The 57,671-nt window shown below is 69.4% G+C and carries 47 protein-coding genes and 2 pseudogenes (2 of these 49 running past the window's edge); 18 read left to right on the plus strand and 31 right to left on the minus strand.

The window, feature by feature from the left end:
- Positions 1–601 carry the 5' portion of an extracellular solute-binding protein gene (locus tag ACFY2X_RS14135; RefSeq protein WP_389937510.1) on the minus strand. It extends 824 nt beyond the left edge of the window, so 601 of the gene's 1,425 nt are visible here — the first part of the coding sequence; the start codon lies at positions 599–601; its stop codon lies off the left edge, out of view.
- A 374-nt stretch (positions 602–975) separates the two neighbouring features.
- Positions 976–1,353: a DUF1801 domain-containing protein gene (locus ACFY2X_RS14140; RefSeq protein WP_389937513.1), complete on the minus strand. Its 378-nt coding sequence runs from the start codon at positions 1,351–1,353 to the stop codon at positions 976–978.
- A gap of 382 nt (positions 1,354–1,735) precedes the next feature.
- Here ACFY2X_RS14140 and ACFY2X_RS14145 point away from each other — a divergent pair, with 382 nt between their 5' ends.
- Positions 1,736–3,271 carry a class I SAM-dependent methyltransferase gene (locus tag ACFY2X_RS14145; RefSeq protein WP_389937516.1) on the plus strand — a complete coding sequence of 512 codons (1,536 nt, stop codon included), beginning with the start codon at positions 1,736–1,738 and terminating at the stop codon, positions 3,269–3,271.
- Positions 3,272–3,359: 88 nt separating this feature from the next.
- The gene (locus ACFY2X_RS14150; RefSeq protein WP_389937518.1) at positions 3,360–4,742 is read left to right on the plus strand and encodes an FAD-binding oxidoreductase; all 1,383 of its coding nucleotides are present in this window, start codon (positions 3,360–3,362) and stop codon (positions 4,740–4,742) included.
- 15 nt (positions 4,743–4,757) lie between these two features.
- On the opposite strand, the gene ACFY2X_RS14155 is transcribed toward ACFY2X_RS14150, so the two are convergent.
- The 3 genes from ACFY2X_RS14155 to ACFY2X_RS14165 form a co-directional block, all read right to left on the minus strand.
- Positions 4,758–5,222, minus strand: coding sequence for an enediyne antibiotic chromoprotein (locus ACFY2X_RS14155; protein ID WP_389937520.1), 465 nt, complete (start codon positions 5,220–5,222; stop codon positions 4,758–4,760).
- 273 nt (positions 5,223–5,495) lie between these two features.
- The gene (locus tag ACFY2X_RS14160) at positions 5,496–5,984 is read right to left on the minus strand and encodes a cupin domain-containing protein (RefSeq protein WP_389937523.1); all 489 of its coding nucleotides are present in this window, start codon (positions 5,982–5,984) and stop codon (positions 5,496–5,498) included.
- 88 nt (positions 5,985–6,072) lie between these two features.
- Positions 6,073–6,207 carry a hypothetical protein gene (locus ACFY2X_RS14165; RefSeq protein WP_389937526.1) on the minus strand — a complete coding sequence of 45 codons (135 nt, stop codon included), beginning with the start codon at positions 6,205–6,207 and terminating at the stop codon, positions 6,073–6,075.
- A 41-nt stretch (positions 6,208–6,248) separates the two neighbouring features.
- On the opposite strand from ACFY2X_RS14165, the gene ACFY2X_RS14170 reads away from it, so the two are divergent.
- Both ACFY2X_RS14170 and ACFY2X_RS14175 read left to right on the plus strand, forming a co-directional pair.
- Complete coding sequence (locus tag ACFY2X_RS14170) at positions 6,249–6,851, plus strand: TetR/AcrR family transcriptional regulator (RefSeq protein WP_389937529.1); 603 nt, start codon at positions 6,249–6,251, stop codon at positions 6,849–6,851.
- Positions 6,848–8,296 (plus strand): MFS transporter, encoded by a 1,449-nt coding sequence (locus ACFY2X_RS14175; protein WP_389937531.1) that lies wholly within the window; start codon positions 6,848–6,850, stop codon positions 8,294–8,296. The genes ACFY2X_RS14170 and ACFY2X_RS14175 overlap by 4 nt, the downstream gene beginning before the upstream one ends.
- A 35-nt stretch (positions 8,297–8,331) precedes the next feature.
- Here ACFY2X_RS14175 and ACFY2X_RS14180 read toward each other — a convergent pair whose 3' ends face one another.
- Positions 8,332–9,915 (minus strand): 4-hydroxyphenylacetate 3-hydroxylase family protein, encoded by a 1,584-nt coding sequence (locus ACFY2X_RS14180; protein WP_389937534.1) that lies wholly within the window; start codon positions 9,913–9,915, stop codon positions 8,332–8,334.
- A gap of 702 nt (positions 9,916–10,617) precedes the next feature.
- Here ACFY2X_RS14180 and ACFY2X_RS14185 point away from each other — a divergent pair.
- The 4 genes from ACFY2X_RS14185 (at position 10,618) to ACFY2X_RS14200 (ending at position 14,597) form a co-directional block, all read left to right on the plus strand.
- A complete protein-coding gene (locus ACFY2X_RS14185) occupies positions 10,618–11,802 on the plus strand; it encodes an acyl-CoA dehydrogenase family protein (RefSeq protein WP_389937537.1) in 1,185 nt (394 codons plus the stop codon).
- 117 nt (positions 11,803–11,919) lie between these two features.
- Positions 11,920–12,351, plus strand: a complete 432-nt coding sequence (locus ACFY2X_RS14190) for an SgcJ/EcaC family oxidoreductase (RefSeq protein ID WP_389937539.1) — start codon at positions 11,920–11,922, stop codon at positions 12,349–12,351.
- Between the two features lie 33 nt (positions 12,352–12,384).
- Positions 12,385–13,779 carry an FAD-dependent oxidoreductase gene (locus ACFY2X_RS14195; protein WP_389937542.1) on the plus strand — a complete coding sequence of 465 codons (1,395 nt, stop codon included), beginning with the start codon at positions 12,385–12,387 and terminating at the stop codon, positions 13,777–13,779.
- 275 nt (positions 13,780–14,054) lie between these two features.
- Positions 14,055–14,597, plus strand: a complete 543-nt coding sequence (locus ACFY2X_RS14200; protein ID WP_389937545.1) for a hypothetical protein — start codon at positions 14,055–14,057, stop codon at positions 14,595–14,597.
- Here ACFY2X_RS14200 and ACFY2X_RS14205 read toward each other — a convergent pair.
- From ACFY2X_RS14205 to ACFY2X_RS14220, 4 genes are all read right to left on the minus strand, one after another.
- Complete coding sequence (locus ACFY2X_RS14205; RefSeq protein WP_389937547.1) at positions 14,584–15,822, minus strand: acyl-CoA dehydrogenase family protein; 1,239 nt, start codon at positions 15,820–15,822, stop codon at positions 14,584–14,586. The genes ACFY2X_RS14200 and ACFY2X_RS14205 overlap by 14 nt on opposite strands.
- A gap of 340 nt (positions 15,823–16,162) precedes the next feature.
- Entirely contained in the window at positions 16,163–17,542 is a 1,380-nt protein-coding gene (locus tag ACFY2X_RS14210; protein WP_389937549.1) for a condensation domain-containing protein, read from the minus strand.
- A 306-nt stretch (positions 17,543–17,848) separates the two neighbouring features.
- Positions 17,849–19,003 carry an epoxide hydrolase family protein gene (locus ACFY2X_RS14215; RefSeq protein WP_389937552.1) on the minus strand — a complete coding sequence of 385 codons (1,155 nt, stop codon included), beginning with the start codon at positions 19,001–19,003 and terminating at the stop codon, positions 17,849–17,851.
- A gap of 116 nt (positions 19,004–19,119) precedes the next feature.
- Entirely contained in the window at positions 19,120–20,370 is a 1,251-nt protein-coding gene (locus ACFY2X_RS14220; RefSeq protein WP_389937555.1) for a cytochrome P450, read from the minus strand.
- Between the two features lie 605 nt (positions 20,371–20,975).
- Here ACFY2X_RS14220 and ACFY2X_RS14225 point away from each other — a divergent pair.
- From ACFY2X_RS14225 to ACFY2X_RS14250, 6 genes and pseudogenes are all read left to right on the plus strand, one after another.
- Positions 20,976–21,155 carry a hypothetical protein gene (locus ACFY2X_RS14225; protein WP_389937558.1) on the plus strand — a complete coding sequence of 60 codons (180 nt, stop codon included), beginning with the start codon at positions 20,976–20,978 and terminating at the stop codon, positions 21,153–21,155.
- Positions 21,152–22,480: a carotenoid oxygenase family protein gene (locus ACFY2X_RS14230; protein ID WP_389937561.1), complete on the plus strand. Its 1,329-nt coding sequence runs from the start codon at positions 21,152–21,154 to the stop codon at positions 22,478–22,480. The genes ACFY2X_RS14225 and ACFY2X_RS14230 overlap by 4 nt, the downstream gene beginning before the upstream one ends.
- Positions 22,477–22,695 carry a hypothetical protein gene (locus ACFY2X_RS14235; RefSeq protein WP_389937564.1) on the plus strand — a complete coding sequence of 73 codons (219 nt, stop codon included), beginning with the start codon at positions 22,477–22,479 and terminating at the stop codon, positions 22,693–22,695. Before ACFY2X_RS14230 ends, ACFY2X_RS14235 begins: the two co-directional genes overlap by 4 nt.
- A gap of 144 nt (positions 22,696–22,839) precedes the next feature.
- A complete protein-coding gene (locus ACFY2X_RS14240; RefSeq protein ID WP_389937567.1) occupies positions 22,840–23,706 on the plus strand; it encodes an ATP-binding protein in 867 nt (288 codons plus the stop codon).
- Between the two features lie 1,036 nt (positions 23,707–24,742).
- The gene (locus tag ACFY2X_RS14245; RefSeq protein ID WP_389937695.1) at positions 24,743–25,015 is read left to right on the plus strand and encodes a helix-turn-helix transcriptional regulator; all 273 of its coding nucleotides are present in this window, start codon (positions 24,743–24,745) and stop codon (positions 25,013–25,015) included.
- A 109-nt stretch (positions 25,016–25,124) separates the two neighbouring features.
- A pseudogene (locus ACFY2X_RS14250) lies at positions 25,125–25,344 on the plus strand (IS5/IS1182 family transposase); the annotation flags it as partial.
- Between the two features lie 9 nt (positions 25,345–25,353).
- On the opposite strand, the gene ACFY2X_RS14255 reads toward ACFY2X_RS14250, so the two are convergent.
- Together ACFY2X_RS14255 and ACFY2X_RS14260 are read right to left on the minus strand one after the other, a co-directional pair.
- Positions 25,354–25,974, minus strand: a complete 621-nt coding sequence (locus tag ACFY2X_RS14255) for a response regulator (protein WP_389937570.1) — start codon at positions 25,972–25,974, stop codon at positions 25,354–25,356.
- A 21-nt stretch (positions 25,975–25,995) separates the two neighbouring features.
- Positions 25,996–27,159 (minus strand): sensor histidine kinase, encoded by a 1,164-nt coding sequence (locus ACFY2X_RS14260; RefSeq protein ID WP_389937573.1) that lies wholly within the window; start codon positions 27,157–27,159, stop codon positions 25,996–25,998.
- A 156-nt stretch (positions 27,160–27,315) separates the two neighbouring features.
- Between ACFY2X_RS14260 and ACFY2X_RS14265 the strand changes: the two genes are divergently transcribed.
- A complete protein-coding gene (locus tag ACFY2X_RS14265; RefSeq protein ID WP_389937576.1) occupies positions 27,316–28,029 on the plus strand; it encodes an ABC transporter ATP-binding protein in 714 nt (237 codons plus the stop codon).
- On the plus strand, positions 28,026–28,763 hold the full coding sequence (locus ACFY2X_RS14270; RefSeq protein WP_389937579.1) for a hypothetical protein: 738 nt from the start codon (positions 28,026–28,028) through the stop codon (positions 28,761–28,763). Before ACFY2X_RS14265 ends, ACFY2X_RS14270 begins: the two co-directional genes overlap by 4 nt.
- Positions 28,764–29,310: 547 nt before the next feature.
- Here ACFY2X_RS14270 and ACFY2X_RS14275 read toward each other — a convergent pair.
- From ACFY2X_RS14275 to ACFY2X_RS14305, 7 genes and pseudogenes are all read right to left on the minus strand, one after another.
- A complete protein-coding gene (locus tag ACFY2X_RS14275; RefSeq protein ID WP_389937581.1) occupies positions 29,311–30,192 on the minus strand; it encodes a prephenate dehydrogenase in 882 nt (293 codons plus the stop codon).
- A gap of 259 nt (positions 30,193–30,451) precedes the next feature.
- Positions 30,452–31,162: pseudogene (locus tag ACFY2X_RS14280) on the minus strand (TIGR03084 family metal-binding protein); the annotation flags it as partial.
- Between the two features lie 552 nt (positions 31,163–31,714).
- Positions 31,715–32,581, minus strand: coding sequence for an alpha/beta fold hydrolase (locus ACFY2X_RS14285; RefSeq protein WP_389937584.1), 867 nt, complete (start codon positions 32,579–32,581; stop codon positions 31,715–31,717).
- Positions 32,582–32,850: 269 nt separating this feature from the next.
- A complete protein-coding gene (locus tag ACFY2X_RS14290; RefSeq protein ID WP_389937587.1) occupies positions 32,851–33,966 on the minus strand; it encodes a carboxymuconolactone decarboxylase family protein in 1,116 nt (371 codons plus the stop codon).
- 13 nt (positions 33,967–33,979) lie between these two features.
- Positions 33,980–35,635, minus strand: a complete 1,656-nt coding sequence (locus tag ACFY2X_RS14295; protein ID WP_389937591.1) for an FAD-dependent oxidoreductase — start codon at positions 35,633–35,635, stop codon at positions 33,980–33,982.
- Entirely contained in the window at positions 35,632–36,201 is a 570-nt protein-coding gene (locus ACFY2X_RS14300; protein ID WP_389937594.1) for a DUF5987 family protein, read from the minus strand. Before ACFY2X_RS14300 ends, ACFY2X_RS14295 begins: the two co-directional genes overlap by 4 nt.
- A 16-nt stretch (positions 36,202–36,217) precedes the next feature.
- Complete coding sequence (locus ACFY2X_RS14305; RefSeq protein WP_389937597.1) at positions 36,218–36,781, minus strand: SigE family RNA polymerase sigma factor; 564 nt, start codon at positions 36,779–36,781, stop codon at positions 36,218–36,220.
- 1,077 nt (positions 36,782–37,858) lie between these two features.
- Here ACFY2X_RS14305 and ACFY2X_RS14310 point away from each other — a divergent pair.
- Positions 37,859–38,626 (plus strand): helix-turn-helix domain-containing protein, encoded by a 768-nt coding sequence (locus ACFY2X_RS14310; RefSeq protein WP_389937600.1) that lies wholly within the window; start codon positions 37,859–37,861, stop codon positions 38,624–38,626.
- A 565-nt stretch (positions 38,627–39,191) separates the two neighbouring features.
- Here ACFY2X_RS14310 and ACFY2X_RS14315 read toward each other — a convergent pair.
- From ACFY2X_RS14315 to ACFY2X_RS14365, 11 genes are all read right to left on the minus strand, one after another.
- Positions 39,192–40,598, minus strand: coding sequence for a cytochrome P450 (locus ACFY2X_RS14315; protein WP_389937602.1), 1,407 nt, complete (start codon positions 40,596–40,598; stop codon positions 39,192–39,194).
- The gene (locus ACFY2X_RS14320) at positions 40,595–41,134 is read right to left on the minus strand and encodes a flavin reductase family protein (protein WP_389937605.1); all 540 of its coding nucleotides are present in this window, start codon (positions 41,132–41,134) and stop codon (positions 40,595–40,597) included. The genes ACFY2X_RS14315 and ACFY2X_RS14320 overlap by 4 nt, the downstream gene beginning before the upstream one ends.
- A 33-nt stretch (positions 41,135–41,167) precedes the next feature.
- Positions 41,168–41,596, minus strand: a complete 429-nt coding sequence (locus tag ACFY2X_RS14325) for an acyl-CoA thioesterase (RefSeq protein WP_389937607.1) — start codon at positions 41,594–41,596, stop codon at positions 41,168–41,170.
- A gap of 3 nt (positions 41,597–41,599) precedes the next feature.
- Entirely contained in the window at positions 41,600–47,401 is a 5,802-nt protein-coding gene (locus ACFY2X_RS14330) for an SDR family NAD(P)-dependent oxidoreductase (RefSeq protein WP_389937609.1), read from the minus strand.
- Positions 47,398–48,387, minus strand: a complete 990-nt coding sequence (locus ACFY2X_RS14335) for an enediyne biosynthesis protein (RefSeq protein WP_389937612.1) — start codon at positions 48,385–48,387, stop codon at positions 47,398–47,400. Before ACFY2X_RS14335 ends, ACFY2X_RS14330 begins: the two co-directional genes overlap by 4 nt.
- 4 nt (positions 48,388–48,391) lie before the next feature.
- A complete protein-coding gene (locus ACFY2X_RS14340) occupies positions 48,392–50,368 on the minus strand; it encodes a CRTAC1 family protein (RefSeq protein ID WP_389937614.1) in 1,977 nt (658 codons plus the stop codon).
- Positions 50,365–51,351, minus strand: a complete 987-nt coding sequence (locus tag ACFY2X_RS14345; RefSeq protein WP_389937616.1) for a DUF1702 family protein — start codon at positions 51,349–51,351, stop codon at positions 50,365–50,367. Before ACFY2X_RS14345 ends, ACFY2X_RS14340 begins: the two co-directional genes overlap by 4 nt.
- A gap of 260 nt (positions 51,352–51,611) precedes the next feature.
- Complete coding sequence (locus ACFY2X_RS14350) at positions 51,612–52,607, minus strand: DUF1702 family protein (protein ID WP_389937619.1); 996 nt, start codon at positions 52,605–52,607, stop codon at positions 51,612–51,614.
- Positions 52,608–52,836: 229 nt separating this feature from the next.
- Positions 52,837–53,832: a hypothetical protein gene (locus tag ACFY2X_RS14355; RefSeq protein WP_389937622.1), complete on the minus strand. Its 996-nt coding sequence runs from the start codon at positions 53,830–53,832 to the stop codon at positions 52,837–52,839.
- Positions 53,833–54,003: 171 nt separating this feature from the next.
- Positions 54,004–54,270 carry an acyl-CoA carboxylase subunit epsilon gene (locus ACFY2X_RS14360; protein ID WP_389937625.1) on the minus strand — a complete coding sequence of 89 codons (267 nt, stop codon included), beginning with the start codon at positions 54,268–54,270 and terminating at the stop codon, positions 54,004–54,006.
- Between the two features lie 207 nt (positions 54,271–54,477).
- On the minus strand, positions 54,478–55,050 hold the full coding sequence (locus tag ACFY2X_RS14365; RefSeq protein WP_389937628.1) for a GNAT family N-acetyltransferase: 573 nt from the start codon (positions 55,048–55,050) through the stop codon (positions 54,478–54,480).
- A 463-nt stretch (positions 55,051–55,513) separates the two neighbouring features.
- On the opposite strand from ACFY2X_RS14365, the gene ACFY2X_RS14370 reads away from it, so the two are divergent.
- Complete coding sequence (locus ACFY2X_RS14370) at positions 55,514–57,364, plus strand: family 10 glycosylhydrolase (RefSeq protein ID WP_389937631.1); 1,851 nt, start codon at positions 55,514–55,516, stop codon at positions 57,362–57,364.
- 193 nt (positions 57,365–57,557) lie between these two features.
- Here the strand turns inward: ACFY2X_RS14370 and ACFY2X_RS14375 are convergent, their stop codons facing one another.
- Positions 57,558–57,671, minus strand: partial view of a dienelactone hydrolase family protein gene (locus tag ACFY2X_RS14375; RefSeq protein ID WP_389937634.1) — the final stretch only. The gene runs 498 nt beyond the window's last position; 114 of the gene's 612 nt are visible here — the last part of the coding sequence; the start codon falls outside the window, past its right edge — the gene reads right to left on this strand; it ends in the stop codon at positions 57,558–57,560.

Genomic DNA, 57,671 nt, shown 5'->3' on the forward strand with positions numbered 1-57,671 from the left:
CGTGGTCGGCGAGCAGGCCGCCCTGCACGGCGATCGCCTGCTGGAAGAACAGTCCGTGGTTGGACCAGGTGATCCCGTGGGACGGGCCGTCCGGAAGCTCGGCGATCCTCCCGCACGCGGCTTCCACCTCGTCCCAGTCGCGCGGCATCTCGGAGACGCCGGCCGCACGCAGCAGGTCGGCGTTGGCGTACAGCAGCATCGTCGTGGCGACCGACGGCATGGAGGTGAGGTCGCCGTCGTAGGTGTAGTAGTCCCGCACCGCCGGAATGATGTCGTCGATCACGACCGGCTCGCCGAGGATCTCCTTACGGCCGCCGATAGCCTTCTCCACCGAGGTGAACAGCGGCGTGCCGTCGTTCTTGAGGATGTCCCGGGCCGCCTGGGTGATGTAGAAGTAGCATTCCGCGACGGCCGGCGGACGCCCCTGCGCGGCCGCCTGGGAAATCTCCAGGGGAAGCGTCCGGAAATCGCAGCCCCGAATGTTGACGTGATATTCCGGGTGGGCGGCGTCGAATTCCTCAGCCAGTCTCCTCAACCGGTCCATGTAGCCCGGAAAGGTCAGATCGGCCACCCAGACGTCGATGACGACTTTACTGTTCATGCGATCTCTTCCTGCTCGTCGGGGTTGGGGTATGGCGTCTCGGTCGTTCACCTGAACCCAGCCTCACCAGCAGGAACCTGGCCGCTACCGGAAGGCGGCAGGCAGGGGGACCGCGCCGGCCACCTGTTCACCGCTTTCCCGGCGGCTGAGCCCGTGGGAAAAAGAACTGCCTGAGACCCATGATTCGCGTCGAACGGCGCGCCCACATCTCCACGATTGCTGTTTCACCTCGTCAGGCGTCCCCGCCAGGCGTCCCCCGTCAGGCATATGGAAAAGGCCGTGTGCGGGCCGTACGGCCCGCACACGGCCTCAAGATCATGAACGGTCGCGGATCGCGCGTACGCGGCCTCGGGCCGCGTGCGGTCCCGGCCCGGTCAGCCCTTCTGCTCCGCCCGCTCCAGCTCCAGCGCCTGGCTCAGCCAGTCGGTGAACAGCTCGGCGTCGATGTCGGCCACGCTGCGCAGCTTGACGTTCCCCACACCCCGCGCGGCGACCTCCAGCCGGCCCGACGAGTCGGAGATCTCCTTGCCCCGCCACACACCCATCGTCAGATACGACGAGTACGCCCTGATGAAGACGACCGGGGACTTGCCGGGAGCGCTTCCCATGCCCCACGTCGGCTGGCCGTACCACAGGGCCATGTTCACCCCGGGCAACGCCGCGTCGATGACCGGCCGAACCTTGTCCCAGATCTCCCGCAGTGGCTCCGCGAGGGCCGCGAGGTATTCCTCCACGGTCGCGAACTTCGCCATGCCGATCTCCCTTTCGCATGATGTCCGGCCAGATGCCGCTGCCGATCCATCGTGATCTCCTGGTTGCCGGGGCCGCATCTTCTGGATTGCTCAATCGAACTGCCCGGCGGGCCACCGGCGACACCGGCGGGCGGGTCGCACAGGCCGGCGGGTCACACGGACCGGTGGGTCACACGGACCGGTGGGACGCACAGGCCGGTGGGACGCACAGGCCGGTCAGCACGCTGGGAGAAGACGTGGCCAGGCGCCGATGTGACGATCTCATGGGCGAGTGTCTCGCCGGACGCGGGTTGGAGCGAGTCGGGTTGCGGAAGTGGCCGCCTGGCCGGGCACCTGGGTGCGGGCCGGCTTACCCCGTCACTTTTCACGAAAGGACGTGCACATGAGTGTTTCCACTACCCATTCGACCGTCGTGGAGCTGATCGACTCCTTCGCCGGCGCGACCCCCGACCGCCTTGACGCGGAGTTCCAGCGGCTGGCCGGCGCACTGTGGAACGACGGCGATCTGACGGACCTGGCCCTGTCGGCGGTGCCCGCACTCGTGGCGCGGCTGGACCAGGTCGACGACGACCGCAAGGGGTATCTGGCCATCCTTCTCGGGTTGCTCGCCGAAGCGGAGTACCCCGCCGCCGACGGCGAGGTGTCCGCGGCCGTACGGCAGGGCCTCGACCGGTACCTGGACCTGGTGAGCCGCAGCGTGAAGGGGCAACCCTTGTCGCTGGCCCTGTTCTATCTGCTCGCGCACTTCCCCGAGGACCGCGAGCGTGTTCTCTCCGCCGCCTCGGCCCTGGACATCGACTCCGACGACCTGGGCAGGCTGGATCGCGCCCTGCAGCGGCTGGATCCGGACAACCCGGTGCTGGGGCGGGTGTTCCCGTCCCCGTCGGTGTGGACGCTGGACGACACCGAGCGCGAGTTCGACCAGGCGTGGACCAAGACGCTCACTCCCGCGCAGATCGCCCACAACTGGGAGAACGACACGCGCACGGTGCTGGGGCACGCGGGCGGCAAGGCGTACTGGGCGGTGTGCAACGGGACTCCCGAGGCCGCCGGCAGCCCCTCGGTCCCCGCTCGCGACATCGTCCGGACGGCTCCGTCCGGTCCCGCCGTCGACATCTTCACCCGGCACGCGGACGCGTTCCGCTGCACGAACTGCCGCAGCCGGCTGGACTTCCAGCAGAGCGGGGTGCGGTGCACCGGCTGCGCGTCGACGTACCCGGTCGCGAACGGCGTCCTCAACCTCTTCGCGAGCGTCCGCGACGACGAGGACGACTTCCTGCTGAAGCTGTCGGAGATACCGACCATGGGTCTCTTCTACGAGGCGGTGGCCCGGCCGGCCTTCCTGCGCGTGTCGGGCTCGAACTGGGGCGGTCTGGTGACACGGTCCGACGAGGACGCCTACATCGCCGAGCACGTGCGCCCGGTGGACGGGCCGGTGCTCGACCTCGCGGCCGGAGCGGGCAGCTGGACGGCCACGCTGGCCAAGGCCGTCGGCGCCGAGCGGGTGATCGCACTGGATGTGAACCCGGCCATGTTGACCGTGCTGCGCGGGCGGCTGCCGGAGGTGCCGTCGGTCCTGGCGAGCGCGAGCAACCTGCCGTTCGGTGACGCGACGCTGGGCGCCGTGCTCTGCTGGAACGCCCTGCAGGCCTTCCCCGACGACGCGCCCGCCGCGATCGCCGAGGTGGGCCGGTGCCTGCGGCCGGGCGGCACCTTCACGATCATGACCTTCCGGATGTCCTCCGACCGGGTCGCCCGCTACTTCCAGGCCGCCCACCGCCTCCCCCAGCACGCGGAAGGACTGCGGCTGTTCGAGCTCGACGAGCTCAAGGGATGGCTGGCCAAGGCGGGGCTGACGGTGCGTGAGGAGTCGGGCCCCGGCACCTTCGTCTTCATCACCGCCGAGCGGACGGGATGAGCGACATGATCCGGGCACCGCGGAGCGGACACGTGACCGGCTGCGAAGGCACGGCAGCACTGATCACCGGACTGGAGGTACGCCGCCCATGACCATGGTCGACGATCGGAACACGAGCATCGCGCTGCCCGGAGACCCGGCGTTCGAGGCCGCGACGCAGGTCTTCAACCTGTTCGCCCCGGCGCGGCCGGCGGCGGCGGTGACCGCGCACACCATCGACCAGATCCGGGCCGCGATCCGCTACGCCGAATCCGAGGGGCTGCCGGTGCGTGTGCATGCCACCGGGCACGCCTCGGCCGCCGTCCGCCCCATGCACGGCGCCGTGCTGATCCGGACCCGGATGAGCGGCGGTGTCGACATCGACGCGCAGCGACGGGTCGCGCGCATTCCGGCGGGGACGCGGTGGGGTGAGGTGGTCGAGGCCGCGGCCGCGCACGGGCTGGCCGCCCCGCACGGCTCGTCGCCGACCGTCGGCGCCGTCGGCTACCTGCTGCGCGGCGGGTTGAGCTTCTACGGCCGGAAGGTCGGGCTGGCCGTCAACAGCGTCCGCGCGATCGAGCTGGTCACCGCGGACGGCGAGCTGCGCCGGGTGAACGCCTCGTCCGATCCGGAGCTGTTCTGGGCGTTGCGCGGCGGCGGAGGAGGGTTCGGCGTCGTCACCGCCGTCGAGATCGACCTGTTCCCCGCCGCCCAGGTCATCACCGGGGCGGCGTTCTGGCCCGCCGTCCACGCCGAACGGCTGCTGTCGGCGTGGCGGCGGTGGACCCTGGACGCGCCCCGGGAGGTGACGACGTCGCTGCGGGTGATGAACCTGCCACCGCTGCCCCAGATCCCGCCCGCTCTGGCGGCGGGCCCGGTGGTGTCGGTGGACGGTGCGGTGCTCAGCGCGACCGGCGACTCGGCCGACGCGCGACGGCACGCCGAGGACCTGCTCGGGCCGCTGCGCTCGGTGGCCGATCCGGTGCTCGACACCTGGCAGCTGACCACGACCTCCGCCGTGCTGCAGGCGCACATGGATCCCACCGACCCCATCCCCGTCGTCGGAGATCACATGCTGCTCGGCGAACTCGGTGACGACGGGGCCGCCGCGTTCCTCCGGGTGGTCGGCGAGGGGTCCGGGTCGCCGCTGGTGGTCGCGGGGCTCCGGCAGCTCGGCGGCGCGTATTCGACGCCGAGCCCGGCCGGAGGCGCGCTCGACCATCTCGATGCCCACTATTCCTACGCGGGCTCGGGAGCGGCTTTCGACCCGGACACCGCGGAGGCGCTCAAGAGCCACTGCGCGAAAGTGCGCACCGCGTTGGGCCCGTGGGACACCGGGCGGACCACGCCCTCCTTCGTGGAGAGCTTCGAACAGCCGCAACGGCACCTCAGCCCGGAGCGTGTGCGGATCGCCGATCGGGTGCGCGCGCGGGTCGATCCGTCCGGCCGCTTCCGGGACGACATCGCCCCCAACGCGACCGCGCTCCCCTGAGCACACCCGAACGGCCTACCTGAAGGCGATCGGCGTTCCGGCGCCTTCGCCGGCGCTGTTGCCGACGCCGATCGAGCAGACGACGGCACCGCAGTCCACCGTGCCCACCGGTGTGCCCTCGGAGCCGGTGCGTCCCTGGAAGGTGCGGCGCACGGTCAGCGTCGCGGTGACGGCGCCGCTGCCGTCGGTGGTCACATCGCGGGAGTCGGGCTGGTTGTAGGCGAGCACGTTGGACTGGACGAACGCGCTCTGCCCGAGGTGGTACACCGTGTTCGGGCTCAGACCGGTGACCGAGACCGAAACGGTCTGACCGTCGCCGAGCGCCGTCGAAGGTGTCACGGAGATCGCCGGTGCGGCGGTGCCGGTGGGCGGCACGGCGGCGCCGGCCCCGGACTGCAGGGCGGTGGTCAGTCCCAGTGCCAACGCGGCGGCCACGCCGAGCTTGGAAAGCAGCTTGCCCTGGTTGCTCATGCCCTTCATCACTTTCCTACCCCTTTATTTGGCTTCGGGCTCGTCCTTACAAGAACAACTCTGTCGTCTCGACAGCCCGTAAACCAGGGAAGTCAGAGTCATCAAGCTGCCTGCCGGTAACCGCTTCCTGCCAGTCGAAGCCTGGACAAATAGGCCGTTTTCATGGAAGCCGTACGGCAAAGCCGGGACCGCTCCCGCCCGGGTCGATCGCCGTCAAAAGCGCGACGCGAGGCGAAGAGGCGACCACCCGGCTCTACGCGCGAGCAGCCCCGGATCGTTCGATCAGAGCCAGAAGGTGTCGTGGCGGAAGTAGAAGGCGGCCAGCTCCTCGTCGCTGGGACGGCCGGAGATGGCGAACTCCGCCAGGCCCTCGAAGTAGCCCTCACGGGGAGCCCCCGGAGCGAAGTGCAGCAGCATTGACGCGGGTGCGCCCGACTCATTCCGGAATGCGTGGATACCACCCTCAGGGACGTGGACGAAGTCACCCGGTTCGGTGTCGATCCAGCGGCTGCCGTCGTAGATCCGTACCGTTCCGGTGAGGATGAAGAACGACTCGGAGATCGACCGGTGGAAGTGCTGGCCCGGCCCGCTCGGCTCCGGCCCCATCTCCCAGCGATAGAGGCCGAACTGACCGTTGGTGGAGGCTCCCGTCGCCAGGTAGTGCACCGTGTTGCCGGACTGATAGGTCAGCTCAGGCTCGTGGGCCGCCGGGCGGTAGGTCGCGTTGATCTCACCCTTGTCGCCAAAGTAGGCCGGATCCGGATACGTCATAATTCGCCCTTTCGGTCGACTCTTGTCCTGCTTTATAGCATCGCCACGGTGTGCCGCGGGCTTCGCGCAAGGCCTGGTCCCGGGCGCTTCACTCACGACGCGGTGAGGTGCGGACGAAGACGGGGATCAGTGCGACAGCCACCGCGAGATGAGCGAGGGCGAGCACGCCCCGCGCGACGGATTCGATCCACCGCTCGACGCCGATGTGCGTCGTGACCGGCAACGCGAGTAGACACTGTCTACGCCGCCTGGTAGACAGTGTCTATGAACGAGCACGACACGGGGCTCCGCTCCCGTCTGATAGCGGTCGGCGTCGATCTGGTGACCAGAGAGGGAACGCAGGGCCTGTCCCTGCGGGAGATCGCCCGCCGGGCCGGGATCTCGCACGGGGCTCCGCGGCGCTACTTCCCGACTCACCTCGCCCTGCTGTCCGCCATCGCGCGTGAGGGCTTCGCCGACCTGAACGCCCGGATCGGCGAAGTCGTCGATGACGACCGGGTGGCTCCTCGCGCCCGGCTCATGGAGCTGGGGCGCCGCTATCTCGACTTCGCGCTGTCCAACCGCGGCATGTACGAGCTGATGTTCCGGCACGACCTGCTGGAGAGCAACCATCTCGGCCTGCGCGAGACGAGCCTGCCCCTCTTCCGCCTCCTCGTCGACCTGGTCGCCCAGGCGAGGGCAGGCGCGGACGCGGACGCGGACGGAGCACCGGCACTTTCGGTCGTCGCGGGCGCTCTGTGGTCCAACCTTCACGGCATCGCCCAGCTGTGGGGGTGGGGAAGCCTGCAGCTCGCCGTGGGAGCCGACGAGATCGAGCCGCTGTTGCGTGCCGCGCTGGACGCGCACCTCGGACCGGAAGCCCGTTGAGGCGGCGAGGAGGCCGGCGCCTCACCCTCCTCATCAGCGTCGTCGGGGCCATGGTCGTCGCCATGGACGGAACGGTGCTGACCATCGCGCAGCCCTCCATGCAGCGGGACCTGCACGCCTCGTTCACGCAGATCCAGTGGACCAGCACCGGGTATCTCATCGCGGTGGCGAGCCTGCTCGTCTTCGCGGGTCGCCTGGGCGACCTCTACGGCCACCGGCGGATCTTCCTCGTCGGGGTGCTGGGGTTCGCCGCCAGCTCGGCCGGCATCGGCCTGGCGTCCGACGTCGGCTGGGTGATCGGCCTCCGTGTCGTCCAGGGTGTCTTCGGCGCGCTGCTGCAACCGGCCACTTTGGGGATGCTGCGAGCCGCCTACCCGCACGACCGGCTCAGCATGCCCATCGCGGTACGCACCAGCGCCATCGGGCTGGCGGCCGCGGCCGGTCCCGTCATCGGCGGAGCCCTGGCGGCCGGTCCTGGCTGGCGGGCCGTGTTCTTCCTCAACGTCCCGCCGGCGCTCGCGATCGGGGTGGCGGCCCTCGCCGTACGGTCACCGAAGCCCAGGGCGGCCGCCCGCACCGGACTCGACCTGCCCGGCGCCTGCCTTCTCGCGGTGGCCCTGGTGTGCCTGGTGCACACCCTCGTCGAGTTGCCGGAGACCGGGTGGACGACGACGACCCTGCTCGGACTCGTCGCCGGTGCGGCCGTCGGCGGCGCGTTCGTCCGGCACGAGCGACACGCCGCCGACCCGCTGGTACCGCCGAGCGTGTATCGGTCGGCCGCCGTGACCTCGGCGCTCGGGATCCTGCTGTCCGCCTCGGCGTCGCTGTTCGGCGCGCTGTTCGTCGCCACGTATTTCCTGCAGGACGTTCTCGCGCTGGACCCGCTGGCGAGCGGCCTGCGAGCGCTGCCCCTGACCGCGGCGATGGTGCTGGGCGCGCCGGTCGCGGGCCTGCTGCTGCGCAGGTACGGTCCCCGCAGGGTGGCCGCGGCGGCGACGGCTCTCGTCGCCCTGGGCGTGGCCCTGCTGTCCCGCCTCGACCAGGCGTCGGCCCCCATGACGATCGCCGGCTGCTTTCTCGTGCTCGGCGCCGGTTTCGGCACGGTGATGGTCATCGCGACAGCCGTCGTCGTGAAGCACGCTCCGGTGGAGGCCGCCGGGGTCGCCGGAGGGCTCCAGCAGACCGCGATGAACGTCGGCCCGACCCTGGGGGTCGCCGCGGCGACGAGCCTGATGACCCTCGCCGCGCCCGGGAGCGGCACCGGCCGGGCGGGCGGCGGGCCAGGCTGGACCGGCGCGGCCTTCACCTCCGCGATGAGCACCACGCTGCTGGTCCTCGCGGCCGTGGCCGCGGCCGGCACGCTGCTCGCGCGCAGGCTGCCCCGTCACTCCGGCACCGGTTCCGCACAGCCGGCGGCCACCGCCCCGGTGGCGCCGGGGCGGTAGGACGGGTGCCGGTCGGATGATCTCTCCGGCGGCGCTCAGCCGCCGGAGATGCCGTTCCTGATGTGCCGCAGGTCGTCGAACGACGACAGGTCCGGCACCGTCCAGCCGTCGAGGTCGTACTCGGCGAGACACTGGTCGACCATGGCCCTGTAGTCGTCCATCTGCCCGTTGGCGAGCTGCCCGAACAGCAGTTCCACCCGGGTGTTCTCGTGGTTGCCGGCGTAGTTGCGCTCGTACAGCTCGTGCCGCCCGCCGAATTCGGTGCCGATCGCGTCCCAGAGCAGTTTCATCACCTTGGCCCGCTCGACGGCGTCGGTGCCGTTCGAACCGCGCATGAACCTGTCCAGATACGGCCGGATATCCGGGTTCTTGAAATCGTCGGCGCTGGAGTTGATGTAGATCAGCCCGCTGGCGACGTCCTGCTCGACGATCTCCTTGATCCTGGGATAGCCCACCTGGGTGAACCACCGGTAGGCCATGCCGTACTGGGGGTTGGGCAGCAGCGCGCCGTTCTTCCACTCGACCGGATTGCGCGCGGCCGCGTCGGAGAAGGCCCAGAACAGGTTGCGCCAGGCCAGAACCTCGCCCAGCCGGGCCTGCACGCCCCGGAAATCGGCCGTTCCAGTGATCTCCAGTGCCCTGGCGAGCAGGCCGGCGATGAATTCCAGCTTCACCGCCAGACGCGTGCATCCATGGAAGGTGAAGCGCTCAATGAAGCCCGACTGCCCGGTGAAGAGCTGAACCTTGCCCACATCACCGTAGACGAACACGTTCTCCCACGGTATGAGCACCTTGTCCAGCACCAGGATGGTGTCGTTCTCGTCCAGCCGCGAGGAGAGCGGGTAGTCGAACGGGCTGCCCATCACCGCGGCCGTGGCGGTGTAGGACGGGCGGCAGATCAGCTTCATTCCCGGCACGCCCATCGGCACCGTGGCCACCAGTGCGAACTTCTTGTCCTTGATCGGCAGGCCGTAGTGGGCGATGAAGTTGTAGTGGGTGAGCGCGGAACCGGTGGCGACGACCTTGGCCCCGCTCACGATGACACCGGCGTCGGTTTCCCTCTCCACGTGGATGAACACGTCGGCGACCTCGTCCGGCGGGCGGCTGCGGTCGACCGGCGGGTGCACGATCGCGTGGTTCCAGTACAGGACCTTCTCCTGCGACTCCTTGTACCAGCGCCGCGCGTTGTCGGCGAAGGGCTCGTAGAAGTCGGCGTTCGCGCCGAGCGTGCCGAGGAACGACGCCTTGTAGTCCGGGCTGCGTCCCATCCAGCCGTAGCTCATGCGGGCCCACGCGGCGATGGCCTTCTGGTCCGCCACGAGATCGTCCACGCTGTGCGGCGTGGTGAAGAACCTGTGGGTGTAACCGTCGCTCCCGGTGTCGGTCGGCGCGGTCAGAACGTCGCGCCTGGCCGGGTCGTGCAACGCGTCGTACAGCCGTGCCGTCATGCGAACGGGATTGAGGAACGCCGGGTGCGAGGTGACATCCTTGACGCGGTCGCCGTATATGTAGATCTCACGGTCGTCGCGCAGGCTCTCGACGTATTCGTCGCCGGTCAGAGGACGTGTCTTCGGCCGCGCCGGAGGAGCGCTGGTGGCGGCATCCTGATGGTCGGTCATCGGACTTCTCCCTCTTCTCTCAACTCAACTCCTCCATGAACCGGTTGCCGCCGAGCGTCCCCCGCTCCAGCGGGACACGCTCGAAGAAGTCCGCGATCGTCCGCACACGCTTCACCGGATCCGGGAAAGGCCGGAGGAGGCCGGAGCCGGAGTGCTCCAGGTGAGGCGTCCCGCCCGGCGACGGTGGCGAGCGGGCGCGTCGGCATTCTGTTGCAGTATTTGATGCTGGCATTCGAAGGCCCCGCGGAGCTTCTCTCAGGTTGCGGGGTTCCCACCGTGCCTTTTCATCGGACCGCCCGCCGCCCGGAAAACAAATCGGCCGGGTCGATTATCTGATTTGTTTTCCGAACGGATGGATCAGCCCGGATAAAGCGGCCGTCACCCCGCCCGCGATGCCCACGGTGCACGGCCACCGGCTGGAGCTGGCGATCCGCAATCCAGAAGATGCATGGGCCGCCGACGGGTGCGACCGTCGGGTGGTAAGCATCGGCGGACGGCCATGACGAGCGGGCGGCGTGATTCGGTGGTGCACGATTTCCGCCGCCCCATGGCAAACAGTGGTGATCGCACCTTGAATTTCGCGCGACGGCCCCTGGCCAATCGATCTCCGGCGCAGCTTGCCTGCTCCGTGATTCTCATGACGTTGTGAGCGGGGCGCGCGGAGTTCGGCTGCGGTTTCTCGTCTGAATTCTTTGGGAGGAAATGGTGTTGACGACCGAGGTTCCGACGCGGGAACAGCTTGTTCGTCGCGCGTCCGAATTGGTGCCGCTGCTCCGGAAGAACGCGGCCTGGTCGGAGGAGAACCGGCGTATTCACGACGAGTCGATCGAGGCGCTGGCCGACGCCGGCATCTTCAAGATGAGGGTGCCCGCCCGCTACGGCGGATACGAGTCCGACACGCGCACCCTGGTCGACGTGGCCACCGAGCTGGGCCGCGCCGACGGCTCCACCTCCTGGACGGCGTCGGTCTACTGGATTCCGACCTGGATGACGTGCCTGTTCCCGGACGAGGTCCAGGACGAGGTGTTCTCGACCCCGGACGTGCGGGTGTGCGGAACGCTGAGCCCGACCGCGATGGCCGCCCCGGTCGACGGCGGTGTGGTCGTCAACGGCAAGTGGGGCTTCATCAGCGGTGCCCTGCACAGCCACTGGCAGGAGATCGTGGCGATCCTGGTGGGGCCGGACAGCGAGCCGTACCCGATCATGGCGCTGGTGCCGATGTCGGACCTGCAGGTCGTGGACGACTGGTACACGGCGGGCCTGAAGGGCACAGGCAGTGTCAGCACGATCGCCCAGGACCTCTTCATCCCGTCCGAGCGGGTGCTGCCGCTGCCCGCGATCCTGCAGGGGCAGCTCGCCTCGAAGCTGAACGCCGAGACGCCGATCTACCGGGCGCCGCTGCTTCCGGTCGCCTCCGCGTCCTCGGTCGGAACCGTGGTCGGAATGGCGAAGGCCGCCGGCGAAGCGTTCTTCCAGCGGCTGCCCGAGCGAAAGATCACCTACACCGACTACGCGAGCCAGGCCGAGGCGCCGCTGACCCACCTGCAGGTCGCCGACGCGACGATGAAGGTCGACGAGGCGGAGTTCCACGCGCGTCGCCTGGCGGACCTGGTGGACGGCAAGAGCGTCGCAGGCTCGCCGTGGACGCTGGAGGAGCGCGTCAGGGCACGCGCCGACATGGGCGCGGTGTGCCGGCTGGCGAAAGAGGCCGTGGACATCTTCGCCACGGCCAGCGGCGGCTCGTCGATCTACAGCGACATGCCGATCCAGCGGATCGCGCGGGACATCCAGGCCGTCAACCTGCACGCCCTGATGCACCCGAACACCAACGCCGAGCTGTACGGGCGGGTTCTCTGCGGTCTGGAGCCGAACACGCTCTACGTCTGACCGGCCGTTGCGCACGATCGCCGGCGATCTCTCGTCCGCGCCGACTCCCACGCCGACTCCCGCGTCGGCTTCTACGTCGGCTTCCACGGAGAATTCCACGGAGAAAAGGAAAAAAGCATGACCACGAGCAGCCCGTCGTCAACCATCGCAGGTCCCTCGGCCGAGGACCAGGCCGGCATCGCGGCCCTTCCCCAGCGCATCGTCGCGGCCTGGGCCGAGCACGACGCCGACGCCTTCGCCTCGGTCTTCACCGAGGACGGAAGCATGATCCTTCCCGGTGTCCACCAGAAGGGCCGTGACGCGATCCGTTCGTTCATGTCGGCCGCGTTCGCCGGTCCGTTCAAGGGCACCCGGGTGACCGGGCAGCCCATCGACCTCAGGTTCCTCGGCGCCGAGGCCGGAATACTGATCACCCAGGGCGGTGTGCTGTCGCCCGGTGAGACCGAGGTCTCCGACGCCCGCGCCATCCGGGCCTCCTGGGTGGTCGTCAAGCAGGACGGGGAGTGGCGCCTGGCCGCCTACCAGAACAGCCCCCGCGATGCGGCCTAGCCCACGACCAGGAAGCTCAAGGAGGTGACCGCGATGGGCAACCGTGTGGGTGAACGCGCGGTGGTGCTTGGCGGGAGCATGGCGGGCCTGCTCGCGGCGCGGGTGCTCGCCGAGGCCTATACCGACGTGCTGGTGGTGGATCGTGACGAGCTGACCGGCGTGACCACCGCGCGGCGTGGCGTTCCTCAAGGACGCCACGTCCACGGGTTGCTCGCCCGCGGTCAGCAGATCCTGGAGGAGCTGTTCCCGGGGTTCACCGAGGGGACCATCGCGGCCGGCGTGCCGACCGGCGACCTGGGAGAGCTCCGCTGGTATTTCAACGGGGTACGGCTGCAGCCGGCCAGCACCGGGCTGGTGTGCGTGTCCGCCGCCCGGCCGGTGCTGGAGAGCCACGTACGGGCTCGGGTGAGCGCCCTGCCCAACGTGACCTTCCTGGAGCGGTGCGACATCGCCGGGCTGGTCACGACACCGGACCACAGCAGGGTGACCGGTGTGCGCGTGCAGCGGCAGGAGGAGGGCAGCGCCGAAGAGGTTCTGGAGGCCGACCTCGTCGTCGACGCCACCGGGCGCGGCTCGCGAACGCCCGTGTGGCTGGAGCAGTTCGGTTACGAACGGCCCGCGGAAGAGCGAATCAAGATCAACCTCACGTACACGACCCGGCACTACCGGCTGCCGGACGAGGCCATCCTCCGCGGTGACCTGTCGATCAACCCGGTCTCCTCGCCTTCGCACCCCCGCGGCGCGTTCTTCTCCAGGATCGAGAACGGCCGGTGCGTCCTGTCGCTCACCGGCGTCCTGGGCGACAGCGCGCCGGCCGACCCCGACGGCTTCCTCGACTTCGTCCGCTCCCTGCCGGTCCCGGACATCTACGAGGTGATCCGGGACGCCGAACCCCTCGACGACCCGGTTTCCTTCCGCTACCCGGCGAGTGTCCGGCGCCACTACGAACGGCTGGACCGGTTCCCCGACCGGCTGCTGGTGATGGGCGACGCCGCGTGCAGCTTCAACCCGGTGTACGGGCAGGGCATGACCGTCGCGGCGCTCGAAGCGCTCACCCTGCGCACGCACCTTCAGCGGGGAGCCCCTCCCCAGCCGCTCCGTTTCCTCAAGGACATCTCCGATGTCATCGACGTGCCGTGGAACATCTCGGCCGGCGGCGACCTCAGCTTCCCCGAAGTCGAGGCGCCCCGCCCGCTGATGGTCCGGGTGATGAACGCCTACATGGCGAAGCTACAGGCCGCAGCGACCCGGGACGGCAGCATCACCAGGACGTTCATGCGGGTGGCGGGCCTCGTCGATCCACCGCAGGCCCTCATGAGTCCCGGCATGATGTTCCGCGTGCTGTGGAACGGCGGGCGCAAGCCGGAACCCGCTCCGGCACCGCGGGAGAACGCGGAGGTGAGCACCCCGGCTCGCCCCGCCAGGTGACGATCGCACGTCGGCGCCGCCCCAGCCCTCACCGGGCCGGGGCGGCGCTCCGCGTTATGCCACCCTTCTTTCCCCGCGTGGGGAGTGGCCTTGCGGGCGTTGCGCCACATTTCTCGCTTGGGGAGCGGCCTTGCGGGTGTTGCGCCACGCTTCTTCCCTGGGTGAGGGAACGGCTTTGACGGACCGGCCTGCGCGGACCTTCTCCCCCATGTGGGGGAACGGCCTGGCTCTCCGGCGGGAAGTGATGCGATCCGGCGCACGACACGATGGTTCCCATGATCAGCCCTGCGAACGTCGGCACCCCCGTCGCCACCCCTCTCGCTCCCCCGGCACCCCGCTGGGCGCGGTGGGCCGCCCACCTCGCGGCCCTGGCCCCCCTGCCGTCTGGACTGTGGAGGCTGGCGCTGGCGCTGGGATTCACGGCCGGGTACACCGAGCAGGGTTACGCGGATCTCGGCATAACCGGCTGGGGCGTGCCGTACGTGATCGCGCTCAGCGTGCTCAACGAGGCGGCCGCCCTGCTCACTCTGGGACTCGTGCAGCCCTGGGGCGAGGTGGCGCCGCGCTGGATCCCGTTCATCGGCGGGAAAACAGTTCGGCCGATGGCCGCGGTGATTCCGGCGGCCATCGGCGCGACGATCCTGATTTTCCTGTGGACTCCGTTCCTCTTCTGGTGGACCATTCCCCACGACGACATGACCCCGATCGGGAACACCGTGGCCGGTTTCCTCTATCTGCCCCTCGTCGCCTGGGGTCCGCTCCTGGTCGCCGTCGTGATCTCCTACTACCGGCGCCGGAGAGGCCTCACTCGAGGTTGAACCGGGCCCGGGCGAGCTCGCGGTTTGCCATGCCGGCGAGGAAGATGCCCACCCCGGCATGGCTGTGGAGCATGGACATGTCACGCCACACGCGCTCGATGCGCTCGCCGTGGCGGACCGAGCTCGAACCCGCGGTGGGGAACAGGTGCCCCTCGACCGCGCGCCAGCAGAGCCGGACGACCTCCCGGCTGATCGTGGCGAGCCGCACTTCCTGTTCCCTGGTGAACGCCTCCGGGCCCGCGGCGCAGGTGTCGCTCCACTGCTGGACCGCGTTCAGCAGGGCGGCCTCGGCGGTGGAGATCATGCCGGTGGCCTCGCCGTACCTGAACTGGTAGTCGGGATCCTGCGCGCGGGGAACGATGGGAAGGAACGTCGTGGTCCTCGTCCGCATCAGGTCCTCGTAGGTGTCGAGCGCCCCCTTCGCCATGCCTACGGCGAGAGCGCCGAGTTCGAGCAGCATGAAGCTGAGCGGCCCGCCCCCGTATTCGGGGTTGTTGTGCAGCGCGCGTCCCGGCGTCCCCTCCGTGACCGTGATCTGGCTCAGATGCGTGCCGATGGTGAAATGGTCGGGGATGCGCCCGTTCTCGATGGTGATGCTGTGCGATCCGCTTCCCTTGAGGCCGAGCTGCTGTCCCCAGTCGTCCAGGCGCCTCCACTGGCTGCGCGGAATGATGAACAAGAGTGGCGCCGGGGGTTGCCCCTCCCCCTGGGAGACAAGGGTGTGGCCGAGGAAGTGCGTGGCGTAGGGCGCGCCCGAGCAGTAGCCCCAGGTGCCGTTGAGGACCCAGTGCCCGTCGTCGGTGCGTCCGGCGGTCCCGCTGGGCGCGACCGTGGCGGGGCAGATGAAGTCACCGGAGGCGAAGAGCTCGGCCTGCGCGCGCTCGTCGAACAGCGTGGCCACCGCGAGCGCGTGGGCGGCCCCGAAAAGATACATCCAGCCGGTTGAGGGGCAGCCCCGCGCGAGCGCCATCGCCACCCGCATGAACGTCTCGGCCCCGAACTCGTAGCCGCCGTAGCGCCGGGGAACCAGGATCCGGTAGAAGCCGGCCTTCGCGAACTCCTCGTGGGTGTCCTGGGCGTAGAACGTGCGCTGTTCGGTCTCGGCCTGGCGCGCGACCAGAGTCGGTGCGATCGCCTCGGCCCTCGCGATGATCTCCGCCGGCGTGAGGGCCGGTTCCGGGGGGAGCGGAGATCCGTGTTCGGCAACACTCGTGACGACTGTCATTGCTGCGCAGATCCTTTGTCTCGAATGGTCGGCTCGGAAACATCGGTGCGACAGCCGCCGCCGCATCCGGTGAGCGCCACACGCGTTCCGGCGCCCGCTCGGCGTCGTGGCGCTACCGATCCCGGTGAGACGTGCCCTCGCGTTCGGCCACGCATCCAGCGTCACATGCGCGTGTTTTGCGATGCATCTCCGGGATTGCGATGGCCCGTGTGACCCCATCGGCTCTCCTCGCGGACGGGCCGACCGGCCTTGCACCCGCCCGCACCTTTTGTCGCCGAGTGCACGCGGGCGTTCGGGCCGGGCCGGCTGTCGCCGAAAACCACGGAAAAGCCCGCCGGGCTCAAATCTGCCCCAGCGGAGTGTCCGGAGCGGTGACCGCGCTTCGCAGCACCCGGCGGAACTCCGACACGATGCCGGCCATCGTGCTCTCGTCGAACAGGTTGGTGTTGAACTTCAGGCTCCCGACCATGTCACCCGAGGGAAGCACGTCCGTCGCCCACAGCGCGCCGTCCGGGATGTCCGAGCACAGGGGCTGCGACAGCAGGCGCCTGCGTATCTCGGAGTACCTCAGATCCCCGACCAGCTCGCCGTCCATCGCGAACGGGGACTGGAGGACCTCGAAGGCGACGACGGAACGGTCGTTTTCGGCGAACGGGAGAATCAGCTCCGGGGCCTCGTTCACGACCTGGGCGAACGGGATGTCGTGCGAGTAGGCCTCGATGCAGGTCGAGCGGGTCCGGTCGGCCACCTCGCGGAACGTCCCGCATCCGGCGATGTCCGTCCTGAGGGGGACGAAGTTGAAGAACGGACCGACCGTGTCCAGGAACCGGTCCTGGTAACGGCCGGACGTGAACGTCGGAACGACGATGTCGGTGGCCCCCGTCATCTTGTGAAGCAGGACATTGTAGGCCGCGAGCATGGTCATGAACGGCGAGCTGCGCGTCACCTTGGAGAAGGCGAAGGTCGCGGAGGTCAGTTCCTTGTCGATCAGGAAGCGGTACACCGCGTACGTGCTGATGACTTCGGGGGATTTCTGCCGGTCCGTGGGAATGGCGAGGATCTGGGCGCCCTTCAGTTTGTCCCGCCAGTATTCGCAGGACCTTTTCCCGGCGCCGGCGGCCGAGCTCTCCTGCTGCCAGACCGCGAACTCCCGATACTGGCACACCTCCGGGAGATCGGCCGGGCCGTGCCCTCTCCGGGCGGCGTAGAAGGCGGCGAGATCCCGGATGATCAGCTGGATGGACCACGCGTCGGTCGCCGTGTGGTGCGCGACGAGCACGAGAACCGCGTCGGTGTCGTCGAACCGGCCCAGGACGGCCCGCAGGTGAGGCAGCCGCAGAACGCTGTACTTCCCGGCGTCGAGCTCGTTGAGGAACTCCTCCGCCCGGACGTCGCGGGAGCCCGGGTCGTCCCCGGGAAGGTCGCGGACCAGCAGCTCGACCGGGCTCGGGGGGTGGATCTTCTGGTAGCGGGTCTCCTCGCCGCGGACCATCTCCGTGCGGAGCGTCTCATGGCGTTCCACCACATCGTCCAGGGCCCCCTGCAGCGCGTCGAGGTCGATCTCCCCGCTGACGCGCCAGCCGAAGACCAGAGTATGCCTGTCGCTGAACGCCCCCTCGGCATCGCCCTTGTCGAAGGCGCACAGAAATTCCTGGTTCAGCGAAAGGGGAATCTGATTTGCCAGACCGATTGACGCATGCGATGTTTCAGGAACACTCATGGTGCCCAAGCCTCTCTAGGTCTTCGTGTACGGAATCCACAATTCCGGCTCTTCACGCGGAGCGCGCAGGGCCGTACGGATGACCGAATCGCTGCGAATTAGTCGAGTTCAACCACGGACGCTTGCGGTCGTATTCGTAAAAAACTGTATCGACCTCGGAAGAGTTCCGGTTCTTTCAGGTTGCCGAAACAGCCGGTGGATCCGGCCGGTGAATCCGGCCGGTGAATCCGGCCGGCGGCCCGTCGGCTGTCCGTTGGCTGTCCGTTGGAGATCCCCCGCCGGACAGCCGGGGCCTGCCGGCCCAGGTCACGCCAGCGAGCGGGCGAAGGAGCGTATGTCGTCCGTCAGGAGCGCGGGCTGCTCCATGGCCGCGAAGTGGCCGCCGCGGTCGAACTCCGTCCAGTGCGTGATGTTCGGAAGGTCCCGGTCGGCGAAGCGGCGGAGGGGGACGAAGATGTCGTGCGGGAACACCGCCACCCCGACCGGAACGGTGACCGGCGGCGGCTGGACGCCGCTTGCCGCCAGGCGCACGCCCTCGGCCCCCTCGTAGTAGAACTGGGCCGACGGCCCGGCGGTCGCGGTCAGCCAGTAGATCGTGACGATGGTGAGCAACTGGTCGCGGCCGACGGCGTCCTCGGGGACCTTCGCCGAGTCGGTCCACTCCCGGAACTTCTCGACGATCCACGCGAGCTGGCCGACCGGCGAGTCGGTGAGGCCGTAGGCCAGCGTCTGCGGCCGGGTGGCCTGGATTTTCATGTAGCCGGACAGGTCGGCGTCGAACCGTGAGAGCTTCCCCAGGCGCTCCTGGTCCGACTCGCTCAGATCGGCGAACTCGGCCGGGTCGCCGGAGGGGAACGTCATGAGCATGTTGACGTGCACTCCGGCGACGTGCTCGGGATCGACCCGGCCGAGCTCAAGAGAGATCACCGACCCGGCGTCACCCCCCTGAGCCACGTATCGGTCGTAGCCGAGGCTCCGCATCAGCTCGGCCCACGCCTTCGCGATCCGGGGGACGTTCCAGCCGGTTTCCCTCAAGGGCGTGGAGAATCCGTATCCGGGGATGGACGGGATGACCAGATGGAACGCGTCGGCCGGATCGCCGCCGTGGGCCCGGGGGTCGGAGAGCGGCCCGATGACGTCAAGGAACTCCGCGACCGAACCGGGCCAGCCGTGGGTGAGGAGCAGCGGTGTGGCGTCCGGCTCCGGGGAGCGGACGTGCAGGAAGTGCACGTCCGCGCCGTCGATCTCGGTCACGAACTGGGGATACCGGTTCAGCCGCGCCTCGGCCGCGCGCCAGTCGTACTCCGTCTGCCAGTACTCCGCCAGCTCCTTGAGGTAGCCGCAGGGTACACCGCGGTCCCAGCCGACGCCGGGCAGCTCGTCCGGCCACCGCGTGTCGGCGATCCGGCGGCGCAGGTCGTCGAGGTCGGCCTGCGGGATTTCGATACGGAAAGGTTGCATGTTGTGACCCATCCACTCTGAGTTGACTTCCGTCAGACGTCATGCAGGCGCCGCGACCGCCGATCCCACGACCCCATCGTCATGTCGGCTCGCTCCGCGACGCATCTCGACGACGGTCAGCGCGCGTGTGCCCCCGCGGGCACGGGGGCGGTCAGCCGTACCGGCAGGGCCCGGTGACCGTTCATGATGAACGTCGGCAACGGCTGCAGCTCCTCACGCGTGACGGCGAGGGCCAGGTCGGGGAAACGCTCGAACAGCGTCGACAGGCCGATGGTCGCGACCAGACGGGCCACGCCCGCCCCCAGGCAGAAGTGCGGGCCGTGACCGAAGGAGAGGTGCTCCTTGTCCGTGCGGGTGAGGTCGAAGCGGCCGGCGTCCTCGCCGTGCAGCGCCGGGTCACGCCCCACCGCGCTGTAGTTGACCAGGATCGGGTCACCCTTGGGGATCGTGACGCCGTCGAGCTCGATGTCCTCGACCGCGTACCGCAGGGGCAGGTGGGCCAGCGGGGATTCCACCCGCAGCGTCTCGTCGATCACGTCGTCCCACGAGGCACGCCCGGACTTGACCATCTCAAGCTGATCGGGGTGGGTGAGCAGCGCGGTGATGGCGTTGTCGAAGAAGTTGATCGTGGTCTCGGAGCCCGCGCCGAGGATCGCGAAGATGGTGTCGGTCAGCTCCTCCTCGCTCAGGCGCGAGCCGTCCTCGTCCCGCGCGGCGATCAGGTCGCTGGTGATGTCCTCACCCGGCTCCCGGCGCTTGGCCGCGATGAGGTCGGCCATCGCTCCCCGCCAGCCGAGCAGCACCGCCTGCGCCTGCTCGGGGGTGACGGTGGTGTCCACCATCATGTCGATGACCTTGGCCGTCTTGACCCGGGCGTCCTCCGACATGCCGATGAGGTCTGCCACCAGCCGGGCCGGCAGCGGGTAGGCGAACCGCTCCCGCAGGTCCACCACCTCGCCCGGCTCCACGGTCTCCAGGGCGTCCACGAGCTGGTTGGTCAGCTCCACGATGCGCGGCCGGATCGCCTCGGTGCGGCGCGGGGTGAACGCCTTGCCGACCAGCCTGCGCAACCGCACGTGGTCCTTCCCGTAGGCGGTCACCATGTTGTCCATCGCGATCCAGCTGATCATTTCCCAGTCGGGCGGGATCTCGCCGTTGATGAACGCCGGCCAGTGGTTGCGGGCGCTCTTGGTGACTCGCGGGTCGGTCAGCATCTTCTTGATGACGGCGTAGCTGTTGATCGACCATGCCAGGACGCCGCCGGGAAGTTCCACCTGGGTCGCGGGGCCCTGCGCCCGCAGGCCGTCGGCTTCGGCATGGATGTCCCGGCCGGTGATGTCGAGAGCGACGGGGCAGCGTTTCTCCATGGATTTCTCCAAGATCTTGTCGGTCGAGCCAGTCAGGGTGCCAACACACCAACAGAAAGACAGGAAGGGAATGCGAATCGGCCGCCGGAGAAAAGGGCCCGAGGATCCGTGCGCGACGCTGTTACGGCTCGGCACCCGGCAAAAGAGCCGTGGACGTCAGAAACGAGTGAGGCGGTCAGAAGGACAAGGGGGCGGACGCTCGCCGGACACCGCCGTCCCGCCTGGAGTGGCGGCCGACGGCCGGAGCCCCGCCGGGGCGTCACGCCCTTTCCGCTTCGGCGCCTGCAGTCACCGAAGCGGCGAAGGAATGTTCAATTCCCTCCTTTGATGCTAAATCCATCCAATGCGGGCACATCAGCAGGCACGGTCGGCAAACGGTCGTCAAGCAAAGCCAGGGAAAGTCAAGAAAAGTCAAGAAAAATGCCTTCTCCACTCCCGCGGGCCGGTCTCGCCTTCGTATTCGGTTATGCGGCCAGCGTGGCATTCGCCCGCTCTGTAATGCATCTCCCGGATTGCGGTCCCACCGGTAGCGAGGTGTGCGGCGCCGGCCATATAGGTGAAAGCTACCGACGCGAGCGCCGCAGCCGCACTGCGACCTTGAATCCATGAGCAGTACCGCACCCCACCGGACCAGGGCATGGGCGCCGCTGAACGCCACCCGGCAGATCGGCGGCGCCGTGGGCCTGTCAGTCCTGACCCTCCTCCCGACGTACGGCGGGACCTTCCTGGCCGGTGCCGTCATCACCCTGCTCATCGCGGTTCCATCGATTGGAAAGGCATCATGACCGAGCTCGCCAAGCCGTACCTGACAGGCCACTACACGCCCGTCACCGACGAGATCACCGCCCACGAGCTGACCGTGCACGGCACCCTGCCGCCTGAGCTCAACGGTCGATACTTCCGCAACGGCCACAATCCCAAGCCGGGCGTCACCCCCACCCACTGGTTCAAGGGCGCGGGCATGATCCACGGCATCCGCCTGGCCGGCGGGAAGGCGGAGTGGTATCGCAACCGCTGGATCCGCACGCCGTACCTGGACGGGGTGCCCTTCACCGGCACCGAGCTTGAGGTCTCCGCGGCCGCAACCAACATCATCTTCCACGGCGGCCGCTACCTGGCGCTGCAGGAGGCCAACCTGCCCTGGGAGGTCAGCGCCGAGCTCGACACCATCGGCGTCTACGACTTCGGCGGCAAGCTGACCAGCGCGATGACCGCCCACCCCAAGGAGGACCCGGTCACCGGGGAGCTGCACTTCTTCAGCTACAGCCCGTTCCCGCCGTACCTGACCTACCACGTCGCCGACGCCTCCGGCCAGATCGTCCGCACCCAGATCATCGACGGCGCGGGACCGTCGCTCATGCACGACTTCGCGATCACCGCCCAGCATGCCGTCTTCCTGTGTTCGCCCGTCGTCTTCGACCACGCCGAGCACTCCGGCATCCCCTACCGCTGGCACGACGACGTGCCCTTCACCATCGGCGTCATGCCGCGCGACTCCGACCAGGTCACCTGGTTCGAGGCCGAGCAGGGCACGCTCCTGCACGTCAGCAACTCCTACGTCGACGCCCACGGGCGCGTGGTGCTCGAAGGGCCGCGCTTCGACCGCTCCGGGTGGGAGTCGTCGTGGAAGTGGTGGATCGGAGCGCCCGCCTACGGCGTCAGCCCGCTGTCCGGCGCCACCATGCACCGCTGGATCCTGGACCCGGCCACCGGCAAGGCCACCGAGGAAGCGCTGGACAGCCTGAACGTCGAGTTCCCGGCCATCAACGACGCCCACACCGGGATCGCCAACCGCTACAGCTACGCCATCGCCTTCCCCGGCGCCGGCCTGTCCGACTACCACACCGTCAAGTTCGACTCGGTGACGGGTCGGCAGCAGCTCTTCTCCCACGGGGAACACCGCATGCCCGGCGAGGGGGTCTTCGTGCCCGCCGCCGACAGCAACAGCGAGGACGACGGCTACCTGCTCACCGTCGTCAGCGACCTCAAGGCCGACGCCTCCCGGCTGCTCGTGCTGGACGCCGCGGACCTGAAGACGGTCGCCACCGTCGAGCTTCCCCGCCGCGTGCCCGCCGGCATCCACGGACACTGGATCGAGGACGCCAAGTGATCACCGTGATCGACACCGACGCCGCCGTCGTCGTCCGCCTCGACACCGTGATCGAGGCCCCGCTGGAGCGGGTCTGGCAGCTGCACACCGACGTGAACGGCTGGCCCGCCTGGCAGAGCGACATCACCGCCGCCTCCGCCGAAGGGCCGCTGGTCCCCGTCGCCACTTTTGCGGTACTTGGGGGTAGTGTCCGAAACCCTAAGGTCTACCCGTGACTCCTCCGCTCCCTGAAGAGAGCGGCTTCTCGCTTCCCTCGGCTAAGGTAGGCGACGGCCAAGCCCTGACCGTTCAAACAAAGGAACCACAACAGGGAAGCGATTCCCCTGCCGGTAAACCCGGCAGCCCCCTCACGAGGCATGATGGACACGTTGATCGGCCGCCACGACGAGACTTCCCGGCTTGCCGCCCTGCTCGACGCCGCCCGGCAGGGCCAGGGTGGTGCGCTGGTGGTGAAGGGCGAACCGGGCATCGGCAAGAGCGCGCTGCTGGACTGGACGGAGCGGTCGGCAACCGGATTCCTGACGATGCGGGCCTCCGGAGCCGAGTTCGAGACCGAGCTGCCGTTCGCCGCCCTGCACCAGCTCTCCTCCCCGCTCTTCGACCGCCTGCCCGCGCTGCCGACACCGCATCGCACCGCGTTGGAGGTCGCGTTCGGCCTGGACGCCGGGGACCCCGACCCGTTCCTGGTGGGCGCCGCCACCCTCGGCCTGCTCGCCGAGACCACGCGGGAGCGTCCGCTGCTCTGCCTCGTCGACGACGCCCACTGGCTGGACAACGCCTCCGTCAGGGCGCTGGCCTTCCTGGCCCGCAGGGTGGCCGCCGAGCCGATCGCCGTGGTGTTCGCCGCGCGCGAGCCGAGCGGGCTGCCCGAGCTGGACGCGCTGCCCGGCCTGAGCCTGGCCGGCCTGGCACCGCGCGCAGGCCAGCGCAGGACCGGACGAGCAGGTGGCGGCCGAACTGGAACGGTCCGCCGACCGCGCCCGGGCCCGGGGCGGAGAGGCGGCGGCAGCGGCCTTCCTCGAACGCTCCGCAGCGCTCACCCTCGACCCGGACCTGCGGACCGAGCGAACGCTCGCCGCCGCCGAAGCCAAGCTCTCGGTGGGCGCCTTCGAAGCGGCTGCCGAGCTGTTGTCGGCCGCCGAGATCGGGACGCTCGACCCCAGGCAGCGGGCCGGGATCGACCTGCTACGCGGCAAGTTGTCGTTCGTCCACCGCCGGGGCGATGACGGCCCCACCGGGTATCTGCTGCGGGCCGCCGAGCGGCTGGCCGAGTCCGACCCCGCCCGGTCCAGGGCCTGTTACCTGGACGCGATGGAGATGGGCGTGCTCGTCGGCGACCTCGGCTCGGTGCTGGAGGCCGTGCGCGCGGCGCCGCCCGCCTCCGGACCCCGGACCGGCGTCGACAGAGTGCTGGACGGCATGGTCACCCTCGCCAGAGATGGCCATCGAGCCGCCGCCGGCCTGCTGCGTCCGATGGTCGCCGACGTCCAGGACCAGACGTTGACGGCGCGGCCCGCGCTCGGCTTCACGATCGCTGCGGAGCTGTGGGATCACGACGCGCTGCACAGCTTGGCCGCCCGGATCACGGCGGCGGGCCGCGCGTCCGGCTCGATGCGCATGCTGCCGATCGGCCTGGCGATGCTGGCCCTCACCTCGGCGCACGCGGGCGACTTCGGCGCCGCGATGGAGATGATCTCCGAGGGGGACGCCATCACCGAGGCCACCGGCGGGGCTCCGCGCGTCTACCCGCTCGTCCACCTGGCGGCGCTGCGGGGCCGCCGGGCCGAGGCCGTCGAGCTGTTCGAGGCGGTGGCGTCGACCGGGCGGCGCAACAGCCTGAGCGTGCAGTGGGCCACGGCGGTGCTCGGCAACAGCCTGGCCGACTACCCGACCGCCCTGGAGGCGGCGCGGTCGGCCGTCGCCCACGGCGACCTCGGCATCTCCGGGCTCGCGCTCCCCGAGCTGATCGAGGCGGCGATGCGCTGCGGCGAGACCGCAACGGCCAAGGACGCGCTGGACTCGCTGCGGGAACGCGCCCTGGCCGGGCGGCGGCCGTGGGGTCTGGGCGTGGAGGCGTACTCGCGGGCGCTGGTCACCGACGACGAGGACGCCTATCGGGAGGCGATCGAGCTGCTGGACGGCAGCCGGGCGGCCGTGCACCGGGGCAGGGCGCACCTGCTGTACGGGGAGTGGCTGCGCAGGCGGGGACGCCGGCGCGAGGCCCGCGACTCGCTGCGCACCGCGCACGAGCTGTTCGCCGAGATGGGCTCCGAGGCGTTCACCGACCGCGCCGCCGCCGAGCTGCGCGCCACCGGCGAGCACGCCCGCAGCCGCTCGTGCCAGGCGTCCGACCAGCTCCTCACCGTGCAGGAGGTGCACATCGCCCGTCTGGTGGCCGACGGCGCGACCTCCAAGGAGGTCGCGGCGAAGCTGTTCCTCAGCCCGCGCACCGTCGACGCCCACCTGCGCAGCATCTTCCGCAAGCTGGGCCTCACCTCGCGACGGCAGCTGCGCGACCTGCCGCACATCCGCTGACCGCGAGGCCACGGAAAAGGTCCATATGATCACCGAGCGGACCGGTCTGCCGCTCTCTGTCGTGATCTCGGCGGCGATGCCCATGACAGCCCGGGGGCGACGTTTCCTGCGCGGACGCGGCATCACTCTGCTTATCGATCGCCGCGGCGTCGAGTCCAGCCAACGCCTGGGCCGGCACCGCCGGGTCGTCGAGCGCACCATGTTCCGCCTGGCTGAACGGATATCGCCGACTGCACCGCCGCTACGAACGCCGTGCTGATCTCCAACAAGCCCTGCTTGACCTGGCCTGCAGCATCATCTGCCTCCGCAGACTGCGGACCTCATTTTGAAACCCTCAGTTAGAGGAGGCCCGCGTCGCGTACCTTGTTCGCCACGTCCACGCGGCTATCGGTGCCGAGCTTGGCGAAGATGCGGGTGATAGAGGCCTTCACCGTGGCCACGCTCACCGACAGGTTCGTGGCGATCTCGGAGTTCGAGCCGCCCCTGGCCACCTCGATCGCCACCTCACGCTCGCGCTCGGTGAGCTGGTCCAACTCCTTGACAGCCTGCGGCTTGTACCGGCCGGTGGCCGCCGCGATCACCTGACGGGCGACGCTCGGCGACAGGACCGGCTCGCCCCTGGCCACCGTACGCACAGCTTCGATCATCTTCGCTGGCGGCGTGTCCTTTAGAAGGAAGCCGTGCGCGCCGAGCCGCAGCGCGCGTAGCACCATGTCGTCGGCATCGAACGTGGTCAGCACCAAAATGCGCGGTGGCGACGGCTGATTGAGCAGCAGCTCGGTGGTCGTGAGCCCATCCTGGCCCGGCATCCGGATATCCATCAGGACGACGTGGGGCCGCACGTCGCGGACCACCGTCATGGCCTGCCTGCCGTCGGCAGCCTCGCCGACGATGTCCAGGTCGGGCTCGCCGCCGAGGATGAGGCGCAGTCCCGTGCGCACCATCGGGTCGTCGTCCACGACCACCACTCTGATCACGGGTCAAGCCTCCCACGGCAGCCGCACGTCGAGGACGAAGCGTCCGTCCTGGACTGCGTGGCTCATAGTGCCGCCGGCCATCCGGGCACGCTCGGCCAGCCCGACCAGACCAAGCCGCCCGCCGGGGCCGGACGAGGCCCAGTATGGGGCCGGGTTGCTGATCCGGATCCATAACCCCTGACCCGGCCGTCCGCCGAGCTCGGCCCTCACGCGGCTGCCCGGCGCGTGCTTGCGCGCGTTCGTCAGCGCCTCCTGCACGATTCGGTACGCGTGCCGTCCTGTCTGCGCCGGCAGCAGCTCGCGCCCGTCGATGGTGTCGCCCACCTCGACCTGCTGTCCGGCCACGCGTACTTCGTCGAACAGGGCGTCCAGGTCGACCAGGCTCGGCTGCGGGTCCTCGATGCCGTCGCGGCGCAACGTACCGAGCACGGCGCGCAGCTCATTGAGCGACTGGTGTGCGTTCTCCTGTATCGCCTGGGCCGCCTCACGGGTCTGGTCGGCGGTGAGGTCGGTGCGGTGCGCCAGGCCGCCCGCGAGCATGGCCAACAGCGAGATCCGATGTGCCAGCACGTCGTGCATCTCGTGGGCGATTTGGACCCGTTCAGACAGCCTGGCCTGCTCGACGCGCTGCGCCTGCGCCTCGAACGCGGCCTGTCGCTGTGAGGCGGCCAGGTCGCGGCGCGCGCGCAGGTAGAGGCCGAAGACGGTTAGGCCACCGACGATCACGCAACCGGTCACGATGGTGACGCTCGTGACGGACATGACCCTGAGCCGGCCGACGTCCCACCACAGCACCTGCGCCGCCGGGCACAGCCACACGGCGAGGGCGACCGGGATGATCTGACGCCAACGGCGATGCGTGCACAGTGAGACGTAGGTGACATACGCGGGGCCGGCCGCCGTGATCGAGGAGAGGGTCAGGAACCCGGTCACCAACGCGATCTGCCAGGGGAAGCGGTGTCGCCATCGCATCAGCGCCAGACCGGCCCCGCACAGGGCCACGTCCGGCGCGATCCGGGCGAGGTCGGGGGCGACCTTGCGGCTATCGGCCGACAGGATCCAGAACCCGCCGACGACCAGCATCGGCAAAGTGGCACAGAGGTAACGCAGAGCCTCACCCCGGCTCTCGCCTTTCACGCCCGAGTCATCGACGTCCCGCCCATTCACCCCTGGCTCATTCACACCCGACAGCCTAGGGAAACGCCGAAGCCGCCCCTTATCGACCAGGGTCTAGAACGGGTAGCCCTGGGTCCACTTCTCAGTAGGCGGCCATCGACCTGGGTCCGATGACCCGAGGCGGGGAATCCGGTGAACTAAGGCACCGTGATCGAATTCCATCGCGTCAGCAAGACGCACAAAGGGGTGAAAGCCCTCGACGAGGTGTCCTTCACCGTCGAGGCAGGCTGTGTCACCGGATTCCTCGGGCCCAACGGCGCGGGAAAATCGACGGCTCTGCGCATCCTGACCGGGCTCTCACGACCGACGTCCGGGGCGGCCACCGTACTCGGCCGGCCGTACGCCGAACTCGCCTGCCCCGGCCGCCGGGTCGGCACGCTGCTCGATGCCGGCGCCCTGCATCCGGGACGCAGCGGGCGAGAGGTCCTGACGCTGGGGGCGTTGATGCTGGGCCTGCCTCGCTCGCGCGTCGAGGAGAGCCTGGAGCTGGTCGGGCTGACCGGCAAGGAGAGCAGGCGGGCCGTCGGCGGCTATTCACTGGGCATGCGGCAGCGGCTTGGCATCGCCCACGCGCTGCTCGGCCAGCCCGAGGCGCTCATACTGGACGAGCCCGCCAACGGCCTCGACCCGCAGGGCATCCAGTGGATGCGCGGGCTGCTGCGCAGCCTGGCCGACTCCGGGTGCGCGGTGCTGCTCAGCTCGCACCTGCTGCACGAGGTGGAGCAGGTCGCCGATCAGATCGTGATGATCGGACGCGGCCGCGTGCTCGCCCAGGGCACCGTCGCCGAGTTCGCCCGTGGTGGCGGCCTGGAGCGGACCTTTCTCGAACTGACCGCCCAAGCCGACAGGAGCGCCGCATGACCCCTACCGACATTCCGTTCACCAGGCTGCTGCGGGTCGAGACCCGCAAGCTGTTCGACACCCGCAGCGGTCTCATCCTCACGGTGAGCGCGATCGGGCTGGCGATCTTGGCCGTCGTCGCCAGGGGCCTCGCGTCGGAGCCACGCTGGTTCACCCTGGCCGGTAGTGCCGCCATCCCGCTCGCGATGCTGATGCCCGCGCTGGGCATTCTCACGGTGACCGGCGAATGGCGGCATCGCACCGCGCTGACCACGTTCGCGCTGGAGCCCCGGCGCGGGCGGGTGCTGGCGGCCAAATGCCTGCCGCCAGTGGCGGCCACCGTAGTGGGCTGTGTGTTCGCGCTGCTGGCGGCCCTGCCCATGAACGCCATCGCCGCCGCGGTCCACGGCGTCGAGGCCACGTGGACAGTCGCGCCCACCAAAGTGCTGGGCTGGATCGCGACGATGGTGCTACTGACCGGCGGGGGCCTCGGCATGGGTCTGCTGTTGTTGAACGCGCCGGCGGCGATCGTGATCTATTTGTCCAGCACGGCCCTGTGGAGCGCCGTCGCCCTGCTCGGCGACATGGGCGCGATCCTGGCGGAGTGGCTCGACCTCAACCGCACTACCAATCCCCTGATGAACGGCGAGCTCACCGGCGAATCCGCCCTCAGGCTGGCCGTGTCGGTGCTCGCCTGGATCGTCATTCCGATGGCTGCCGGGGCGCTGCGCATCTCGAGGAAGGAGATCGGCTGACGGCAAGCCAAGCCCGGCAGGAGGCGGCATCACGCAGCACCGCCATCCGGCCGTCACGGACATCAGGGGGTACCGTCGATCAGATAGCGGTTGACGGCGTATTCGACGCAGGCGCGGGCGGCCACGTCGCAAGCCGAGGCGGCAGTTCAAATGGGCGGCATGGCTGTCGGCCCACCAATTCAACGACGACGGCATCTTCAGTCCGTGGATCGTCGTCTACGGGATCCCGCAGTTCCTGGTCTGGGCCATCGGCCTGTTTTTGGCTGCCTGGTCATACCGCGCCCGTACTGCCTGACGGCGGCGCGCCCGGCCCTCCCCACCGGGCTCACCCGCCGTGTGGTCAGCGGACGAGGCGTCGCCAGCAGATGATGGCTGCGGCCAGGCTCATGAAGGCCTCGTGGATGTCGTCGCGGATCTCCCAGCGGATGCGCAGGCGTGCGAGAACCGGATGAGGCAGGCCGAGGCATGGTTCCTGGGCGGGCTCGTCGTCGAACCGGTGATCGGCGGCGAGCCTTCCGGGCCCACCGGCCGCGGGGCAGGTCGCCGTTCAGGCCCGCGACCTCGCCCCTTCCACGCTCACCCGGTCGACGATGTGCTCGCGGCCGTGGTTGCCCCTGGTGAGCAGGTCGGCCAGCGGGCCGGACCCGGCGTGGTCCGAGTTCCGCAGCGCGCATGCGACCTCGGTCAGGTCTCGCACCACCGCGTCCAGCACGGCGGCGACCGGGTCGGCGTTCTGCTGGAGGATGTCGCACCAGAGGCTCGGCGCGCCGGTCGCGATCCGGGTCACGTCCTGCAGGCCTTTGCCGACCAGCGAGAGCATGGTGTCGTCGGCGGTCGCGAACCTCGCCGCGAGCGCCGCCGACACCAGGTGCGGCGCGTGCGAGACCGCGGCGACGACCCGGTCATGGGCGTCGGGGGCGATCACCTTGGCCTCTCCCCCGCACAGCTCGACCAGTTCGGCGACTGCCCGCACCGGCCCCGGCGGTGTCTCCGGGTGCGGGCACAGGGCCCACGGCCGGCCGGTGAACAGGTCCGCGCGCGCCGCCCGGGGACCCGACAGCTCACGGCCTGCCATCGGGTGCCCGGGAACGTAGGTCGTGAAATCGCACCCCGCGAGCTCGGCGTCGGTGAAGATGCGGGCCTTCGTGCTGGCGACGTCGGTGTACACAACGCCGAGTTCGCACTCCTGGGCGTCACGCAGCACGCCGACGACGGTGGACGGCGGAGTGGCGATCACCACGACGTCGGCGGGAGGATCATCGGGCGACAGCGCGACGCCCGCTCCCATCGCTTCCGCCTCCGCCACCACCTCGGTGTCCAGGTCGTAGAGCCCGACGTGAACATCGGCACGCCGCAGCGCGAGCGCGATCGACGTCCCGATGACGCCGGTGCCGAGAACCGCGACGCGGCGAAGTGTGGTCGGATTCATCAGCCCTCCCGGAGTGCCCTGGCCGAACCTTGCGTGATCACGGAATCCGGCAAGCCTTCCCGCTCCACTCAAGGCCGGACCGCGGCCGGGTCGTGCCGCGAGGACAGACATGCTCGACCGCCGTCTGCGGCCCGGATCGTCCCGTGAGCAGTCCTGACCGCCGTCATCTCGGCTGAGAGGATGCGAACTGGCCGGGCGAACGGCCCGGCCCGGCCGGTCCGCGGTAAGCCTGGGCGATGTCCAGCCAGCGGTCGGCTTCGGCGCCGGTGGCGACGACCGCGAGGTCGTCACGGTGCCGCCGCCGCGTCACCAGCAGGCAGAAGTCTGCGGCGGGCCCGCTGACCCTCTGCGCCGAGTCCGCCGGGCCGTACTCCCACAGCTCGCCGGAAGGGGCGGTGATCTCGAAACGGAACTCGGTCTCCGGCGGTGTCAGACCTCGCGACAGATAGCCGAAGTCCCTGGTCAGCACCGCGAACACGACGAGATGCTTGAGCCGGTCGGTCGGCTCCCGCCGCACCCCGAGCGCGTCGGCGATGTCCTGGCCGTGCGCGAACTGCTCCATGATTCCGGCGCACGCGAGGACGATGGGCGGCAGGGGGTTGACCAGCCACGGCACCGTCTCACCGGGCGGCACGGAGGCGAGTGCCTTGACCACGGCGGCGCGCTCGGCCCGCCAGCGCTCCAGCAGCACGTCCGGGGTGTCGTTCGCGTAGTCGGCGAGCGCGGCGTTCACCGCACCGTTGAAGTCGCTTTCCGCGCCCGCGATCATCGCCTTGAACGCCTCGGCGTCGGTTGCCGCCGTCCCGGCCAGGCGGAAGATGAAGGCGAGGTGGGCGATCTGATTGGCGATCGTCCACCCGGGTGCGGGGGTGGGCAGTTCCCACTGCCGCGCGTCGAGACCGGCGACCAGCCGGTCGATCTCCTCGCCCTCCGCGGTCAGGTCTTTGAGCACGCCGTCCAGCTCGGTCACGTGTCCGTCCTCTCATTCGGGATCGGGCCGGGCAGGGCCTTTCGTCACTCACCCGGCGCACCGGCCCGCTCAGCGGAACAGGCGATGACGAATATTTCGCCTGCGGACGACATCATCGAAATTCGTTAAATTAATATCGTCGAATCAAGCATGCATCGGCGGAAATTCGCTGTCTTCTCCGTGTGTGCTTTCGTCGGGATCCGGCCCGGCGGCCCGACGTCCGGCCGCCACCCGCGACGAAGCCGGAGGCCATATCGCCCGACCGGGCAGGGCCGGCCCGGGATCTCTTCTCCAGGTGACCGTACGCGGCTTTCCGGGTGACCATACGCGGCCGCCGCCGCACCGGACCGGCGCGGCGGCGGAAACACGGAAACACGGAAATGCGGAAATGCGGAAACAGGGCGGCGCGGCGTCGGCCGCGTAAGCCGGCCGCCGCTGCGGACATGGGCCAGGCCGGACCGAGCCGAGCCAGGCCGAGCCGAGCCAGGCCAGGCTGAGCCAGACCAGGCCGAATGCCCGCGATGCCCTGCCTCGTTCGCCGAAGGCCGGTGCCTAGCTGCCGCTCAGCACCTGGTCCACCGCCTCGGCGAACCCGACGGGGTTCAGGGCGAAGCCCTGGTGGTTGCCGGGGAAGTCCACGACCTTGGCGTCGATGCGCTCGGCCAGGATCACGCCGGTCTGGTTGGGCATCTGCCCCTGTGACTCCTCGCCGACCGCCACGACGACCCGGGTCTGCGCGGCCCGCAGCCCGTCGATGTCAGGCGTGTGGTCGTTGACCATCGGCAGCAGGCGGGAGAGGAAGAAGTCGCTGTTGGCCTGCATCCTGCCCATGGCCTCCAGCGCCTCGGGAGGCATCTGCGAGAAGTCCGGCATCGGAGGGGGCTGAGGGGGCTCATGGCCCTGCGCGGCCGCCTCGGGACCACCCTCCGCGGTCGCGATGAACTGCATCATCGCGGGGCCGGCGCCCGCCTTGGCGTAGGTCTCGTAGACGCCCTCGAAGGCCGCCAGCCACCGCTCGCTGTCGGGCAGCAGCCTCAGGAGCGGGGGCTCGTGCGCCACGAGGGTGCGCACCTGCTCGGGGTGGCGGGCGACCAGGTTGAGCCCGATCAGCGCACCGCCGCTGCAACCGAGCACGTACGCCGGCTCGCTGGTGACCGCCTCCAGCACGCGGTGGGCGTCGTCGCCGTGCACGTCGAGGTTCTGCTCGTCCGCCGGCCCGTCGAGGGGACTGCGGGAGGTGCCCCGCGTGTCGTACGTGACGACCGTGTATTTCTGGGAGAGGACTCCGGTGAGGCCGCCGAAGGCGCCGGCGTCGGCCGGCGCCCCCGGGATCAGCAGCAGCACCGGCCCGGACCCAGAGACCTCGTAGTGCAGGGTCGCGCCCGGCACCTTCAGGGTGTCCGTCTTCGTCGTACTCATCAAATCGCCTCCATGCCTGTGCATGTCGGGGGCCGCATCCGGGCCCCGTTCTTCCGGTCGAAATGTCTGGAATGAATTTCAAGAAAAGAATACGCCCGGCAGACCACCCCGATTTCTCAACGGGCCAAATAATTCCGCAATGCGGATTCGACTCTTATTCAGAGTAGCAGTAAATCAAGTAAAAAATAGCTGGATTTAAGATGTTCCGGATCGGCGGCCGGACTCCACGGCCTCCGGGGAATCCCGGCACCATTTCGGCCGTCGCGGTCTCACCCGAAGGCGGGTGCCGTGCGAGATGTTTCCGAAGGTTTCGCCGGACGGGCCGATGTCCGAAGCCAGCTCCCGACCCGGCGCGCCGCGGCCAGGCTCGCCCACGAGGTGAGCTCGATGAGCGCCCGGTCGCCGGGTACCTCGCGGCGGAACTCGTCGATGACCGGCTGGTCGACCTGATGGGAGGCCATCGCCGTCAGCAGCGCCAGCCTGCCCGCCGGGCGCTGGGCGGCCGGCAGGACCGCCACCGCGTCGGAGACCCAGGCACGGCTGAGACCGGTCGGCTCGCCGTTCCACGCGGCCAGTTCGGCGGCGACCACATCACGGACGGGTTCCGGCACCGAGCGGTGCGCGCCTTCCTCGACGGCGGCGCAGGCCCGGGCGAAGGCCTCGGTGATGTTGGCCGCGCCGTCCGGCCAGAACAGCTCCGCCGGTGGCGGCGCGGCGGGCAGCAGTCCGAGAGAGGCTCCGGGCGGGTGGAACCTGCGGGCCGTCGGCCTCATGAACAGCCCGAGCAGCCGCATGAGGCCGCCCCGGGCTCCGGCAGGCACCTCCGGCGGCACCGGAGACTCACCGAGGAAGATGTTGACCATGCGGTTGAAGTACTGGAAGGTGACCGCCACCCCGGCCAGTTCGGCGACCTGTCCCGCCGGTAGCGGCAGGTCGTGCCGGGCGGCCGCCTCCCTCGTGCCGCTCACCCGGGCCCAGGCGGCGATCCGGCGCACGCCGGGATCGGCGATCGCCTCGATCCGGTCGCCGGCGATCTCGGCCGCGTAACGTCCTCGCACCAGGCCGCCCAGCGTGGCGCTGTGCACACCCACGCAGTACGGGCAGGTGTTGCCGAGTGACACCGCGGCGGCGACCACCTCCTTGATCGCCCTGTTGACCGTCCCGTGCGCGAGAAGCGACTCCCGCAGGATCAGCCAGCACGCCGCGAGGGGCTCCGGGGCGGGCGAGTGCAGGATCACGGGCGGCGCCAGCATGCCGAAGTCCCGTTCCACCTGCTCATAGACCGCCGCGACGAGGTCCCGCGCGGCGCCTGGCTTGACCGGCGAGACCTGCTGAATCTGAGACAGCGCGCTCCGCCGTGCCACCGGGGTGAGGATCCTGCCCATCTCCCGCTCCTCACTACCCGCGCAGCAGGCTGGGCACCAGCCGGGTCGCTCCCCGCCTGCCGCTGGTGGCGCCGTCCGGCGCCGGCGCGCCGTACTTGACGTTCACACCTCGCTGCTGGGCGGCCTGCACGATGCCGGGAACGGCTCGCTCGGCGAGCGCGGCGATGGTCATCGCCGGGTTGACCGTCAGCGCTCCCGGTACGGCGGAGCCGTCGGTGACGAAGATGCCGGGATGGCCCCGCAACTCGTGACGGTCGTCGAGCGCCGACGTCTCCGGGTCGTCGCCGATCCGGCAGGACGCCAGCGGGTGCACGGTGTAAGCGCCGACCACGTCGTTGGTCCACGCCGCCACCTCGGCCAGCCCGTCGCGCTCCAGGATGTCCTTCACCTCGGCGTCCGCCTCCGCCCAGCCGCGCAGCGTGTTCGGGGTCGGGTTGTAGCGGAGCCTGCCGACTCCGAGCATCTGCTGCGAGATCCGGTCGGCGTTGCCGAAGGCGGGGGGCGGGCCGAACACCCCTTCGTTGTCGTCCTCCGTCATCTGGAAAATGATCAGCCATGAGCGCCAGCGCTTGAGGATCTCCTTCTTCTCCACGCCGAACCAGCTCGGGCCGGTCGCCCCGGGCACCTGCGCGAGGATGGTGCCGAGGCCGGGAGGGAAGTACAGCTGCTCCAGGGAGAAGCGCGAGTACTCGGGCAGCGAGCCGTCGAGACGGTCCCAGTTCGCCACGACCGGCCCCTTGCCGATCTGGTTGGCCTCGTAGGCCAGGCCGTCGCCGCGTTCCAGGCCGAGCACGTCACGTACGCGGTCCTCGTTGAGGATGGCGGTGTTGAGCCGCTCGCCGTTGCCCGAGAAGTATCGGCCCACGGCGTACGGCATCGTGCCGAGCGAGGCCTCGCTGCGCTGCAGGATGACGGGGGTGGCGCCCGCACCGGCCGCGAGCACGACGATCTTGGCGTCGATCGTCCCGCCCTCGCGCCGGATCCGGTAGTCCTCGTCGTCGATGAGGTCGTAGTGCACCCGGTAGCCGCCGTCGTCGGTCCTCGAAATGCGCTGCACCTCGTGCATCGGCCGGATCTCCGCCCCGTGCGCGAGGGCCGCCGGCAGGTAGTTGAACAGCAGGGACTGCTTGGCGTCGAAGCGGCAACCGGCCATCATCCAGTTGCAGTTCGTGCACTTGCTCGTGTCGATGGCGACCGGGACCGGGTTCGCCGTACGGCCCGCGTGGTTGCACGCGGCCGCCCACAGCCCCCCGGCGTACGTGACGTCGTTCCAGTCCTGCTTCTTGATCGGGATCGACTCCGCCACCCGGTCGTACCACGGGTCCAGGGTGTCGCGGCTGAGCGCCGACGGCCACATCCGCCTGCCGATGCTGCCGTGACGCTCGAAGACGAAGCGCGGCGCGCGGGGCATCGCGGCGAAGTAGACGACGCTGCCGCCGCCCACGCAGTTGCCGCCGAGCACGCTCATGCCGTCGCCCACGACGAAGTCGAAGGCCCGCGTGTACGACGAGCCGAGTTTGAAGTCGTGGTCGAAGTCCTTGCCCGTCAGCCACGGCCCGCGCTCGAACACCACGACCCGCGCGCCACCGGCCGCGAGGTGGTAGGCCGTGATCGCGCCGCCGAAGCCGCTTCCGACCACGAGGACGTCGGTGCGTTCCGTGCTGGTCATGCGGGGCTCCCTGATGGGGTCGTGTCCGGATGCAGGTTGGCCAGTTGCCGGCCGTAGGAGTACTCCGGGAACCGCCACAGGCCGTCGGCGTCAGGCTTCGCGATGCCCATGGCGACCAGGCCGGGGTGTCCCGCCGCGATCGCGTCGGCGGTGCTCATGTGAGCCGCCGAGTCGAAGGCCATGTTGCTGAACAGGGCGAGGCTGACCCAGAACTCCTTTTCCGGGTGGCCGGGTGTGGTCAGCCGCTGCACCAGGAGGGTGCGGTGCTCGAACGGCAGCGCGACGAACGACGGCACCTGCTCGTCGAGGACGAGTTCGTGCTCGGCCGCGTAGGCCCGCGCGTGCTCGTTCAGCAGGCGGGCGAAGTCGTCCAGCCCGGCGGCCACACCGGTCGCGTCCCATTCCAGCAACTCGATGGCACCGGCCGCCACCGCGCCGCCGCCGGTGGCGGCGCCCGCGACGGCCCTGTCATCGGGCGACCGCTTCTCGCCGGGGACGATCGTGTCCGCGAACGCCTCCAGTGTCATTGTCCTGATCTGCTCTTCGTCCGGGGTACGCGGCGGCATAGGCGTTTCCTCGCGTCTAGTTCGACTCAGATCCACTACATGGTCCGGGCACCGTCATGACCGGTGCATCTTCTGCGTTGCCTTCCGCGTCGCCCTGCAGCACCGATCGGAGGGTGGCGAGGGCGCGGGCGGTCTGGCTGCGTACCGTCGACAGTCCGCTGCCCATCGCCCGCGCGGTCTCCTCGACGCTGCGGTCCTCCCAGTAACGCAGGACGACGACGGCACGCTGCCGGGGGCCGAGAACGGCGAGCGCGCTCATCAGCTGGAGCCGGTCGCCGAGCAGCGCGTAAGGGTCGGGTGTCGGCTCGGGCTCGGGTGGCCGGTCATGGAGGATCTCGCGTGTCCGCCTGTGGGACCTGCGATCACTGATGATCAGCCGGATCATTATCGTGCGCGCGTAGCCAGCGATCTTGTCACGATGCTGAAGGGCGTCCCAGCGCCCGTGGATCGCGATCAGAGTTCTCTGGACCAGATCGTCGGCCTCGTACCAGTCGGCCGAGAGCAGGAAAGCGGTTCGCCTCAGTGCCGGCCTGGCCTCTTTGACGTAGCGCGAGAACTCGTCATCGCGCGCCTCCGCCATCTGTTCTCACACCCCATCACAATGAATGGATCCCACGCGCTCCGGTGCGAAATCCCAAAAAAGCCACGTTCGACGACGACACATTGATGGCATTGAGCCAATGCCATCAGAATCAGCCGCCGCACCCTGCGGGACAACCCCTATCCGACCCCCTATCCGCCCTTATTCGGGTGCGGCCGAATCGGAAGAAACCCCCCAGATCAGTGCTAAGCCGAATCGAGAACCGGATACGAGCACGGCATGGCCGACGAGCTTTTCCCTCCGCTTCGCGGACCCGGAGGGCGGGGACCGGTGCGAGCGCCGGCACGCACCGAGAGAGGTCGCGAAGCGGAGGGCGCGCGGGACGCACCGGGATCCCGGGACGGCATCGGCCCGCTCGCGGACGCGGGGAACGTCGAGTAAGGCGGCTCGCGGCGAGACGCCTGAACGCCGACGGGACTCGTGGGACGCATGAGACCGGTCAATCAGCCGAAATCACAGCGGCCATTCGAAAAGAAAAGCACAGCCTGACCGGGATTACCCCTCTATTTCATGTCCTGACCTTTTCGGGCAACCTACCGGTTGCGCTCCCCTGAAAGGCGTGCTAGGCGAACCGCCTCAAGCCGCGGCCCGGCCCGCACACATCGTGTAACCGATCGACTACTTTTTATCCGCCCCAAAAAACCTCCGCCACCGTGCAGCGTTCCGCACCCCTGACGGCGTGTAGTGATCAGACCGTCCGACGGTCGTCACGGCAACAGCCAGACAGGGTCATGATCAGCAAGAACCGCCGAGCGAGGAGAGCGCAAGCCGACTCCCGCGACACCACGCGATCGACGACCTGTCGAGCAGATAAAGGAGCGGTCGCCTCGCGAATTTCTCAACGGAGCCTTTAGCCACGCGTTGCGGCATCGAATTCGATGAAGCAGTCGTCAATGGCGATCGAGCCATTTGTTGAACGCTCACCCCAGGCGAATCGGACAAACACAGGTCCTGAAATTCGCACAACATATGCGGACCGTGGCCACGTCGGCCACCTTTCCTGCGCATTGTAATTCAGGGTTGATTCGGACAACACCTCCACTGCACGGAGGAGCAATGGAAAAAGAAATCGAGCGGGCCGTCCTGCGAGTCATCGAGAGCATGCACGAGAACCTCGGTGAGCAAATCACCATCGATGACATGGCCCGCACGGCGATGTTCAGCAAGTTCCACTTCTCCCGTGTCTTCCAACGGGTCACCGGGCTGTCACCCGGCCGATTCCTGTCGGCGGTGCGGCTCCAGGAGGCCAAACGGCTCCTCGCCTCGACCTCGTTGACCGTCACGGACATCAGCCACCGGGTCGGCTACTCCAGCGTCGGCACCTTCAGCTCGCGGTTCACGAGCAGCGTGGGTGTCTCCCCGACCAAATACCGCCAGCTTGACTGCGTCACGCCGCAGGCCTTCACCGCCGGTCATCGAGATATCGCGGAGACCCGGTCCGTGACGGTCAAGGGTGCCATCCTGTCCCCTCTGGAGGAACAGCCCGTCTTCGCCGGGCTGTTCCCCGACCGCATCCTTGAGGGAATGCCCGTCAGTTACACGGTTCTCCGCAGACCCGGACCGTATGTGCTGGAGAACGTTCCTCCGGGCGAGTGGCATCTGATGGCGCAGTCCGTCGCCCCGGGCCGCGAGGACGCCGTCAACCACCCGCCAGGCGGCGACGAGGCACTGTGCGTCGGACGCCACGGGCCGATCACGATACGGCCGGACACGCACACGGAGCTGGCCGACGTCCAGCTCAGGCCGATGCGCCCCCTCGACCCTCCGGTGCTGCTCGCGCTGCGTGACCTGCTGGCCGCGGCCGCCGTCCAGCACGCACGCTGACTCCTGCCGGTGGCGAGCCGACCCGCCATCGCCACCGCCACGCTGACCCGCCGCCGCCGTCGCGCGCTAACCCGCCACCATCGTCGCGCGCTGACCCGCCGCCACGCGCCGACCCGCCACCGCCGCCACCGTGGCGAGCCGGGGAGCGACTCTGTGATCTGCCGCCGGCGTCGCAACACGGCATGACCCGCCGTACCGGGCAGTGAGTCACGCCGCTCGCGTTCCTCGGGCACACATGCGCCGCGGCATCCTGATCATGGCTTTTACCTGCGAGGACGCTTCAGAGCGTATCCACTCGGCAGGTTGCCGGAGATCGCGTCCGTGGATGCCGGATAACAGGTCTGCCTGTTCACGACCCTCGCCGGCCGCTGTCGAAGGACGCGGTCACGGGCCACTTGTCCGCGCGTCGCCTTGTCCGCATGCCGCCGTACAGGATCCGCGCGTCGCCTTGTCCGCGCATCGCCGGACAGGATCCGCGCGTCCCCGGACAAGGCTTTTTCATGATCTGCCGGGACCGGTGCCCTGCGGCGCCGGCCCCGGCAGATCATGAAAACGAGCGGGCGTCCTACGCGGGACGCACGGTCATCGGCAGCCCGCCGCGGATCCGGAGGGACAACATGGGCTCGGCGACCACCTGGTAGCCGGGCACCCTGGCCAGCCGGAGGTCACGGGCGACCATGGCGATCACGAACGTGGCCTCCATCATGCCGAGGTGGTTGCCGACGCAGAACCGCGGCCCGGCGCCGAACGGAATGTAGGCGTACCTCGGCCGGCCGGTGGGGCGGTCCGGGTCGAAGCGATCCGGGTCGAACCGGTCCGGGGCGTCCCAGAAGCCCGGATGCCGGTGCAGCGTGTAGGGGCTGATCAGGACATCGGAACCGGCCGGCACGTGGTAGCCGCCGACCTCGTCGTCCGCCTGGGCCTCCCGCGGCAGCATCCAGACCGGCGGATAGAGACGCATGACCTCTTCCACCACCATCGCGGTGTATCGCAACCGGTGAAGGTCCTCGTAGACCGGCAGCCGGTCACCGAGCACCTCGACCGCCTCGGCGTGCAGCCGTTCCCAGACCTCCGGGTGCCGATCGATGAGGTAGAAGGTCCATGACAGCGTGCTCGCCGTCGTCTCGTGCCCGGCGAGAAGCAGGGTGACCAGCTCGTCACGCATCCGCTGGCGGCCGACCCGGGGATCGGCCTCCTGCCGGGTCGAGCCGATCAGGCGGGACACGACGTCGTCGCCGCCGTCGCCGGTCCGCGCGAGGCGGTCGGCGACAAGGTGATCGACGATGCGCTGCAGTTCCCTGCGGGCCCGGCGGAAGCGCAGCTGCTTCGGCAGCGGCACCCACATCGGCACCTTGCTCAGCGTGACGAGCTCGAACATGGCCTGGTCCTGGACGGCCTCGAAGGAGTGCCCGATCGAGCTGAAGGCACCCAGGTCGGCGTCGAGGAGAGTGCGTCCCAGCACGCCGAGGCTGAGCCACGTCATCTCCTGGACCACGTCGACCGGCTCCCCGCCCGTACGGGCCCGCAGCCGGGCGACCAGGTTCGCCGCCTCCTCGGCGATGGTCCCGGCCTGCTGGGAGATCCGTTTGTTCTGGAACACCGGCTGGATCATCCTGCGCTGCTTGCGCCACAGCTCGCCCTCGCTGGTCAGCAACCCGTCACCGATGGCACGCCGCGCCTGCACGAGGCCGACGCCCTTGTGATAGTTGCCGCTGTTGTCGGCCAGCACGTACTTGGCCTGGTCGGGGTGGTTGAAGAAATAGAGAGTCTTCGGCCCGATGGACAGCCGCGCCGCGTCGCCGTACGTCGCGGCGAGCGTCATCATCCCGAGCCGGTCCGCCACCAGTTTCCTGAACAGGCTCGGGGCGGCCCAGGGTGGCGGCCCGGGCGGCACCCGGCGGGCGCCGGAGGGCCGAGGTGATCTCTCCGACTTCTCCGGCGCGCCTTTGGCGTGTCGCCCGATGAGGGTCATGCCGTCACCTCGCTCCAATCAGGAGTGATCTGACGGAACTTGCCCTTGTAGACCAGCATGGGATCCAGATCGGTCTGCTGGTGCAGGGACAGCACCTTTCCGATGAAGATGGTGTGATCTCCGCCGTCGTAGGCGCGCCACAGCTCGCACTCGAAGCTGGCGAGGGTGCGGTCGAGGAGCGGCACACCGGTCACCCGGCCGGGCAGCCAGTCGACGGGCTCGAACTGGGCCGCTCCCAGGGTCCGCCAGCGGTCCGCGAAGTGCATGGCCGCGGCCTCCTGGTGGGAGGCCAGCACCGACACCCCGAAGAAGCCCGTCGAGGTGAGGCACCGGTGCATCACCGCACCGCGGTCGACGCAGACCAGCACGAGCGGCGGGTCGAGCGAGACCGAGGTGAAGGAGTTGGCGGTCATGGCGTGCGGGATGGGGCCGCCCGTCGTCACCACGGTGACACCGGTGGCGAATGTCCCGAACGCCCGCCGCAGCGACTTCGCATCTGCCATCTCGCGGGATGACGTGGAGTTGTCGACGTTCACGCTGACCTCCTGGCTCACTTTCTGGATCCGCGCCTACGGCGCGTACGGTTCGAGCGCCCGGGCCAGCGCCTCGGGGACCCTGGCGGGGGCCGTGCGGGTGTTCGGCCCCCGCATGCACGCCACTCGCTGCCGGCCGCGGGCGATGAGCGTCTCGCGGTCACCCGCGTCGAGCCGGACGTAGTCGAAACTGAACTCGATCTGGGTCTGCGCGAGGTCGACCAGGCGCATCCTGATGGAGAGCTCGTCGAAAGCCGTGATCTCGGCGAAGAACTCGCAGTCGACCTTCAGCGTGAAGAGTTTCAGGTCGTCCTGGAGGTCTGCGAGCACCTCCGGTGCCCGCAGCTTCAGGAACATCTCCCGGCAACGCCCCTGCCAGCGCAGATAGTTGACGTAGTAGACGTTGCCGACGATGTTGGTCTCTTCGAAGCCGACCGTGTGCAGGTATTCGAAGTACTTTCCCATGACCTACGACCGCCCTTCGGTGAGGACTGCGAACACGACTGGGTCCGGGGCGTCCCGCAGGGCCGTGACGAGTGTCGCGATCCGCAGGCCGCCGGAGGCGAAGACCACCCACGCGTCCCGTCGCGCCGGGGCCAGGGTGAGGGGGGCGTCCGGCGGGAGACCGGCCTCTCCCAGGCATTCGACGGCGGCCAGCACGCGCGTTCCCGCGGTGTCGCGGCTCTCACCCGTCTCCGTGGCGACCCGGTCGACGAGGGACGCGTGGGCGCCGAGCAGTTCCCTCCACTCCGTGGCCGATCGCTCCGCCACGCGTTCGACGTCACAGCCCACCGTGCCGGTGGCCGCGACGCCGAGGGTGACCTCCGCCCCGTGGGACACCGAGATCACCTGGCCGCCGCCGGTCTCCGGCCGCCCGTCCGGCCGGTACCGGACCTCGGCCTGATGGCCGAGGGCCCGCCCCACCGTCACGGCCGCCCTGGCCTGGCGCTCCGCGTCGTCTTCCGGGACGTCCGAGTGGCGCGGCTCCACGGCGACCGCCACCCGCGCGCCGACCAGGTCCTCCAGCGTCCGCTCCAGGTAGGACCCGAGCAGCGGGGCGACCCAGGGCCCGCGCCCGTCCTTCTTCCGTACGGCCTGCAGGCGCAGTCCTTCCCAGCGCTCGACGACCTCGCCGGCATCCGTACGCACCGCGATGTCGTAGATGTAGGTGTCGCCGTCGCGGTGCCGCTCGGTGGCGCAGTAGCGCAGTTCTCCCGCCGCGGCCAGCGCGGCACCGCCGGGGCGCACGCGTTCGATCGCGGTCGGCAGCAGCGTGGCGTCCGGCACGCAGACCTGGTTGCCGTGCATGAGCGCGTCGCGCATGCCCGGGTCGCCGAGCAGCAGCTCGCCGGGCAGGAAACCGGCGAACCAGTCGCCCGTCTCCAGCGCCGCCACGTCCGCGTCGACGTGGCGGGCGGCGGCCCGGTGGTAACGGCGCAGGCGCTGGAACCGCCGGCCCTGGAACAGCACGTCCCCGTACATCTCCCTGGCCGGGTCCAGCGGCACCGCCGGCAGGCCTTCACCGGTCTGGTCCGGCGGCCCGTCCGGCGCGCTCTCTCCGGTGAACCGCAGCCGCGCCCGGAAGTGCTCCACCTCGAAGCCGGTCTCCGCGCTGCGGATGGCCACCTCGACCGTGTCGTCGCCGGTGACGGCCGCGGCGATCCGGATCGTGGTGCTGCCGTCCGGCGGCACGATCATGGGCCGCAGGAACTCGGCCTGCTCGATCGCCGGCACCGTGTCCCACCCGGTGGCCGCGAAGGCCACCTGTGCCATGGCCTCCATGCCGAAGACCGCCGGGAAGAGCAGGTTTCCGTCGAGGAGGTGGTCGGCGAGGTAGAGGTCCGTGCCGGCGTTCATCTCGACCTCGGTGACGAGCTCGACGCCGTGGTAGCGGATCAGCGGCTTGTCGACGAAACGCAGCAGCGGCAGCTCCGGCAGGTCGTAACGGACGGTGTCGATGCCCTCGGTGCGCCCGCTGATCACCACTACGGTGGGCGCGTCGGGGTCGGCGACCAGCCGCCGCATGATCTGCACCCCCTGCTCCGGGGAGATCGGCGTGATGCCCTTGCGGGTCAGGCCCTCGACGACCGACAGCCGCTCGCCCATACCGACGTCGGACCAGACCGACCACTCCATGCAGATGCTGCGGCACTGCGGGTGCCGCTCGGCGACCTCGCGGGTGAGGTCGGCCAGCCACTCGTTCGCGGTGGCGTAGTGCGCCTCGCCGTGCAGCCCGGCGCGGCCGATGATGCTGCCGAACGCCACCAGCAGGCGCAGCCGTCCGGGATCGACGGCGTCGAGCACGTTGCGCAGGCCGTCGACCTTGGGGGCGAAGGTGCGCCGGAACGCGGCCATGTCGAGGCTCGCCAGCCCGCCGGGCTCGTTACGTCCGGCGCCGTGCAGCACCGCCGTGACGGGCCCCAGAGCCGCCTCCACCTCGGCGACCCCGCGACGCACCTGGTCGGGGTCGGTGACGTCGGCGCGGGCGTAGTGCACGGTCACGCCGGAGTCCGCCATCCGCCGGAGGTTGGCCGCCAGCTCCTGGTCGTCGGCCGGGTCCGAACGTCCCAGCACGGCCAGCCTGGCACCGCTGTCGCCGGCCACGGCCAGCGCGCATTCGGCGGTGATGCCCTTTCCGCCGCCGGTCACCAACAGCACGTCGGTCCCGTCCAGGGGTTGCCGCGTGCGGGCCGGCCGTACCGGCATCGCGCGCATCGTGGGCACCCGTCGTACGCCGTCCTCGTCGTAGTAGGCCTCGGCGTAGCTCGCGGTCGCGGCCACCTCGGCCACCACCCAGCCGACCGCCTCGGGCGTCGCCGGCACGTGCACGATGCTGGTGCGCAGGTGAGGGGCCTCCAGCTGGAGTGTCTTGGCCAGGCCGGCCGCGCCGCGGCCGTGCTGGACCAGGACGAACCGGCTGCCCGGCGCGCCGCCCATGGCCGCCTTCGCGCCCAGCAGCGCCTGCTCCAGGTGCTCCTCGGCGCACTCCAGCGGCAGGCACACCAGCACACCGGAACCGACCTTCTCGTTTTCGAGAGCCCGGCGCAGCGGCTCGGCGAGCGGGGAGTCCCCGGCCGCGTACACCTGCCACTGCCCGCTCTCCCTCGGGACCGTCCGCGCCGGCAGCGGCAGCTCGTCGAGGTCGACCGTGAACGGCCGGGCCCACGGGGCGGCTCCGGCCACCGTCCGCGCGGGCGCGGCCTCGGTGGACTGGGCGTTCTGGGCCAGCGTGTCGAGTGCCTCGGCCAGCTCGCGCAGGCTCGCGGTGGCGAGGTTGGTCGGCGCCTGCGCCGCGGGCACGCCCAGCCGCTGGGTGGCCTGGTCGATGATGTGCATCACCGTGACCGAGCTGAGGTGCAGCTCGTCGAGCGGACGGCTGTCCTCGCCCACCATGTCCAGGGGCAGCTCGGCGCGTTCGGCCGCGAGCATGCGCAGCAGGTCGATGCTCGACTCCGCGGACCGCTCGTCGGCCTGCGCACCGGCCTGCGCGGTGGGAGCGGCGTCGGGCCGCGCGATCTCCTCGGCCCGGCGGGCGCCACCGCGAATGTGGATCCGCGGTGCCTGCTCGGTGGGGTTCGCGAAGAACGTGAACTCGGCGCCGATCTCCAGCGGCCGGACCAGCCGGCCCTGGAAGACTTCCTCGTGAACGATCGGGACGCCGGTGACGTAGGCCGCGCCGGCCACCCGCAGCAGCCCGCTCAGCGACTCGTCGTCGGTGTCCAGTGCGACCGCCGGCACTTTCACCGTTCCCGCGGCCAGTCCGCTGAGCACCCGGCCCGGGCCGACCTCGATGAACAGGTCGACGTCCTTGGCCGCTCGCTCCACGGCCTGGGTGAACAGCACGGGGTCGGTGATCTGCCGGCGGAGCAGCGCCGGGATGTCGGTGTCCGGCGGCAGCGCCTCCCCCGTGACCGTGGAGACGACCCGCCGTTCGATCGGGCCGAACTCCTCGCCGGCGAGCCGCGCGCCGAAGGCCTCGGCCGCCGGTGCCACCAGCGGCGAGTGGAAGGCGTGGGACACCGACAGGCGGGTGCAGTTCAGGCCGGCGTCGGCGGCCTTGCGCCCGACGGCCTCGATCGCGTCGACCGGTCCGGCTATGACGGTCTGGTTCGGCCCGTTGTATCCGGCGATCACGACGGGCAGGCCGGCCAGCAGCTCGGCCACCGCGCCCGGCGCCGCGCGGACACCGGCCATGGTGCCGGAGGCGCTGTGCTCGGTCATGGTCCGGCCGCGGATGCCCGCCACCCGCAGCAGGGCCTCCTCGTCCATCGCGCCGGCCCACTGCAGCGCCGAGATCTCGCCCAGACTGTGCCCGACCGCGACGTCCGCCTCCACGCCGAGGAGGGAGAGGGCTCGCAGACCGGCCATCGAGCCGGTGACGATGCGTGGCTGGGCGACCGCGGTCGCCACCATGTCACCGGCCGTGGGCAGCGCCGCCGCGACGTAGATCTCCTCGACCTCGGCGAAGCGCCGGCGCAGCGCGCCGCCGCTGGTGCCGCGGCCCGACCCCTGGCCGGGGAAGAGGTAACCCACCCGGCCCGGCCTGTCCACGTGGCCGAGGAACGCCCGGCCGTTCGGTGTGAACAGGCTGGTCTCACCCTCGTCAAGGGCGTCGAGCACGCGCCGCAGCTGCCGTTCGGCGTCTTCCGGGGAGGAGACGACCACGGCGGCCCGGTACGGCAGGTCGCGCAGGTCGCGCTGGAGCGTGGCGGCCAGGTCGGCGAGCTGGGCGTAGGACAGCTTCGGCACGAAGCCGGCCAGTTCCGCGAGCCGGTCGCGCAGCGCCTGCGGGGAGGCGGCGTCGGCGAGCAGCAGTTCCGCGTCCTGCAGTGACGAGGCCAGCATCCTCGTGCGGGTGGGCAGCGGCACGCGCCGCCGCGGACCGGTCTTCTCAAGCACGACGTGGGTGTTGATCCCGCCGAAGCCCATGGCCGTGACACCGGCGCGCACCGGGGAGCCGGCGGGCCAGGGCTCGGCCTTGCGCAGCACGCGCAGGGTCGCCGACTCCTCGGTCAGCACCTGGTGGGGGTCGACGCAGCCGATGGCCGGCGGCAGCACCTGCTCGTGCACCGCCATCGCGGCCTTGATCAGGCCGGCCACTCCGGCGGCGGCCTTGGCGTGCCCGATCATTCCCTTGATCGAGCTGATCGCCGCGGGCGTGGCCGCGGGGTTGGCGGCGGCCCTGGCGCCCGATATGGCGGTGAGCTCCGTCATGTCGCCGACCGCCGTACCGGTGCCGTGCCCCTCGAACAGCTCCACGGTGTCGATGCCGAAACCGGCCCGCTCGTACGCTCGCCGCAGCGCCAGCTGGTACCCGCTGACCTCGGGCCTCGTCATGCCGCCCTTGCCGTCGGACGAGATTCCCCATCCGGCGATGGTGGCGTAGATCCGGTGCCTGGCCTGAACGGCGTCCTGCTCGCGCATCAGCACGAGCATCCCGCAGCCCTCGCCCGGCCAGAAGCCGTTGGAGCCGCGGTCGTACAGCCGCATCTCGCTCTTGGCCAGGGCACCGGTCTTCGCGAAGCCCACGATCTCGAACGGGTCGATGGACAGGTCGACCCCGCCCGCGATCGCGACGTCGATGTCGCCGTCGATGAGCGCCTTCGACGCCGTCGTGACCGACAGCAGCGACGACGAGCACGCGCCGTCGACGGTGTAGCCGCCCCCGTTGAAGTCGAAGTGGTTGCAGATCCGCCCGGCGATCGTGTTGGACAGGCCGCCGGCCAGGGTGTCCTCGTCGATGGCGGGGAACGGGCTCTTGTAGGTGGCCTCGAAGTCGTCGAGGAACGCGGCCAGCCGGTCGTCGTCCCAGCCCTGCTCCTTGAGCGCCGCGGCGAGCGTGCGGCGCACGTACGGCCAGCGCAGGCGCATCACGTTGGCCCGGGTGAACTCACCGGTGAGGGTGTTGCCCACGACCACGCCGGTGCGCTCGCGGGGCAGCCCCTCCCCCATCGGGAAGCCCGCGTCGGCCAGCGCCTGGCCCGCCATGTCGAGTGCGAGCCAGTGGGTGAGGTCGGTCGAGCGGTAGGTGCTGCCAGCGATCTTGTAGGCGATCCGGTCGAACTCGTATCCCTCGATGACCGCGGCGTTGCGCGCGTAGAAGCGGTCCGGGGTGGCCGGGTCGGCGTCCCAGTAGTCTTCCAGCCGCATTCGCACGTCGGGCAGTCGGCGGAAGGCACGGCGACCGGCGAGAGCGTTCTCCCAGAGCTCTCTCGGCGATGCGGCGTCCGGGTAGCGGCACGCCATGCCGACGATCGCGATCCTGGTCATACGGTCGCGACCTCCTTCTCAGCGCTCGGATGCCCGTTGACGGCCGGGACGGGCACCTGGATGGCGGCGCCGCGCTCCTGGGCCTTGGCCTGCTCGCGCGCCTTGTCGACGATGTGCAGAGACCAGAGGAACCCGCCGCGGATCAGGCAGACGATGGCGGTGGCGAAGAAGATCCCGTAGGGGATGTTCATGCCGGTGAGGATGCCGTAGACCACGGCCGCTCCCCCGCCGAAGGCGAACTGCGACAGCGGCTTGGAGGGGCTCGTGCCCGGGTCGGTGATCATGTAGTTGGTGAAGAGGATGAACGCCACCCCGGTCATCATGGCCAGCCCGCCGGGGATGGAGGTGTCCAGGACGAGACCGCGGAAGACCGCCTGCAGGACGAAGACGCCCAGCCAGCCGAAGATGAGCCACATCCGGTTGGTGAGCTTGGCGTTGAGCATGGTGCCGAAGAAGATGATGACACCGGGGACGATCCAGTCGATCGGGTTGCTGACCTGCTCGGTGAAGTGGTACGGCGGCGCGATGCTGGCCCAGGGGAAGAGCACCAGGATGGTCGCGATGCCGAAGTTGGAGGGGTTCATGAAGTGCCTCAGGCGACCGCGCACCGGTGCCCGCAGCACCCACTTGGTTCCGACCGCGACGATGACCCCGAACATCATGACCAGGAGCTGGTCGTTGACGTAGATGAGCATGTTCATCGCGAGGCTGGTGATGTGGGCGGGGAAGAGGAACTCCACCAGCCCGCGGACGCCGTTGCCGGTGAACCGCGGCGGGCGCCCTTCGATCCGGGCCCCGAGGATCTCCAGTCCGATCTCCACGGTGTAGCCGGTGGCCAGGGCGATGAACGGCCACAGCCAGGGCTGCTCGAAGCCGAGGACCGTGTATCCGAGGATGTTGAAGACCGACATCGAGATGGCGAACCTGCGCAGGGCCGTGACGACCTTCGGGTCGTGACGCGGCGGGGTGGGGGTTTTCTCGGCCATATCGTCACTTCTCCTTGGCCTGGGAACCGAGCTGGAGGGAGTGCCAGCCCGGGGTCAGCTGAAGGGTCTGGTCATGGATCTGTCCGGTCCTGTCGCGCCAGCACAGGCGCACCTGCACCGGCCCTGTCACGTTCGGCCCCAGGCCGATGTGCACGTCGTGACTGCGCCGTCCGGAGTGGCCGCTGCCGCCGTCGACCCGCGCGATGCGCTTGCGCCCGTCGGGTGTGGTCACCGTCACCTCCGCTCCGATCACGGCCGAGCCGGGAGCCGGGAGCGTGCCCGCGGCCGGGGTGCCGGTGGCGGCCGTGTCGTCGTGGGTCAGCTTCAGCCCGAGGAAGGCGCCGGGAGAGGGGCTCTCGTTCCGGTAGAACACCGGCTCGTCCCACTGCCGGGCGACCGCGAGGTCGAGCCGGCCGTCGCCGTCGGCGTCGCCGGTGGCCAGGCCCCGGGTGGGAACGGGGATGGCCAGGCCGAGGTCCTTGGCGATGTTGGCGTAGCGGCCGTCCGGGGTCTTGGCGAAGAAGGCGAGCGTCTGATGCCCGGCGACGTCGTCACCGGCCCGGACCTTGGGCCACGAGTGCGGGTTCCGCAGGACGCCGTCGTTGGCGGTCGCCAGCTCCTGCAGCACCGGCCAGCGGTTGACGTCGCCCTTGACGAATCCGGTGGCCTGGGCGATCGCCAGGTCGCCGCTGTTGTTGAAGTCGTCGATCTTGACGTCCCAGCCCCAGCCCGACCAGGCGGTGGACGCCTGCGCGCTGCGGTCCTCCCACGGCGCCTCGCCCTTGCCCAGCTTCGCACGCAGGTCGGCCTGGTCCTTGGCGGTGGACATGAACTGGAAGTTGCTCTCCTCGATGCCGAACGACGTGGTGATGTTGCTGACGAACATGTCGTAGATGCCGTCGCCGTTGAGGTCGCCGAAGTCGAGGCCCATGCCCTTGAAGGAGTCGTGGCCGATCGTCTTGGACTTGGGAATGATCGGCGTGCGCACGCCCTCCACCAGCGAGAACTTGATCTCGCCGGGCTTGGAGCGGTTGTACAGCAGCCGGTCGGGGCCGAAGTCGTTGGCGAGGTACAGCTCGGGCAGCAGGTCGCCGTCGAGGTCCGCGGAGGCCGCGCCGAGCTCCCAGCCCTTCGAGATGTTGGCGGGCAGGACGTGGTCCAGCTTCTGGAAGGTCGCGGACGGCTGCGCGCCCGAGGTGGCTCCGGTCCAGCGGAAGAAGTAGTCCTCGCCGCCGTTGAGGCCCCTGGACATCGAGTCGTTCATCTCCACGCCGCCGTTGACCTTGGCGTTGAGCACGGGGCTGTGCGGGAAGTAGTTGCCGATGAAGATGTCATTGTGCCCGTCGCCGTCGAAGTCGGCGAAGGTGGCCGTGTTGCTGTTCCACAGCGGCCCGGTGTACTTGGTGCCACCGGCACCGGGCACCAGCTCGGTGGGCAGGTACGTCCCGGCGGTGAGGCCCTTGGCGTCGGCCTTGGCCAGGTAGACGATCGGCGTGCGGCCCCACAGGTAGACGAGCAGGTCGGTGCGGCCGTCCTCGTTGAAGTCACCGGGCAGGCAGCCCATGGGGGCCATGGCCTCGTTCATCGGCAGGGTGCCGGGGTTCAGCGCGAACGGCGCGTAGCGGCCGGACCGCTCACCGGGAGTGGGGGTGACCACGACCTGGTCGATGCGGGGGTCGGTGATGCACAGGTCGTTGGCCAGGCCGTCCCCGTCGAGGTCGTTCATCGCGATTCCGGATCCGACCGAGGAGATCCACGCGTCGATGTGCTCGTATCTCTTGTTCACCGCGCGGATCGTCTTCTGGGTGAACCCGCTCGGCAGCGCGATGCTCATCGGCGTGAACGCGTACTTGCTCGCGATGTCCGCATGCTCGGCCGCCGACGACGTGGGCGGGCGGCTCACGATGAACGCGCCGGTCATCAGCACGAGAGCGACGATTCCTGGCAACTGCTTCCGTAGCCAGCCGGCTGTCGTGGTCACGGACTAACACCTCCAATGGATACGAACTCATCGGCGATGCGCTGCCGCCACACCTCATAGGCCGGCAACTCGCCCCGTACCGCCCCGCGGGGGCGGGTTTCGTCACAGATTCGCGCCGCCAGATCCGGCGTCGTGCCGCAGAACACCTGTGCCGCGACCTCGTTGTGCGGCACCACCAGACCGGCCCGGATCCGGGCCTCGGCCGCGAACGCGCTCCCCTGCGCGAGCTGGGGACGGTAGTCCCCGGCGCGCTGCCAGAACTTCCGCAGTTCGTCCTCCTGGGCGCCGCCGGCGTAGGTGGCGGCCAGCCCCGCTCCGCCGTACAGGTCGGAACGCCGCGACTCGGGGAACTTCTCGATCAACGACGTGACCCGGTCGCCGTCGGTCCCGCCGATGAACCACAGGGCCCGTCCGATGCCCTGGTCGATGGCCCGGTTGGCGTACGACCGGGTGTCGTCGGCCGGCCACGGGAAGCCGGGGGCCTGGAACTGCTCGTGCACGTACCGCTGGGTGTGGAAGTAGGCCTGGTGGAAGCCGTAACCGTCGTGCATGAGCCACAGCAGCAGCGGGTCGAACTCGGCGCTCTTCGGCCACAGGAATCGCGGCAGCCTCGCCATCGCCCAGCCGACCCCGACGTAGACCATGTAGATGTGGTCGTTGCCCCGTCCGGCGAGGAAACCGGCGAGCTTGCCCCCGCCTCCACCCCCGACCGGCATCGCGTCAAGGATGGTGAAGGCCATGCCGGCGCCCTCGTAGGCGAATCCGCGAAATTGCCGGGGAATCCGCTCCAGTCGTTCTTCGGCCTCGGCGGGAGAACGTGCTTCCGCCGCGTAGGCGTAGCCGGTGAGAAACATCTCCCCGACGGTCTCCAGCAGTTCCTTGGCCTTCTGGTTCTTCACATGGAAACCGCGTGTCTCAAGCCGCGTCTCCGAGATGTCAGGTGTCAGGATACGACGTCTCAATGACCGCAAAAAACTGGCCAATTACCTCTCCCGCCCCTTGTAGAATTACCCTTCTTCACGGGATTGTCCTTAGACGAATCTACCCATATGGTCTTATCTCGGGTCTACTCCAAACGTGCTCACTCAAAAAAGCGGAACCTTTTTCAAGCATGGTCGAAAAAACTCCCCGCACTGAAAACCCGCCTCACGCGCGCCCGCGGACGGTGCGAATCCCTCTCCGGCCGAACGGGTCTGATGGGCCGAACGGCCGGCCGGCTGACCGAGGCCGCCGGGGGCCGCGGTCAGCTCAGAACGCGGTCCTCGGCCGGAAGGAAGTGCGCGCGCACCCTCTGGCGCCACAGTTCGTACTGCGGGACCGGTCCGGAACCCCTGGGGTCCACGGCGGTGTCGTCGGCGAGCGCGACGGCGCCCTCGACGGACAGGTCCGCGAGCGCGCTGACGGCGGCCTCGGTGTGCGGCGGCACGAAGCCGGCGAAGGTGCGCGCCTTGACCGCGAACACCACGCCCTGGGCCAGCTCGGCTCGATGGTCACCGGCCTCACGACGCAGCGTCGCCAGGGCTTCGGCCCCGCAGCCTCCGGCGAACGTCGCTGCCAGGCCGACGCCGCTCCAGAGATCCGCCTGCCGGTGGCCGGCGAAGCGCCTCACGGCGGAGGCGACGTCCGGCACCTGCCCGCCGTGAATGAACCACAGCGCCCGGCCGATGCCCTGGTCCACCGCTCGCAGGAAGTAGTCGGGTGAGCCCTCCCACGGATAGGGCGCGGGCACCTTCTGCTCGTCGACCCAGCGCCGGGTGTCGAAGTAGGCGCGGTCGAAGCCGTAGCCGTCGACCGCCAGCCAGCTCATCGTCGGGTAGTACGCCGACCCGTCCAGATCGGGCATGACCTTCTTCCACAGCGGCCTGGGCAGCCGCGCCATGGCGAAACCGATGCCGATATAGGTGAGGAAGATGTGCGGCTGGCCCGGACCGAGCAACAGGTCGCGGGCGCGGTGACCACGGCCGCCTCCCATCGCGTCGAGAATGGTGAGGGCCATCGTCGCGCCTTCGTAGGCGAAACCGCGCAACTCCGGTTCCACCATGCTCAACCGGCGCTCGATTTCCCATTGGTCACGCGCGTCGATCCCCCACTCGAATCCGCAGACCACCGACTGAGGAATGGCCTCCAGCCGCCGGGTGGCGTCCGACGGAGTGACCGGGAAGCCTCGCCCTTCAAAAGAGACCTCGGCCAGTGACGGGGTCAACAGGAGCCTGCGCAGCGAGCCAAACAGGGTCGGCATAATGTCCTCCTCACTTCGCCGTCAACCGGAGGCTGACATTCGCCGCCGGCCCGACCAGTCAATGGTCATACGCGAAGTTTTTGGAAGCATCTCCGGAACTGCGGTATTTGAGTGGAATATCCGCTCGGTGGCGTACGGCCGACGCCGCGGAACGCATGGCGAAGCCCGGCGTGAACGACGCTTCACGCCGGGCTCGAAGGCTTTTACATCTCCCTTGACAAGGGAGGATTCAGGACCAGGGCGCCACCGGGTACCAAGGGATGATCTCCCGCCGGGCCAGCATCCGCACATCCCAGTACAGGAAGGTGAACACCCCGGCGATGATCAAGGCCGAGGCCGTCAGGACCGCGATCCGGCTCGGCTTCGCGGTCAGCCACCGCTGCAACCGGCCGCCGAAGGAGGCGAGGATCAGGAACAGCACCGCCATGATCACGATGTTGCCGATGGACTGCAGGGCGAAGGCCGCCGCGCCGTACAGCGGGTTGCCGCTCTCCGCCGCGTCCCGGAACATCTGCCGGAACAGCCCGAACGGGCGCCCGATCAGGAACCCGCCGATCAGCACGCCCATGAACACCATCGGCGCGTTCGGGAAACGCCTGGAGATCCGCGCGAACGGATCCGGCACGATGCCGAGGGCGGCCAGCCCCAGGTAGAACATCACCAGCCCGATCACGCCGAAGACCACCATCGACTGGATGCCGCGCGGGGACAGGGTTCCGGCGACGCTCTGCGCCTGCGAGAACTGCGGCATGCCGGTGCCGACGAACCCGACGATCGCACCGTAGACGGCCGATACCGCGATCATGCCGACCGAGAGCCACGCCAGCGGCTTCATCGCGTGGACCAGGCGGCCCCACCGGCTGCCGACGTTGCCCAGCATGGGCGTCACCGCGCCGAACGCGGCGATGTTGCAGGCCGTGAACGTGCCGGCTATCCCGGAGACGAACGCGAACACGATGCCGGCGCCGATGCCGGCGATCGGCGTCTCCTTCGCGTCATGCCCGAGCAGCGTGTTGGCGACGTTGTCGCCGATCGTCTGGTCGACGAACTCGGCCGACCAGACCACCGTCAGCAGGAAGCCGACAAGGCCGCTGATCAGTACGATCAGCCCCCGGCGGCGAGGGAAGTGCCCGCTGACGAAAGTGGATGTGGCCCCGGGCGTGGTTTCCGGCCCGGCAGGGTCGAGCGCCCCCTGCCGGTCTCGTTCAGTACGGTCGCGCACCATCGCTATCTCCTCGAAGAGAAGTCAGGAACGTCATCAGACGTAACTTCCATCGCAATCTCCTCAAAGGCAAGATACAAATAACATCACATGTAATTTCCCCACTTGAACCGTATTTTCGGTCAATGCGGAAACACCGAAGCGCGATACGACGGCCCTTCCCAGCGCACTCGCTCAGCGGGCCCAGGCACCGGCCCGCCAGGCGCCGGGGCCGGGCACGAGCGGCCACCGCTTGGACCGGGAACGATCGGCCCAGGCCGACGGGAACGGCGGGGAGGACGGAGACGACGGGGAATGCTCGGCCGGAGACGCCGGTAGAGCAGCGGGAGAGTCCACCGGAGCGGCCGGGGAAACGCGCGCGGCCAGGACCACGATGAGCGCCGCCAGTTCCTCAGGGGTCGGATTTCCGCGTATCACCTTCAAAAACGAATTCGTTTCCACTCCGCACCTCCATGTTGCGATTCGTCATGAGAGTCACACCCGAGCCCGGTCGAGCACAACTTCATGAATGCGAACCATCTTCATGAATGTGAGCCGTTTCATGGAACCGAGTCGTTTTCATAGAGGTGAGCCGCGCCGGAGCGGCCGGCGTTCCCCCTTCGCCACCCGCGACGGGGAAGCATTCCGCCGGCCGCTCTCGACCGCTTTTCAGTTTCCCGGAGCGGCCGGACGGGAGGGGTCGAGCGCCTTGCTCATGAACAGCGCGGTTTCGCCCTCCGACGGTGTGCCCTGGTAGAGGGTGGTGTCGAGACCGCACAGGGCGAACCCCATCCGCCGGTAGGCGCGGACGGCGGGCACGTTCACGCTCGACGTCTCCAGCCAGGCCGTCCGCGCTCCGTGGCGGCGGCCGTACGCACAGGCCCGCTCCATCAGCACCGCGCCGATGCCACGTCCACGGTGGGCAGGCGCCACGATGATCTCGTGGATGACCAGCCGGCGATGCCAGTCCTCCACGTCGGCGACGACGTAGCCGCAGACCTTCCCGTCGTCGACGGCGACCTCGACATGCCGGTCGAAGAGTGAGCCGCCGTCCTCCTCCTCTTCGGCGGGAAACTCCTTGACCAGCGGTGGCGAGACGGGCACCGGCCGCAGCATGAACGCCTCCGGCCCGGCGACGACCTCGTAAACGGTGTCGGTGGCGAAAGAGTCGTCGATCGCCTCGATCTGCTCCTCGTCCTCCGGCCCTGCCTGCCGATACACGATGGCCTGTTCGGGATTCACGTGCGCTCCATGTTCTCGCTTATTTGATCATCAAATGAGACGAACGTCCCCCGTCATGAATTCCCCGAGCGCGCCGAGCCTGGGCCGTGCCATCCGAGGCCGCGCCGTACACCCCGGATCCCTCACGTGGACTCAGGTGGCCACACCGGCCGGGATGGGCGTCATGAAAAGACCGTAAGCGGAGACCGTACGGCCCGCCCGCCCGATGATCCAGCTTGAAGACTATTGCACTTTCATGACAAAGCGCTGAAACTTTCTTTCTGTGACCATATGTCGAGCGGGCCGTGAGTGGCGGCTCGTCGCGGCAGGCCTGGGGACCCCAGCCCACGGTGCCGCGAAACGACTCGGCGTCCTCGGCCGAGTCACCGCTGCGGTTCTCGTCCTCCTACTCGCCGGCGTCGTCGCTCCCACGCCGGCGGCGGGGACATCCGGCGGCCTTGCCGCCTGTGCCACGAATCCGGCGATGCCGAAACGGCAACTCCGCGCGATGTGGATCGCCAGCGTGGTCAACATCGACTGGCCGAGCCAGACCGGCCTGAGCGTGTCGGCGCAGCAGGCCGAGTTCCGCTCCTGGCTGGACCTGGCTGCGCAGAAGAACATGAACGCCGTCGTCGTGCAGGTCCGGCCGACGGCCGACGCGTTCTGGCCGTCGCCCTACGAGCCGTGGTCGCAGTGGCTCACCGGCACCCAGGGCACGAACCCCGGTTACGATCCGCTGGCCTTCATGGTCAGCGAGGCGCATGCCCGCGACATCGAGTTCCACGCGTGGTTCAACCCGTACCGGATCGCCAACCACGACGATCCCAGCCGGCTGGTGCCGAGCCATCCGGCCCGGCAGAACCCCGGCTGGCGGTTCGCCTACGGCGGCAAGCTCTACTACAACCCGGGCATTCCCGCGGTCCGCGGCTTCATCGAAGACGCCATCATGGACGCGGTCACCCGTTACGACATCGACGGCGTGCACCTTGACGACTACTTCTACCCGTATCCCGTCAGCGGCCAGACGATTCCCGACGCTGCCGCCTACGCCGAGTACGGCGCTGATTTCGGCAACATCCACGACTGGCGGCGCAACAACGTCAACCTGCTCGTGCGGGAGATGGATCAGCGGATTCACACGGCCAAGCCATGGGCCGAGTTCGGCGTCAGCCCGTTCGGCATCTGGCGCAACGCCTCCACCGACCCGCTCGGCTCGCAAACCTCCGGTCTGCAGTCCTACGACGCCATCTACGCCGACAGCCGGCTCTGGGTGAGGCAGGGCTGGGTCGACTACATCGCGCCGCAGATCTACTGGCACATCGGATACCCCGCCGCCGACTACAAGGTGCTCACCGCATGGTGGTCCGACGTGGTCAGGGGTACCGACGTGCAGCTGTTCGTCGGGCAGGCCGCCTATCGTGCCGGAGCGACCGGCCAGGACCCGGCGTGGCAGCAACCCGACGAGCTCACCAACCACCTCTACGACAACCGGGGACATCCGGAAGTGCTCGGCGATGTCTTCTTCAGCGCGAAGGACGTTCGCGCCAACCGGATCGGAAGCATCGCCCGGCTGACGAGCGACCACTATTCCAGGCCCGCGCTGATACCGGCCTACGGCACCGCGCCCGCGCCGGCCGCACCGTCGATCACGTCGGCGACCCGCGTCACCAACGGGGTCGCGCTCTCATGGCAACGCGGTGGCTCGATCACCCCGGTCTCGTACGCGGTCTATCGGGTCAACGACTCTCCGGCGACAGACCCGTGCTTCTTCGCCGACGCCCGCAACCTGCTCAAGACGACCCGCGGGACGTCCTTCACCGACACCACCGCCGCGGCCACCGGCACCTACACCTACTACGTGACGGCCATGGACCGGACGCACCACGAAAGCGCGCCGAGCGCAGGCCGCGTGGTCACCTCCGGCGGCTCGTTCAGCGTCGTGATCGACAACGGCGACGCCGGCTTCACCGCCGGCTCCAACTGGGGCACCTCCAGTTTCTCGTCGCAGCGCTACGGCGGCGACTACCGGTTCGCCGACCCTGTCACGTCAAGCGATTCCGCGTGGTTCCGGACCGCCGTCCCCAGCGCCGGCGGCTACCGGATCGAGGTCTGGTACCCGGCGAACTCCGGCTACAACAGCTCGACGCCGTTCATCGTGGCGACCAGCGGCGGCAATCAGGTGATCAACGTCGACCAGCGCGTCAACGGCGGGCAGTGGCGCAGCCTCGGCACGTTCACACTCTCGGCCGGCACCTACAACGTCGTCGGAGTGAGCCGCTGGACCGCCACCAGCGGCTACGTCATCGCCGACGCCGTCCGCATCACGAAGCTCTAGCATGCCCCACCTGAAACGCGACCCGGCCGATCCGTCCAACGGTGCTGAAATCACCGGCCGAGGCACGGTTCTTCATCAAGCCGGCGCTGACCCCGGTGGCGGTGTCCGCTTCTCCTTGCCGTGGGCGGCGGGCTCCGGCCACCCGTCGGCGCCCGGGGTCTCGTGGTGATGGTGATGGTGACGCCGTCGGTGACTACTCACCGACGGCGGACAGTCCGAGAAAGTCAACAGCCTGCGACCAGGCCTCCTGGCTGTGCTCGGCCGAATAGTGGGGATTTCCCGGGTCGCAGAAGCCATGGGCGCAGTC

Origin of the sequence: Streptosporangium sp. NPDC000396 (assembly GCF_042898655.1) — a bacterium.
Lineage (GTDB): Bacteria > Actinomycetota > Actinomycetes > Streptosporangiales > Streptosporangiaceae > Streptosporangium.

Coding starts and splice junctions, on each gene's coding strand:
- ACFY2X_RS14310 (WP_389937600.1), top strand. CDS start 37,859: ATGGAAAAAGAAATCGAGCGGGCCGTCCTGCGAGTCATCGAGAGCATG.
- ACFY2X_RS14290 (WP_389937587.1), bottom strand. CDS start 33,966: ATGGGCAGGATCCTCACCCCGGTGGCACGGCGGAGCGCGCTGTCTCAG.
- ACFY2X_RS14370 (WP_389937631.1), top strand. CDS start 55,514: ATGCCGAAACGGCAACTCCGCGCGATGTGGATCGCCAGCGTGGTCAAC.
- ACFY2X_RS14270 (WP_389937579.1), top strand. CDS start 28,026: ATGACCCCTACCGACATTCCGTTCACCAGGCTGCTGCGGGTCGAGACC.
- ACFY2X_RS14245 (WP_389937695.1), top strand. CDS start 24,743: ATGGGCTCCGAGGCGTTCACCGACCGCGCCGCCGCCGAGCTGCGCGCC.
- ACFY2X_RS14200 (WP_389937545.1), top strand. CDS start 14,055: ATGATCAGCCCTGCGAACGTCGGCACCCCCGTCGCCACCCCTCTCGCT.
- ACFY2X_RS14300 (WP_389937594.1), bottom strand. CDS start 36,201: ATGCCGCCGCGTACCCCGGACGAAGAGCAGATCAGGACAATGACACTG.
- ACFY2X_RS14195 (WP_389937542.1), top strand. CDS start 12,385: ATGGGCAACCGTGTGGGTGAACGCGCGGTGGTGCTTGGCGGGAGCATG.
- ACFY2X_RS14170 (WP_389937529.1), top strand. CDS start 6,249: ATGAACGAGCACGACACGGGGCTCCGCTCCCGTCTGATAGCGGTCGGC.
- ACFY2X_RS14305 (WP_389937597.1), bottom strand. CDS start 36,781: ATGGCGGAGGCGCGCGATGACGAGTTCTCGCGCTACGTCAAAGAGGCC.
- ACFY2X_RS14155 (WP_389937520.1), bottom strand. CDS start 5,222: ATGAAGGGCATGAGCAACCAGGGCAAGCTGCTTTCCAAGCTCGGCGTG.
- ACFY2X_RS14190 (WP_389937539.1), top strand. CDS start 11,920: ATGACCACGAGCAGCCCGTCGTCAACCATCGCAGGTCCCTCGGCCGAG.
- ACFY2X_RS14215 (WP_389937552.1), bottom strand. CDS start 19,003: ATGCAACCTTTCCGTATCGAAATCCCGCAGGCCGACCTCGACGACCTG.
- ACFY2X_RS14150 (WP_389937518.1), top strand. CDS start 3,360: ATGACCATGGTCGACGATCGGAACACGAGCATCGCGCTGCCCGGAGAC.
- ACFY2X_RS14315 (WP_389937602.1), bottom strand. CDS start 40,598: ATGACCCTCATCGGGCGACACGCCAAAGGCGCGCCGGAGAAGTCGGAG.
- ACFY2X_RS14240 (WP_389937567.1), top strand. CDS start 22,840: ATGGACACGTTGATCGGCCGCCACGACGAGACTTCCCGGCTTGCCGCC.
- ACFY2X_RS14210 (WP_389937549.1), bottom strand. CDS start 17,542: ATGAGTGTTCCTGAAACATCGCATGCGTCAATCGGTCTGGCAAATCAG.
- ACFY2X_RS14160 (WP_389937523.1), bottom strand. CDS start 5,984: ATGACGTATCCGGATCCGGCCTACTTTGGCGACAAGGGTGAGATCAAC.
- ACFY2X_RS14335 (WP_389937612.1), bottom strand. CDS start 48,387: ATGGCCGAGAAAACCCCCACCCCGCCGCGTCACGACCCGAAGGTCGTC.
- ACFY2X_RS14325 (WP_389937607.1), bottom strand. CDS start 41,596: ATGGGAAAGTACTTCGAATACCTGCACACGGTCGGCTTCGAAGAGACC.
- ACFY2X_RS14355 (WP_389937622.1), bottom strand. CDS start 53,832: ATGGTGCGCGACCGTACTGAACGAGACCGGCAGGGGGCGCTCGACCCT.
- ACFY2X_RS14220 (WP_389937555.1), bottom strand. CDS start 20,370: ATGGAGAAACGCTGCCCCGTCGCTCTCGACATCACCGGCCGGGACATC.
- ACFY2X_RS14145 (WP_389937516.1), top strand. CDS start 1,736: ATGAGTGTTTCCACTACCCATTCGACCGTCGTGGAGCTGATCGACTCC.
- ACFY2X_RS14285 (WP_389937584.1), bottom strand. CDS start 32,581: ATGAGTACGACGAAGACGGACACCCTGAAGGTGCCGGGCGCGACCCTG.
- ACFY2X_RS14350 (WP_389937619.1), bottom strand. CDS start 52,607: ATGCCGACCCTGTTTGGCTCGCTGCGCAGGCTCCTGTTGACCCCGTCA.
- ACFY2X_RS14225 (WP_389937558.1), top strand. CDS start 20,976: ATGAGCAGTACCGCACCCCACCGGACCAGGGCATGGGCGCCGCTGAAC.
- ACFY2X_RS14295 (WP_389937591.1), bottom strand. CDS start 35,635: ATGACCAGCACGGAACGCACCGACGTCCTCGTGGTCGGAAGCGGCTTC.
- ACFY2X_RS14230 (WP_389937561.1), top strand. CDS start 21,152: ATGACCGAGCTCGCCAAGCCGTACCTGACAGGCCACTACACGCCCGTC.
- ACFY2X_RS14140 (WP_389937513.1), bottom strand. CDS start 1,353: ATGGCGAAGTTCGCGACCGTGGAGGAATACCTCGCGGCCCTCGCGGAG.
- ACFY2X_RS14180 (WP_389937534.1), bottom strand. CDS start 9,915: ATGACCGACCATCAGGATGCCGCCACCAGCGCTCCTCCGGCGCGGCCG.
- ACFY2X_RS14205 (WP_389937547.1), bottom strand. CDS start 15,822: ATGACAGTCGTCACGAGTGTTGCCGAACACGGATCTCCGCTCCCCCCG.
- ACFY2X_RS14330 (WP_389937609.1), bottom strand. CDS start 47,401: ATGACCAGGATCGCGATCGTCGGCATGGCGTGCCGCTACCCGGACGCC.
- ACFY2X_RS14185 (WP_389937537.1), top strand. CDS start 10,618: ATGGTGTTGACGACCGAGGTTCCGACGCGGGAACAGCTTGTTCGTCGC.
- ACFY2X_RS14275 (WP_389937581.1), bottom strand. CDS start 30,192: ATGAATCCGACCACACTTCGCCGCGTCGCGGTTCTCGGCACCGGCGTC.